The organism is Streptomyces sp. NPDC051104, from assembly GCF_040682835.1.
GTDB lineage: Bacteria > Actinomycetota > Actinomycetes > Streptomycetales > Streptomycetaceae > Streptomyces > Streptomyces cynarae.
This window is the reverse complement of sequence record NZ_JBFBBS010000025.1, coordinates 56,502-101,903: the sequence shown is the minus strand read 5'-3', so window position 1 is coordinate 101,903 and position 45,402 is coordinate 56,502. Positions and strand designations below refer to the sequence as shown.

38 protein-coding genes (1 of these 38 cut by a window edge) are annotated in these 45,402 nt (G+C 71.2%); 26 read left to right on the top strand and 12 right to left on the bottom strand.

The window, feature by feature from the left end:
• Positions 1–437: 437 nt before the first annotated feature.
• Genes AB0N14_RS27870 through AB0N14_RS27860 form a run of 3 tightly spaced genes read right to left on the bottom strand, consistent with a single transcriptional unit; the run spans position 438 to position 3,977 of the window.
• Positions 438–1,070, bottom strand: coding sequence for a TetR/AcrR family transcriptional regulator (locus AB0N14_RS27870; RefSeq protein ID WP_200416949.1), 633 nt, complete (start codon positions 1,068–1,070; stop codon positions 438–440).
• A gap of 44 nt (positions 1,071–1,114) precedes the next feature.
• Positions 1,115–3,199 (bottom strand): YhgE/Pip domain-containing protein, encoded by a 2,085-nt coding sequence (locus AB0N14_RS27865; RefSeq protein ID WP_366028457.1) that lies wholly within the window; start codon positions 3,197–3,199, stop codon positions 1,115–1,117.
• Positions 3,171–3,977 carry an ATP-binding cassette domain-containing protein gene (locus AB0N14_RS27860; protein ID WP_366028456.1) on the bottom strand — a complete coding sequence of 269 codons (807 nt, stop codon included), beginning with the start codon at positions 3,975–3,977 and terminating at the stop codon, positions 3,171–3,173. The genes AB0N14_RS27865 and AB0N14_RS27860 overlap by 29 nt, the downstream gene beginning before the upstream one ends.
• Before the next feature lie 221 nt (positions 3,978–4,198).
• Between AB0N14_RS27860 and AB0N14_RS27855 the strand changes: the two genes are divergently transcribed.
• From AB0N14_RS27855 to AB0N14_RS27845, 3 genes are all read left to right on the top strand, one after another.
• Positions 4,199–4,738: an SAV_6107 family HEPN domain-containing protein gene (locus AB0N14_RS27855; RefSeq protein WP_366028455.1), complete on the top strand. Its 540-nt coding sequence runs from the start codon at positions 4,199–4,201 to the stop codon at positions 4,736–4,738.
• Positions 4,739–4,886: 148 nt separating this feature from the next.
• Positions 4,887–5,657 (top strand): methyltransferase, encoded by a 771-nt coding sequence (locus AB0N14_RS27850; RefSeq protein ID WP_366028454.1) that lies wholly within the window; start codon positions 4,887–4,889, stop codon positions 5,655–5,657.
• Positions 5,658–5,934: 277 nt separating this feature from the next.
• A complete protein-coding gene (locus tag AB0N14_RS27845; protein WP_366028453.1) occupies positions 5,935–6,318 on the top strand; it encodes a DUF3040 domain-containing protein in 384 nt (127 codons plus the stop codon).
• Between the two features lie 315 nt (positions 6,319–6,633).
• On the opposite strand, the gene AB0N14_RS27840 is transcribed toward AB0N14_RS27845, so the two are convergent.
• The 4 genes from AB0N14_RS27840 to AB0N14_RS27825 all read right to left on the bottom strand — a co-directional run bounded on the left by AB0N14_RS27840 (position 6,634) and on the right by AB0N14_RS27825 (position 12,344).
• A complete protein-coding gene (locus AB0N14_RS27840) occupies positions 6,634–9,135 on the bottom strand; it encodes a DUF3488 and transglutaminase-like domain-containing protein (RefSeq protein WP_366028451.1) in 2,502 nt (833 codons plus the stop codon).
• Positions 9,132–10,490: a DUF58 domain-containing protein gene (locus AB0N14_RS27835; protein WP_366028450.1), complete on the bottom strand. Its 1,359-nt coding sequence runs from the start codon at positions 10,488–10,490 to the stop codon at positions 9,132–9,134. Before AB0N14_RS27835 ends, AB0N14_RS27840 begins: the two co-directional genes overlap by 4 nt.
• Positions 10,490–11,518 carry a MoxR family ATPase gene (locus AB0N14_RS27830; protein ID WP_366028449.1) on the bottom strand — a complete coding sequence of 343 codons (1,029 nt, stop codon included), beginning with the start codon at positions 11,516–11,518 and terminating at the stop codon, positions 10,490–10,492. Before AB0N14_RS27830 ends, AB0N14_RS27835 begins: the two co-directional genes overlap by 1 nt.
• 283 nt (positions 11,519–11,801) lie before the next feature.
• The gene (locus AB0N14_RS27825; RefSeq protein WP_366028448.1) at positions 11,802–12,344 is read right to left on the bottom strand and encodes a carbonic anhydrase; all 543 of its coding nucleotides are present in this window, start codon (positions 12,342–12,344) and stop codon (positions 11,802–11,804) included.
• 417 nt (positions 12,345–12,761) lie between these two features.
• On the opposite strand from AB0N14_RS27825, the gene rsmH reads away from it, so the two are divergent.
• From rsmH to AB0N14_RS27745, 16 genes are all read left to right on the top strand, one after another.
• Positions 12,762–13,718, top strand: a complete 957-nt coding sequence (gene rsmH / locus AB0N14_RS27820; protein WP_366028447.1) for a 16S rRNA (cytosine(1402)-N(4))-methyltransferase RsmH — start codon at positions 12,762–12,764, stop codon at positions 13,716–13,718.
• A gap of 106 nt (positions 13,719–13,824) precedes the next feature.
• The gene (locus AB0N14_RS27815) at positions 13,825–14,409 is read left to right on the top strand and encodes a septum formation initiator family protein (RefSeq protein WP_366028446.1); all 585 of its coding nucleotides are present in this window, start codon (positions 13,825–13,827) and stop codon (positions 14,407–14,409) included.
• Positions 14,410–14,414: 5 nt separating this feature from the next.
• Positions 14,415–16,367: a penicillin-binding transpeptidase domain-containing protein gene (locus AB0N14_RS27810; RefSeq protein WP_366028445.1), complete on the top strand. Its 1,953-nt coding sequence runs from the start codon at positions 14,415–14,417 to the stop codon at positions 16,365–16,367.
• 181 nt (positions 16,368–16,548) lie between these two features.
• Complete coding sequence (locus AB0N14_RS27805) at positions 16,549–18,069, top strand: UDP-N-acetylmuramoyl-L-alanyl-D-glutamate--2,6-diaminopimelate ligase (RefSeq protein WP_366028444.1); 1,521 nt, start codon at positions 16,549–16,551, stop codon at positions 18,067–18,069.
• A 4-nt stretch (positions 18,070–18,073) separates the two neighbouring features.
• A complete protein-coding gene (gene murF / locus AB0N14_RS27800) occupies positions 18,074–19,489 on the top strand; it encodes a UDP-N-acetylmuramoyl-tripeptide--D-alanyl-D-alanine ligase (RefSeq protein WP_366028443.1) in 1,416 nt (471 codons plus the stop codon).
• Positions 19,486–20,559 (top strand): phospho-N-acetylmuramoyl-pentapeptide-transferase, encoded by a 1,074-nt coding sequence (gene mraY / locus AB0N14_RS27795; RefSeq protein ID WP_200416935.1) that lies wholly within the window; start codon positions 19,486–19,488, stop codon positions 20,557–20,559. Before murF ends, mraY begins: the two co-directional genes overlap by 4 nt.
• Positions 20,541–21,971 carry a UDP-N-acetylmuramoyl-L-alanine--D-glutamate ligase gene (gene murD / locus AB0N14_RS27790; protein ID WP_366028442.1) on the top strand — a complete coding sequence of 477 codons (1,431 nt, stop codon included), beginning with the start codon at positions 20,541–20,543 and terminating at the stop codon, positions 21,969–21,971. Before mraY ends, murD begins: the two co-directional genes overlap by 19 nt.
• Before the next feature lie 172 nt (positions 21,972–22,143).
• Positions 22,144–23,439, top strand: a complete 1,296-nt coding sequence (ftsW, locus tag AB0N14_RS27785) for a putative lipid II flippase FtsW (RefSeq protein ID WP_366028462.1) — start codon at positions 22,144–22,146, stop codon at positions 23,437–23,439.
• Positions 23,440–23,445: 6 nt separating this feature from the next.
• The gene (murG, locus tag AB0N14_RS27780) at positions 23,446–24,537 is read left to right on the top strand and encodes an undecaprenyldiphospho-muramoylpentapeptide beta-N-acetylglucosaminyltransferase (RefSeq protein ID WP_366028441.1); all 1,092 of its coding nucleotides are present in this window, start codon (positions 23,446–23,448) and stop codon (positions 24,535–24,537) included.
• Between the two features lie 23 nt (positions 24,538–24,560).
• Positions 24,561–25,346, top strand: coding sequence for an FtsQ-type POTRA domain-containing protein (locus AB0N14_RS27775; RefSeq protein WP_366028440.1), 786 nt, complete (start codon positions 24,561–24,563; stop codon positions 25,344–25,346).
• 278 nt (positions 25,347–25,624) lie between these two features.
• Entirely contained in the window at positions 25,625–26,812 is a 1,188-nt protein-coding gene (ftsZ, locus tag AB0N14_RS27770) for a cell division protein FtsZ (protein WP_103839872.1), read from the top strand.
• Positions 26,809–27,537 (top strand): peptidoglycan editing factor PgeF, encoded by a 729-nt coding sequence (gene pgeF / locus AB0N14_RS27765; RefSeq protein WP_366028439.1) that lies wholly within the window; start codon positions 26,809–26,811, stop codon positions 27,535–27,537. Before ftsZ ends, pgeF begins: the two co-directional genes overlap by 4 nt.
• Before the next feature lie 6 nt (positions 27,538–27,543).
• On the top strand, positions 27,544–28,263 hold the full coding sequence (locus tag AB0N14_RS27760) for a YggS family pyridoxal phosphate-dependent enzyme (protein WP_366028438.1): 720 nt from the start codon (positions 27,544–27,546) through the stop codon (positions 28,261–28,263).
• A gap of 129 nt (positions 28,264–28,392) precedes the next feature.
• On the top strand, positions 28,393–29,034 hold the full coding sequence (gene sepF / locus AB0N14_RS27755) for a cell division protein SepF (RefSeq protein WP_366028437.1): 642 nt from the start codon (positions 28,393–28,395) through the stop codon (positions 29,032–29,034).
• A 52-nt stretch (positions 29,035–29,086) separates the two neighbouring features.
• The gene (locus AB0N14_RS27750) at positions 29,087–29,377 is read left to right on the top strand and encodes a YggT family protein (protein WP_103839876.1); all 291 of its coding nucleotides are present in this window, start codon (positions 29,087–29,089) and stop codon (positions 29,375–29,377) included.
• Between the two features lie 52 nt (positions 29,378–29,429).
• On the top strand, positions 29,430–30,605 hold the full coding sequence (locus tag AB0N14_RS27745) for a DivIVA domain-containing protein (protein WP_366028436.1): 1,176 nt from the start codon (positions 29,430–29,432) through the stop codon (positions 30,603–30,605).
• A gap of 203 nt (positions 30,606–30,808) precedes the next feature.
• On the opposite strand, the gene ileS is transcribed toward AB0N14_RS27745, so the two are convergent.
• Together ileS and AB0N14_RS27735 are read right to left on the bottom strand one after the other, a co-directional pair.
• Entirely contained in the window at positions 30,809–33,946 is a 3,138-nt protein-coding gene (ileS, locus tag AB0N14_RS27740) for an isoleucine--tRNA ligase (protein WP_366028435.1), read from the bottom strand.
• Between the two features lie 582 nt (positions 33,947–34,528).
• The gene (locus tag AB0N14_RS27735) at positions 34,529–34,720 is read right to left on the bottom strand and encodes a hypothetical protein (RefSeq protein ID WP_366028434.1); all 192 of its coding nucleotides are present in this window, start codon (positions 34,718–34,720) and stop codon (positions 34,529–34,531) included.
• Between the two features lie 142 nt (positions 34,721–34,862).
• Between AB0N14_RS27735 and AB0N14_RS27730 the strand changes: the two genes are divergently transcribed.
• From AB0N14_RS27730 to AB0N14_RS27705, 6 genes are all read left to right on the top strand, one after another.
• The gene (locus AB0N14_RS27730) at positions 34,863–36,455 is read left to right on the top strand and encodes a histone H1-like repetitive region-containing protein (protein WP_366028433.1); all 1,593 of its coding nucleotides are present in this window, start codon (positions 34,863–34,865) and stop codon (positions 36,453–36,455) included.
• 77 nt (positions 36,456–36,532) lie between these two features.
• Positions 36,533–37,153, top strand: coding sequence for a signal peptidase II (gene lspA / locus AB0N14_RS27725; RefSeq protein WP_366028432.1), 621 nt, complete (start codon positions 36,533–36,535; stop codon positions 37,151–37,153).
• Between the two features lie 84 nt (positions 37,154–37,237).
• Positions 37,238–38,182 carry an RluA family pseudouridine synthase gene (locus AB0N14_RS27720; RefSeq protein ID WP_366028431.1) on the top strand — a complete coding sequence of 315 codons (945 nt, stop codon included), beginning with the start codon at positions 37,238–37,240 and terminating at the stop codon, positions 38,180–38,182.
• The gene (locus AB0N14_RS27715) at positions 38,179–38,649 is read left to right on the top strand and encodes a GNAT family N-acetyltransferase (RefSeq protein WP_366028430.1); all 471 of its coding nucleotides are present in this window, start codon (positions 38,179–38,181) and stop codon (positions 38,647–38,649) included. Before AB0N14_RS27720 ends, AB0N14_RS27715 begins: the two co-directional genes overlap by 4 nt.
• Positions 38,650–38,730: 81 nt before the next feature.
• A complete protein-coding gene (locus AB0N14_RS27710; protein ID WP_366028461.1) occupies positions 38,731–40,317 on the top strand; it encodes a Na+/H+ antiporter in 1,587 nt (528 codons plus the stop codon).
• Positions 40,318–40,394: 77 nt separating this feature from the next.
• Positions 40,395–41,135 (top strand): SDR family oxidoreductase, encoded by a 741-nt coding sequence (locus AB0N14_RS27705; RefSeq protein WP_366028429.1) that lies wholly within the window; start codon positions 40,395–40,397, stop codon positions 41,133–41,135.
• Positions 41,136–41,147: 12 nt separating this feature from the next.
• Here AB0N14_RS27705 and AB0N14_RS27700 read toward each other — a convergent pair whose 3' ends face one another.
• Positions 41,148–42,257: a mechanosensitive ion channel domain-containing protein gene (locus AB0N14_RS27700; RefSeq protein ID WP_366028428.1), complete on the bottom strand. Its 1,110-nt coding sequence runs from the start codon at positions 42,255–42,257 to the stop codon at positions 41,148–41,150.
• A gap of 102 nt (positions 42,258–42,359) precedes the next feature.
• Here AB0N14_RS27700 and AB0N14_RS27695 point away from each other — a divergent pair, with 102 nt between their 5' ends.
• Positions 42,360–42,929, top strand: a complete 570-nt coding sequence (locus tag AB0N14_RS27695) for a dienelactone hydrolase family protein (protein WP_366028427.1) — start codon at positions 42,360–42,362, stop codon at positions 42,927–42,929.
• A 15-nt stretch (positions 42,930–42,944) separates the two neighbouring features.
• Here the strand turns inward: AB0N14_RS27695 and AB0N14_RS27690 are convergent, their stop codons facing one another.
• Entirely contained in the window at positions 42,945–44,606 is a 1,662-nt protein-coding gene (locus AB0N14_RS27690; RefSeq protein WP_366028426.1) for an alkaline phosphatase D family protein, read from the bottom strand.
• Between the two features lie 102 nt (positions 44,607–44,708).
• Positions 44,709–45,402, bottom strand: the 3' portion of a protein-coding gene (locus tag AB0N14_RS27685; protein ID WP_366028424.1) for a DsbA family protein. The gene runs 119 nt beyond the window's last position; the window shows 694 of its 813 coding nt (coding positions 120–813); the start codon falls outside the window, past its right edge; the stop codon is at positions 44,709–44,711.

Genomic DNA, 45,402 nt, shown 5'->3' with positions numbered 1-45,402 from the left:
CTCTGGCGCCGACGCCACCAGGCCCGAGCCCGCCGCAGCCACTACCAACGCCAAGCCACCCAGCAGCCATAAAGATCACATCTCCGGCTGGAGTATTAGGGCCTGAGTATCCGTACCTGGCCGAAGAGATGAGTAGCTGCGCGGATGGGGTCAGGCCTGCGCGGACGAGACAGTGGAGGCACGTAAAAGGGCACGGCTCCGGCACCGCCGACACGGGGCGGCGGAACGGTGCTTGCCCTTGACCGCTCCTTCCTCCGGCACTCCTCCGGCGGAAGCGAGGCAGGGGGAGACCCGGGGGAAGGACCGAAGGGGGGTCACGGGGGCACGACGGAGCGCCGGTTCGAGACGGCCCGCCAAGGGCGCGGTCGCACGGACCGGCGCTTTCGTCTGCCGGGGGCCACCAGCCGTCCAGGTGCTCTACCGGCCGTCCATGCGCCCTACCGGCCGCCGCTCACGCGCCCCTGGATCAGCCGCGACAGCGCCGCGTGGACGTCGTCCAGGGAGCGCTCCGGCTGGAACGACTGCCAGTCGAGCGCCGCCACCAGCACCATCCCGACCAGCGCCGCCGCCGTCAGCGGGACGTCGATCTCGTCGCTGAACTCGCCGCTTTCCACGCCCGCGCGCAGCACGTCCTCGATGGCCGCGACGACCTGCTGCCGGACCACCATGAGCGTGGACTGCCAGGCCCGGTTGGTGCGCCACAGCTCGGCCACGTACAGCTGGGTGAAGGACGGGTAGCGGGCGATGAAGGCCAGCCCGGCGCGGATCATGGCGTCCAGGGCGTCCACCTTGGTCCCGCCCGCCCGGTCGCTCTGCTCGGCCGCGTCCCTGAGGGAGGCGGTGAGGAGCCCCACACCGTGCCGCAGCAACTCCTCGAAGAGGACGGACTTGCTCGCGAAGTTGTAGTAGACCGTGCCCTTCGCGACCCCGGCCCGCTCGGCGATCTCGTCGACGGTGGTCGCGGAGAAGCCCTGCTCCGCGATCAGGGTGACGGCCGCCTCGTAGAGCTTCTGCCGGGTCGCCTCACGGCGGCTCGAGCCGCCCGACGTAGCGGCGCTGCTGCGTTCCATGGCCCTGATTCTCACAGGAACGGCCCGGTGGGATGGCGCGGACCTCACAGGTTCAGCTCCGGGTGCAGCCGGCCGAGCGTCCACACCTGCCTGCGCCGGGCCGACAGGGCGGTCAGCGCGAGGGCGCCCGCGGTGAACGCCGTCAGCACGGCGCACGCCTGCCACACGGGACCGAGGCCGCCGCCCGTGATGAGCCTCCGCAGCGCTTCGACGACGTAACTCATCGGCAGGAAGGGGTGGATGGCGTTGAAGAAGCCCGGGGAGGTCTGCACGGGGTAGGTGCCGCCCGCGGACGTCAGCTGGAGCATCAGCAGGGCGAGGACGAGGATCCGGCCCGCCGCCCCGAAGCGCGCGTTCAGCCACTGGACGAGCGCCGCGAAGCACGCCGCCACCAGGAACAGGAACCCGATCGTCCCCGCCGCGCGCGTCATCTCCAGGCCGATCGCCCAGTGCAGCACGGCCATCAGGGCGGCCGTCTGCAGCACGCCCACGGCGGCCACCGGCAGCCAGCCCGCCAGCGCGATCCGCCAGGCGGAGGCGCCCGCCGCGAGCGCGCGCCGGTTCATCGGCGGGATCAGCATGTACGCCACCATCGCGCCCACCCACAGGGACAGCGGGATGAAGTACGGGCCGAAACCGGTGCCGTAGTTGGGCGCGTGGTGCAGGTCCCGGGAGGCGAGTTGCACCGGGTCCGCCATGACCTGGGTGCGCCGGTCGCGGTCCTGCTTGTCGTAGTCGGGGATCTTGCCCGCGCCGTCGTGCAGTCCGCCGGCGAGCTTCCCGGAGCCGTCGGCGAGCTTGTACATGCCGCCGTTCAGATCGATCGCGCCCGTCTCCAGCTTGCCGATGCCCGAGTCCAGGTCGGCCGCCCCGGCCCGGGCGGTGCCCAGGCCGGTGTGCAGGGTCCGGGCGCCCTTGGCGACCTCGGCGGCGCCGTTGTTGAGCGCGTCCGCCTTGGAGACCGCGTCGTCGAGGTCGTCGGACAGGTGCGGTGCCGCCTTCGCCAGGGCCCGGGCCTGCTCCTGGAGGGTCTTCAGGTCCTTCCGCATGGCGGTCATGTCGCCGTGGTAGTCCCGCACCACGGTGTTCACGTCCTCGGCGAGCCGCGCCGCGTCCGCCGCGGCGTCCTTCGCCTTCTTCAGGTCCGCGCACGCGGGGTCGGGCAGGACCTGGCTCACACAGCGCCTCTCGTACACCGCGTCCAGCGTCTCGGACGCTTCACGCGTGCCCTTCTCGGCGACGGGGGCCGTGGTGACGAAGGCGTCGAGGTGCTCGCTGATGACGCCCGCCGAGTCGGCCACCAGGGTCGCGGTGTCGGCGATCTGCCGTCCGTCCTTCTTCAGGAAGGGCCGCACCTGGTCGGCCGCGCCGTGCACACGGTCGGCGAGCGCCTGGGTGCCGTCCGCGACCTGCTGGGCACCGTCCTGGAGGGCGCCCGCGCCCTGGTCGAGCTTCGTCAGGCCGCTCGACAGTTTTCCGCTGCCGCTCTTGGCCTCCTTCAAGCCGTCGGCCAGGTCCTTGGAGCCCTTCTCCGCCTTGCCGATCCCGCCCGTCAGCTGGTCGGCGCCGTCGGCGGCTTTGACGGTGGCCCCGTGGATGTCCGAGAACGAGATGAAGATCCGGTCGAGGAACGACCGCGACGTCTTGGTGGAGGCGGCCGCGCGCACCTCGGCGAACACCGTCTTGGAGATCTGCCCGACGATGTAGTTGTTGGCGTCGTTCGTCCGCACCTGAAGGGCGCCGGTCCCGGGGGAACTTCCGGAGCTGGAGGCGATCTTGGCGCTGAAGTCGGACGGCATGGTCAGCGAAAGGTAGTAGGTGCCGTCCTCGACGCCCTTCCTGGCTTCGGAGGCGCCGACCCGGTGCCATTCGAAGGTGTCGCTCTTGAGCAGGCCCTTGACGAGGTCGTCACCCGCGGTGAGCCTCCGGCCGGCCACGGTCGTGCCCTTGTCGTCGTCGACGAGCGCCACGGGGATGCGGTCCAGCCTCCCGTACGGGTCCCAGAACGACCACAGGTACAGGGCGCCGTACAGCAGCGGCAGCAGCAGGAGCGCGACCAGCGCCGCACGCGGCAGCTTTCCCCTGCCGAACCGCCTGAGCTCAAGCGCGGCCAGTTTCGGCGAGCGCATCCGCCGTCTCCTTGTCGTCGTCGCCGTCTTCGGTCGGCTCGTCGGGCGTGGTCTCCTCGGGCGCGTGCCGCGCGCCGGGTGCCGTCGACACCACGACGGCGTCCTCGGGGGCCTCGGTGCACACCGCGAGGACGGTCGTCCCGTCCTCGGTCAGCGACCTCAACAGGCCCCACGCCTCGGCCCGTTCGGCGGGGGACAGCTTCAGGTCGGCGTCGTCGACGGCGAGCAGGCGGGGCCGGCCGATCAGGGCCAGCGCCACGGACAGCCGCAGGGCCGCCAGCCGCTCCACGTCGCGTACGGCGGTCCGGCGGCCCTTGGGCAGCTGTTCCGGGTCGAGTCCGGCGGTGGCGAGGGCGGTGTCGATCCGGCGTGCCGCCTCGGCCGCCCGATCGCTCCTGGGCCGCAGCAGCGCCCGCAGGGAGTCCCCGAACCTGCTTTCCAGCAGGGCGCGTTCGCGCAAGTGCTCGCCGACGGTCAAGGCCGGGTCGAGGTCGGTGACGCCGGGTACGTGCGCGAGCGCGCTGATCCGGCGCACGGCGGACATCTCCTTGGGCAGCCGGTGTCCGCCGACCGCGGCCCGTCCCTCGCTCGGCCTCATCCGTCCGGTCAGCGCGAGCAGCAGGCAGGTGCGGCCGGAGCCCGAGGGGCCCTCGACGGCGATGAGCGAGCCGGGCTCCGCCTCGAGGCCGACGCCCCGGAAGGCCCAGCCGCGCGGTCCCTTCAGCCCGAAGTCGGCGGCACTGACGGCGACCCCGGCCGCCGTCTCCTGCATGTCCATGTCCCCCCTCGTTCCCCTGGGTGGGGCACCCATCCCGGGGTCCGGTCACAGGACCCCGGGCGCCGGGTTTTGAACTGACTGGTCAGTGCAAAAACTACTCCGAACCTTTGAGCGAAGCAAAAGAGCAGGTCAGAACGGATTGTCAGTGCCATACCCCACGATGGGCACATACGGCAGCCCGTATCAGGGCGTGCCGTCACACAGACGACAGGAGGTTCGTCATGGCCAGTCACCACGCAGCCGCCGCACGCCGGCGCCGCGCCACCGGCCCTGCCCCCTCACCGACCGGCCCGGCGAGCGACGTGCACCCCGTGCTGCGCCGGGCCACGGCCCCGCCCGCCGCCCTCGACCTGCTGGCGCAGGCCCGCGCCGCACTGGAGGAGGCCACCCTCCTCGAAACGCCGAACGAGCGGTACGCGACGGCCCATCTGGCGGCCCTGCGCACCGCCGCCGCCGTGCTCGCCGCGCGCGGGCGTCCGGAGCCGACCGCGCGACGCCGCGCGAAGATCCGCAGCGCCTGGGAAGTGCTCCCCGAGATCGCGCCCGAACTCACCGAGTGGAGCGCGCTGTTCGCCTCCGGCGCCGCCCGTCGCGCCCGCGCCGAGGCCGGCATCCGGGGCGCGGCCGGCACTCGGGACGCGGACGACCTGATACGGGACGTGGCGATGTTCCTGCGCCTGGTCGAGCGGATGCTGGTGCTCCAGCCGGTGCTCCCGCAGCCGCGCCAGGAGGCGGAGCGGGAGATGCCGGACGCGGGGTGAGGATCCGGGTGGGTGAGGGGTCCGGGGCGGGGGCCGGAGGCAATAGGGTGGAGGCGCCTGAAGTCTTTCGCCCTGGTAACGGGGGTCGGAAGGCCGTCCGATCGCTCCGCCGAACACCAGGCGGTGCCGCGCCGAGGAGTCAACTGCCGTGTCGGACCCCACTCGCCCCCGCGCGTCTCTCCGTACCGCCGTGGTCTGGGAGGTCCTGAAGGACGCCCTCGACCGCCGGGTCAAGGCCACGGGGCGGGACGTGCTGGACGTCCTCGACACCGGTGGCGGCAGCGGCAACTTCGCCGTGCCCGTCGCCCGCCTCGGCCACCGCGTCACCGTCGTCGACCCCAGCCCGAACGCGCTGTTCGCGCTGGAGCGCCGGGCCGCCGAGGCCGGTGTCGCCGACCGGGTGCAGGGCGTGCAGGGCGACGCGCACGGCCTGTTCGACGTGGTCGAGCGCGGCGGCTACGACGTGGTGCTGTGCCACGGCGTCCTGGAGTACGTCGACGACCCCGCCGAGGGCGTCCGCAACGCCGTCGCGGCCCTGCGCCCCGACGGTGTCCTCAGCCTGCTCGCCGCGGGCCTCGGCGGCGCGGTGCTCGCGCGGGCCCTCGCCGGGCACTTCAAGGAGGCCAGGCAGGCGCTTCAGGACCCGAACGGCCGCTGGGGCGAGGGCGACCCCGTACCGCACCGCTTCACCGCCGAGCAGCTCACCGCGCTCGTGGAGGACGCGGGCCTGAGCGTGGGCGCGGTGCACGGCGTGCGGGTCTTCGCGGACCTGGTGCCCGGGGTGCTGGTGGACACCGAGGCGGGCGCGCTGGAGGCGCTGCTCAAGCTGGAGGCCGCTGCGGCCGAGTCCCCGGCGTTCCACTCGGTGGCGACGCAGCTGCACGTGCTGGGTGAGACCAGGGCGGCCGCCGAGTCCTGAGCGGCCTGTTCATGGCGCCCCGCTGATCAGCGGCTTGGCGGCGGATGGAGTAGGCCACAGGCCCTCCGATCGGGCGGTCCGCGCCGTATGATCGAAGGAGACCGACCGGCATGACGGGTCGGCCGCTGGGGAATGAAGATCTCAGTGAGCCGGGACGGGCATGGCGGATTCCGGTTGGCCAATTGGCGTAGAGGGGCGGGTTTCAAGGGGGCGATTCCCTGCCTATCCTGAAGGGGACCCCCGGTCGCCCCGGCGACTGCACGATGAGGAGGACTCCGTGCCGCTCTCGGAGCACGAGCAGCGCATGCTCGAGCAGATGGAGCGAGCGCTGTACGCCGAAGATCCCAAGTTCGCGTCGGCGCTTGAGGGAAGCGGGCTGCGTACGTACACCCGGCGGCGGGTCTACCAGGCGGTCGCGGGCTTCCTCGTGGGTATCGCGCTCCTCATGGCCGGAATGGTCGCGAAGCAGATCTGGATCAGCGTGGTGGGATTCCTCGTCATGCTGGGCTGTGCGGTGCTCGTGGTGACCGGTTGGCGCAAGGTTCCCAAGCCGGGTGAGCAGGCAGCGCCGGGCGTCCGCCGACAGGTGCGCCCGCGACGTTCCATGATGGACCGCATCGAACAACGCTGGCAGCGCCGACGGGACGAACAGGGCCAGTAACCGCAGACGTGACGCAACAGGGGTGACCGCAAGGTCGCCCCTGTTGCTGTACCCGTACCCGTACGCGCCCTGGCGGGCCGCCGCAGCCCGTGCCGGCCGCCGCCCGCCGCCCCCGCACGGGCGGGGAGACGGGCGGCACGGGGCTTGCAGCGGAGGGCCGGTAGCGCCGGCAGGCCCGGATACCTCGTGCCACCGACGCCGCCGCCGGGGTGCCCTCAGGCCGTTGAGGCAGTGGGGGAGCCGTACCAGGCCATCGACGCCGAGCGCAGTGCCCGTTGCCGCCCGCACCGTCGCCAGGGCGGGCGGCACCTCGTGTCAGCCCCCTCGCTGGTCCGACGGGCGGCGCACCAGGGCCGTCCAGCGGGTCGCCCAGCGCGTCCTCAGGTCGGCCCAGCGGTCCGCCGCCGCCCATACCGCGCGCATCGCCGAGGGAGGGGCCACTATCGCGCGAAGGCGGGTGCGGCGGCCGGCCGTGGAGCGCAGGGACGCTCGCAGCTTGCGCACGTCGTCCACCAGGCCCGTCTCGGACCGCGGCTCCGGCGCGTACAGCACCTGCTCCACCGCGCCCGCCACCCGGTGTACGGCCCCGGCCGTCTCGGGGTCCAGCCGACCCAGCCGCACGATCCGCTCGGCCGCCTTTCGCGGGGTCAGCGCGTCGTCCGGCGCGATGCCGTAGTCCCACGCCGTGTCCGTGAGCTCCCGCCAGACGGCCAGGGTGTGCCCCACGGCCACCTCCGTCGCCCGGCTCGGGGCGGTCTCACCGGGCAGCACCGTCATCCCCATCTCGTCCGCATACCGCTTACCGCCGCGATCCCCGCGGCGGCTGCGGGCGAGCGGCAGCGCGGACGGAGCGTGCTGCGCGGAGGCCAGCCGCACCGACCTGCTCCTGATCCGCCACAGCATCGGCGTCAGCGGCACCGCCACCAGCACCAGACCCAGCAGCGCCCAGAACAGCACCCGGTACCACGGCGGCCCGTCGTCCCCGGAGCCCGCAGCGACCTGCGAGGACTGGCTCGGGCACCCCTCGATCTTCCGCAGGGCCGCCGAGCAGCTCTCGCTCGTCGACGGCGCGGTGGACGGCGCCGTCGACGACGACAGCGACGGCCGCGGCACCACCGGGATCTGCCCGGTCTGCGTGTTCGACTGCGTGTAGGACGGGGTCGAGCCCCGGTTCGGGGTCGGCTCGAAACGGGTCCAGCCCACGCCCTCGAAGTACAGCTCCGGCCACGCGTGCGCGTCCCGCAGCCCCACCGACATCGAACCGTCCGCCTGCGGCGACCCCGGGGTGAAGCCCACCGCGACCCGCGCCGGTATCCCCAGCGTCCGCGCCATCGCGGCCATCGCGAAGGAGAAGTGCACGCAGAAGCCCTGCTTGTCCTTCAGGAACCGGGCGATCGCGTTCGGTCCGGTGCCGACCTGCACCTGCGTGTTGTAGGTGAAGCCGCCGTCGACCGCGAAGTAGTCCTGGAGCTTGACCGCCTGCTCGTAGTGGTTCGACGACCCGGCCGTCACCCTGCGGGCCGTCTGCGCCACCACGGCGGGCACCGAGGACGGCACCTTCGTGAACTCGCGCTTCAGCGACGCCGGCGGCTCAGGCGCCTTCGCCAGCTGCTCCGCCGTCGGTTGCACGATCAGGCTCTTGATGTCGTACTGCACGCCCCGCGTGTTCTGCCCATGGTCGCCGACGAGCGTGCGGCCCACGGGCTCGTACCGCCAGCTGCCCTTGATCTTCACGCTCGTCGCCGGGTACGGCATCGGCAGCCAGTCCTGCGCGTACCAGTCCGCCGCCGAGATCCGCGTCTCGATCTCGGTCCGCCGCACGCTGCCCGCGAGTCCGGTCGGCGTCGGGAACGAGTCCGGTACGGAGGTGATGTGCCGCTGGGCGGGCTTCCAGGTGGTGCCGTCGAAGTCGTCCAGGGCGACGATCCGCAGATACATGTCCTGGGTGTCGTCCGTGTTGGTGCGGTACGCCATGACCTGGCGGTCCTGGTCCACGTTCAGGCTGTCGCGCAGCGACACCAGCGGGTTGACCGCGGAGATCGTATTGCCGTCGCCGAGCCCCGCGCCCACCCCGGCCCCCGTGCCGTCCAGCAGTCCGCCCCGCAGCGAGGGCAGGGCCAGCGGCACCACCAGGGCGATGCCCAGCGCCACCGCGCCGATCCGCCGCCCGGTGCGCACGGGAGCCACCGCGCCCCCGGAGTCCCCGCCCCCCGCGCCCGGGGCGCCTGTGAAGACCCGTCCCCACTGGGACAGCCGGTACCGGCCCTCGGCCAGCAGCAGCATCAGATAACCGCCCGCGGCCACCAGGAACCACACCCAGTCGGCTCCGCCGTGCGACAGGGCCGTCGCCACCGCGTACAGCGCGAGCAGCGGCAGTCCGGCCGGGGCCACCGCGCGGAACGTCACCGCCAGCGCGTCCACCAGCAGCCCGATCAGCAGCACTCCGCCGACCACCATCAGCCGAATCCCGGGCGTCAGCGGCGCCGGGCTCGTGTACCGCCCGACGTCGTCCCTGCCCGACTGCAGCAGCTCCCCGAAGTGGTGGAAGGCGTCGGGGCCGGGGACGAACCCGGCGAGGGCCTGCTGCCGGGCGAAGACCAGCGTGAGCAGCAGCAGGGCCACCACCACCTGGCAGGCGAGGGTCAGCGGACGCGCCAGCGGCACCCGTCGGGTCGCCGCGCCCACTCCGGTCACCAACGCCACCAGCATCGCCGCCTGGAACAGCCAGGTCGCCGGGCTCACCAGTGGCAGCAGGGCGCACGACGTCATCAGCGTCGCCGCCGCGGCACACAGTGCCAGACGCGCCCGCCCGCTCATGGCCTTCCCTCCGTGCCGCTCAGGGCGCCCACGCCCGTGCGCTGCCGGTCGGCCTCGCGCCACAGCTCCGTCAGGGACACACCCCGGGGCACCGGCACGGCGGTCCAGCCCGCCTCGCGCAGCAGCCGCAGCCGCTCCCCGCTCCGGTCGCCCGGGCCCGGCACACCGGTCGGCTCGCGTCCCCAGGCGTCGCTGTCCAGCACGAACGCGAGCGCCCCGCCGCTGCGCCCGCTCATCTTGGCGGCCATCGCGGTCTGCTCCTCGTCGAGATCGCCGAAGAACGCCACCAGCAGCCCCTCGTTCCCGCCGCGCAGCACGTCGTAGGCGCGCGAGAGACCCGCGCCGTCCGAGTGGTCGATCACGGCGAGCGTGTCCATCATCAGCCCGGCCGCGTCCGCGGACTCCTGGCTCGCACCCGCGAACCCGTCCGCGCCCTCACCGGGCACCGAACTGCCCGTGTCGGTCAACAGCCGCACGGAGAAGCCCCGTTCGAGCATGTGCACCAGCGCGGACGCCGCGCCCGTCACCGCCCACTCGAAGGCCGAGTCCGGGCCCGCGCCCTGGAAGGCGACCGTCCGGGTGTCGAGCAGCACCGTGCACCGGGCCCGCTGCGGCTGCTCCTCCCGGCGCACCATCAGCTCGCCGTAGCGCGCGGTGGAGCGCCAGTGCACCCGGCGCAGGTCGTCGCCGTACCGGTACCCGCGCGGGATCACGTCGTCCTCGCCGGCCAGCGCCAGCGAGCGCTGCCGGCCGTCGCCGTACCCCTGCGCCTCACCCGCGAACCTGACGGGGGGCAGCGGCTCCACACGCGGGACGACCGTCAGGGTGTCGTACGTGGAGAAGGAGCGGGTCAGCTCGCACATCCCGAAGGGGTCGGTCAGCCGCAGCTGGAGCGGGCCCAGCGGGTACCGGCCGCGCAGGTCCGAGCGCACGCGGTAGGACACCTCGCGGCGGCCGCCCGCCTCCACCCGGTCCAGGACGAACCGGGGGCGCGGCCCGAGGACGTAGGGCACCCGGTCCTGGAGCATCAGCAGCCCGGTGGGCAGGCGCGAGACGTTGTCCATCCGCAGATGGACCCGCGCCTCGGACCCCGCGGGCACCCGAGAGGGGGACAGACGGCGGCTGCCCGCGACCCGGTAACGCGTGCGGTACAGCACGGTCGCGCACGCCAGGGGCAGTACCGCGAGCAGGATGCCCACCCGCAGCAGGTCGCTCTGGCCGAGGACGTTGGCGCAGATCGTGGCGGTCACACCGGCGGCCAGGAAGGACCGGCCGCGCGTGGTCAGCCCGGCGAGCGCGGTGCGCAGCCCGCCCCGGTCCTCCTCGGCGGTGCGCGCCGTCCCCCCGTGGGTCATCACAGGCTCCGGGGCGGCTGCTGGCCGAAGCCGCGACCCATGGTGAGGCCGGACTGCTGCTGGGGCCCGGCGGGCACGGGGGTGCTCTGCAGGATCTCCTGCACGACCTGTTCCGCCGTACGGCGGTTGAGCTGGGCCTGGGCGGTGGGCAGCAGCCGGTGGGCGAGGACCGCAACGGCGAGCGCCTGCACGTCGTCCGGCAGCGCGTACTCCCGGCCGGCCAGGGCGGCGGAGGCCTTCGCCGCGCGCAGCAGGTGCAGCGTGGCGCGCGGCGAGGCCCCGAGTCTGAGGTCGGGGTGCGTGCGGGTGGCGGCGACCAGGTCCACCGCGTAGCGCCGGACCGTCTCGGCGACGTGGACACCGCGGACGGCCTCCACCAGCTTCACGATCTCGTGCGCGTGTGCCACCGGCTGGAGGTCGCCCAGGGGGCTGACGCCGCCGTGGATGTCGAGCATCTGCAGTTCGGCCTCGGGGCTGGGGTAGCCGATGGAGACACGGGCCATGAAGCGGTCGCGCTGGGCCTCGGGCAGCGGATAGGTGCCCTCCATCTCCACCGGGTTCTGGGTGGCGACCACCATGAACGGACTGGGCAGTTCGTACGTCTGGCCGTCGATGGTGACCTGCCGTTCCTCCATCGACTCCAGGAGCGCGGACTGGGTCTTGGGCGAGGCGCGGTTGATCTCGTCGCCGATCACGATCTGGGCGAAGATGGCGCCCGGCTTGAACTCGAAGTCCCGCCGCTGCTGGTCCCAGATGGACACGCCCGTGATGTCCGAGGGCAGCAGGTCGGGCGTGAACTGGATGCGCCGCACCGAGCAGTCGATGGACCGGGCCAGTGCCTTGGCGAGCATGGTCTTGCCCACGCCGGGGACGTCCTCGATCAGAAGGTGCCCCTCGGCGAGCAGCACGGTCAGCGAAAGCCGTACGACCTCGGGCTTGCCCTCGATCACTCCTTCCACCGATCTGCGGACGCGCTCCACAGTGGCGGTCAGATCAGTGAGGCTCGCTCGATCGTCATAGGTCGTCACCCGGCCCTCCTCGGCCCGTTCTTTCTCCGGGCCGACGCTCTGCTGTGCGGACCGGCCCACCCCGAAACACGGACACCACGCGTGAGAAGTTCCGCGTGACGCCACAACCCGCAATCTTGCCGCCGTTACCGATTCGTGTCACTCGCCTGTGGATAACTGGCCGCGATATGTCGGCCTTACGGGCTTTTTGGTGCACCAAGGCCGGGATCTTTGTCCGAATGGACTTTTCCCGGTGGCCCGCTGACGGCGGGTGGAGTACGGGGTGGGAGCCCGGAACGTGCCGTTACGCCGGATCGATCTCCCGCAGTCGGCCCGTCTTCACGTCGAACACGAAACCGCGCACGTCGTCCGTGTGCACCAGGAACGGCGAGGTGCGCACCCGCTGCATCGACTGCCGCACGTCCTGGTCGACGTCGCGGAACGCCTCGACCGCCCAGGAGGGCCGCTGGCCGACCTCCATCTCCAGCTCGTGCCGGAACTCCTCGGTCAGCGACTCCAGGCCGCAGCCCGTGTGGTGGATGAGCACGACGCTGCGGGTGCCGAGCGCCCGCTGGCTGATGGTGAGGGAGCGGATCACGTCGTCGGTGACCACGCCGCCCGCGTTGCGGATGGTGTGACAGTCGCCCAGCTTCAGGCCGAGCGCGGCATGCAGGTCGAGGCGCGCGTCCATGCAGGCCACGACGGCGACGCCGAGCACGGGACGGGCGTCCATCCCGGGATCGGTGAACGCGGTGGCGTAGCGCTGGTTGGCCTCGACGAGGCGATCGGTGACGGGGCCCACTATGGCGCCTTCGGGACCGGCGGGTACGGATGCGGAAGTCGTCATACCCATGACATTACTGGGCATCGGCGATCTCGGCCCGCTGTGGGTGGGGACAAAAAACGCCACCGCGGCATGTTGTGAGGTAACCCACACGCGACGGGAAACATCCATCGGATGGGTGAGTCCTTTCGAATCCTCCCGCCGTGCCGGGCCGGTGGCGCCACACGCAGGCCCGTTGATTGACCGCGAGACAGGGTGCACTAAAGTGACGCGAAGCGGGAGGCGAGACGCTCTCCCCGCCACTGTTCACCCCGGAGACGTCGGCGGACGCCGATGACTCCCCGCGTGCGCGGCGCGTACGTACGGCTCGGCCTCCTCCCGCTCCCGGTCGGCTGACGCTTCCGGCGCCGGCAGGCCGCCTTGTGAGCGGGCGGGGACCTGGCGGTGCGATGCGGGCCGCGCCGGATCTGAGAGGCCCCCTTGTCCCAGAGCCGACACGTGCCCGTCATGCTCCGGCAGTGCCTGGACATGCTGGCCCCGGCCCTCGCCGAGCCGGGGGCCGTCGTCGTCGACTGCACCCTCGGGCTCGGCGGCCACAGCGACGCGCTGCTGACGCGGTTCCCCGAGGCCCGGCTCATCGGGCTGGACCGGGACAAGGAGGCGCTGCGCCTGTCCGGGGAGCGCCTCGCGACCTTCGGCGACCGGGCCACGCTGGTGCACGCGGTCTACGACGAACTGCCCGACGTGCTCACCCGGCTGGGCGTTCCGCGCGTCCAGGGCGTGCTCTTCGACCTCGGTGTCTCGTCCATGCAACTCGACGAGGCGGAGCGCGGTTTCGCCTACGCCCAGGACGCCCCGCTCGACATGCGCATGGACCAGACGACGGGCATCAGCGCCGCCGAGGTCCTCAACACCTACCCGGCCGGCGACCTGGTGCGGATCCTGCGGACGTACGGCGAGGAGAAGCAGGCCAAGCGGATCGTGTCCGCGATCGTGCGCGAGCGCGAGAAGGATCCGTTCACCAACAGCGCGCGGCTCGTGGAGCTGATCCGCGACGCGCTCCCGCAGGCGGCCAAGCGGACCGGCGGCAACCCGGCCAAGCGCACCTTCCAGGCACTGCGCATCGAGGTCAACGGCGAGCTCTCCGTCCTGGAACGGGCGATCCCCGCGGCCGTCAAGGCACTGTCCGTCGGCGGCCGCATCGCCGTCCTCTCCTACCACTCGCTCGAGGACCGCCTGGTCAAGCAGGTGTTCGCGGCGGGTGCGGCGAGTACCGCGCCGCCCGGGCTGCCGGTCGTCCCCGAGCGCTACCAGCCCCGGCTCAAGCTCCTCACCCGCGGTGCCGAACTCCCCACCGAGGAGGAGATCGCCGAGAACCGCAGGGCGGCCCCGGCACGTCTGCGTGGTGCCGAGCGCGTCCGCGAGGACGTCGAGTGAGCCAGGGCACCGAGTGAGCCGTACGACAACCGAGTGAGGCGCACGAAAGGGGTGGGCGAGTGAGCAGGAGCCGCGAGGAGGGTGTGGAAGCGCCGCGGGAGGGCGTGTGAGCGGCAAACCCGAACTCAGGGGCCGGGCAGCCCGGCTCGCCCGGCTGATCCCCGCCGGCGGCAGCCGGGCCGCCCGTACCCCCTTCGTGCTGCTCGTCGTCCTGCTGCTCGGCGGCGGCCTCATCGCGCTCCTCATGCTGAACTCCGCGCTCAGCGAGGGGGCGTTCAAGCTCGACGACCTGCAACGGCAGACCAAGAACCTCACCGACGAGGAACAGGCCCTCCAGCGGGACGTGGACGCCTACTCCGCGCCCGACGCGCTTCAGCGCCGGGCCCGCGAACTCGGCATGGTCCCCGGCGGCGACCCGGCCTTCCTGAACCCCGACGGCACCGTCAAGGGCGTCCCCGTGCCCGCCGGTCAGCAGGCCTCGGCGAGCACCGCCGCCGTGCGCCCGCCCGAGGCGCTCAGCACCAGCCCGGCTGCACCGCCGTCGCCGTCCCGCTCCACCCATCCGGCCGCCACCCCCACGGCCGCGTCCCCGACACCGGCCGCCCGTACGGCCGCGTCCCCGACTCCGGCCGCCCCCACGGCCGCGTCCCCGACCCAGCCCGTACACCCCTCCCCGACCCCCGGCAGGTGACGGAAGTGTCCGACAGGGAACCGCCACGCCGTCGCGTGCCCGGCCCCGCCCAGCCCGTGCGCCCCGGTGCCCGGCGCAGCCCGGGCCCCGGCGCCCGCCCGGCACGCCGCCCGGCGCCGGGCCGCCGCCCCGCCCCGCGCACCATCCGGCTCGGCAGCCCCCGCCCCCGGCTGCGCCTGATCGGCCTCGCACTGGCACTGGTGATGACCGCCTTCGTCCTCCGGCTGCTTCAGGTGCAGGCCGTGGACGCGAGCGCGTACACCGCCAAGGCCGACCAGAACCGCTACGTCGGCCGCACCCTGGCCGCCGTCCGCGGCGAGATCACCGACCGCAACGGCGTCGAACTGGCGACCAGCGTGGACGCGTACGACATCACGGCCGACCCGACGCTCTTCACCCCCAAGGCCACCAAGGTGGCGGACGCCCCCGAACAGGCAGCCGCGCTGCTCGCCCCGATCATCGGCCAGGACGCCGCCGAGGTCGCCAGGAAGCTCAAGACCCCGGACACCCAGTACGTGCTGCTCGCCCACCGCCAGACCCCCCAGGTGTGGAACCAGATCAAGGATCTGAAGAACACCCTCGCCGCCAAGGCGAGGACGGACCCCAACACGGCCAACGTCCTCGCCGGGGTCCTCGCCGAGCCCACCAACAAGCGCGTCTACCCCAACGGCGACCTCGCCGCCGGGCTACTCGGCTGGGTCAACGCCGACGGAAAGGGCGCCGGCGGCATCGAGCAGCAGCTGAACCAGGAGCTGGCGGGCAAGGACGGCAAGATCCGCTACGCCCAGTCCGGCGGCCGTCTGGTGCCGACCGCGGGCTCCGCCGAGACACCCGCCGTGGCAGGTTCCGACGTCGAACTGACCCTCGACCGGGACATCCAGTGGGCCGCCCAGAGGGCCATCACCGAACAGGTGAAGAAGTCCGGGGCGGACCGCGGGTACGTCGTGGCGCAGGACACCCGGACGGGTCAGATCCTGGCCCTCGCCAACTCGCCCGGCTTCGATCCCAACGACCTCTCGCACGCCAACGCGGCGGCCCTCGGCAACGCCGCCCTGCAGGACGCGTACGAGCCCGGCTCCACCGCCAAGGTCATGACCATGGCGGCCGTGCTTCAGGAGAACGCCGCGACCCCGCTGACCCACGTCACCGTGCCCAACCGGCTGCACCGCGGCGACCGGCTCTTCGCGGACGACGTCGACCACACGACCTGGTACCTGACCCTCAACGGCGTCCTCGCCAAGTCCAGCAACATCGGCACCATCCTGGCGGCCGGCCAGCTCGGCAGGACGCAGGCGCAGGCCAATCAGGTCCTGTACTCCTACCTGCGCAAATTCGGCATCGGCCGCCCCACCGGACTCGACTTCCCGGGTGAGACCGCCGGCATCCTCGCGCCGCCCGGCAAGTGGTCGACCTCCCAGCAGTACACGATTCCTTTCGGCCAGGGTGTGTCGATCAACGCGGTGCAGGCCGCGTCCGTCTACTCGACCATCGCCAACGGTGGCGTGCGCGTCGAGCCCACCCTGGTGCGCGGCATGAAGGGCCCGGACGGCCGCTTCACCCCGGCCCCGCAGCCCAAGAAGACCAGGGTCGTCAGCGACATGACGGCGAAGACGCTCGCCCAGATGCTGGAGGCCGTCGTGGACGACGGGCAGGGAACCGGCAACAAGGGGCGCATCCCCGGCTACCGCGTCGCGGGCAAGACGGGTACGGCCAACCGCGTGGATCCGGCCACCGGCAGGTACCGCGGCTACACGTCCTCCTTCGCCGGCTTCGCCCCCGCGGACAACCCCCGCGTCACCGTCTACTGCGCGATCCAGAACGCCACCAAGGGCAGCTACTACGGCGGCGACATCTGTGGTCCGGTCTTCAAGCAGGTGATGGAGTTCGCCCTGAAGACCCTCCAGGTCCCGCCCACCGGAGCCGCCCCAGCGAACCTGCCCGTCACGTTCACGCCATGATCAGCTCTACGAAGCACCACGGGAAAGACCGACGAGGAACCAGCTCGTGACAACCAACACTCCCGATCCCGGGAACCGCACCCCGCCCTCGCCCTCGCTTCGCCCCCGGAGGGGTACGCCCGGTACGCTCACCGCCGTGCCACACGCTGATCAGTCCCCCACCACTCAGAAGGGCGCTTCCGTGACATACCCGGGACCGCCCAGGCCGCACCACGTCTCCGCCACACCCCTCGCGGAGCTCGCCGGCCAGCTGGGTGTCACCGCCCCGGAGGGCGCCGCCGAGGTCACGGGCATCACTCACGACTCTCGCGCCGTGCGCCCCGGCGACCTGTACGCCGCCCTGCCCGGCGCCCGAGCGCACGGCGCCGACTTCGTCACCCAGGCCGCCGGACTCGGCGCGGTCGCCGTGCTGACCGACCCGACGGGCGCCGAGCGCGCCGCCGCGACCGGCCTGCCGGTCCTGGTGGTCGACGACCCGCGCGCACGAATGGGCGAGCTGGCGGCCACGATCTACGGCCACCCCGGCCGTGACCTGCTCCAGATCGGCATCACCGGCACCTCCGGCAAGACCACCACCGCCTACCTCGTCGAGGGCGGCCTGAAGACGGTCCGCTCCACCGGACTCATCGGCACGGTGGAGATGCGCATCGGCGAGACCCGCATCAAGTCCGAGCGCACCACCCCCGAGGCCACCGACCTGCAGGCACTCTTCGCGGTCATGCGCGAGCGCGGGGTCGAGGCCGTCGCCATGGAGGTCTCCAGCCACGCGCTGGTCCTCGGCCGCGTCGACGGCTGCGTGTTCGACGTCGCCGTCTTCACCAACCTCAGCCCGGAACACATGGAGTTCCACTCCGACATGGAGGACTACTACCGGGCGAAGGCGCAGCTGTTCACGGAGAAGCGCAGCAGGCTCGGCGTGGTCAACTTCGACGACGAGTACGGCCGCAGGCTCGCCAAGGAGGCCGGCGTCCCGGTCGTCACGTACTCCGCCGAGGGCCACCCGGACGCCGACTGGCATGCCGAGGACGTCCACATCGGCCCGCTGGACTCCACGTTCACCGTGATCGGCCCCAAGGAGCAGCGGATCACCGCCAGGTCGCCGCTGCCGGGCCCGTTCAACGTGGCGAACACCCTCGCCGCCATCGTCGCCCTGGCCGAGGCCGGGCTGGACCCGCAGACCGCCGCCGACGGCGTCGCCGCCGTACCGGGCGTCCCCGGGCGCCTGGAACGCGTGGACGCCGGGCAGCCCTACCTCGCGGTCGTCGACTACGCCCACAAGACCGACGCCGTCGAATCGGTGCTGCGCGCCCTGCGCAAGGTCACCGAGGGCAGGCTGCACGTCGTCATCGGCTGCGGCGGCGACCGTGACACCACCAAGCGCGCCCCGATGGGCGCCGCCGCGGCCCGGCTGGCCGACACCGCCGTACTGACCTCCGACAACCCGCGCTCCGAGGACCCCCTCGCGATCCTCGCCACCATGCTCCAGGGCGCCGCGTCCGTGCCCGCGCACGAGCGCGGCGAGGTCCAGGTCTTCGAGGACCGGGCCGCCGCCATCGCAGCCGCCGTCGCCCGCGCACGGCCCGGGGACACCGTGCTCGTCGCGGGCAAGGGCCACGAACAGGGCCAGGACATCGCCGGAGTGGTCCGTCCCTTCGACGACCGCCAGGTGCTTCGCGAAGCTATCCAGAAGACCCAGGGATGAACTTGTGATCGCCCTCTCCCTCGCCGAGATCGCAGAAGTCGTCGGCGGGCAGACGCATGACATACCGGACCCGTCCGTCCAGGTCACCGGGCCGGTCGTCCGGGACTCCCGCGAGGTGGGGCCCGGTTGCCTCTTCGTCGCCTTCGTCGGCGAACGCGTGGACGGCCACGACTTCGCGCAGGCGGCCGTCGAGGCCGGTGCCGCCGCCGTCCTCGGGTCGCGCCCCGTGGGCGTGCCCGCGATCGTCGTGGACGACGTCCAGGCCGCCCTCGGCGCCCTCGCGCGTCACGTCGTCTCACGGCTGGGGGCGACCCTCGTGGCCCTCACCGGCTCCGCGGGCAAGACCAGCACCAAGGACCTCATCGCCCAGGTGCTGCGGCGCAAGGCGCCGACCGTGTTCACACCCGGCTCGCTCAACAACGAGATCGGACTGCCGCTGACCGCCCTCAGCGCCACCGAGGACACCAGGTTCCTCGTCCTGGAGATGGGCGCCCGCGGCATCGGCCACATCCGCTACCTCACCGAGCTGACCCCGCCGAAGGTCGGTGTCGTGCTCAACGTCGGCTCCGCCCACATCGGCGAGTTCGGCGGCCGCGAACAGATCGCACAGGCGAAGGGCGAACTCGTCGAGAGCCTGCCCTCCTCGGACGCGGGCGGCATCGCGGTCCTCAACGCCGACGACCCGTACGTGCGTGCCATGGCCTCCCGTACGAAGGCGAAGGTGATCCTTTTCGGAGAGTCCGACGAAGCGGACGTACGCGCCGAGAACGTGAGACTCACGGACAGCGGACAGCCCGCCTTCAGGCTTCACACACCCTCCGGTGCATCCGATGTGACCATGCGCCTGTACGGTGAGCACCACGTGTCGAACGCGCTCGCCGCGGCCGCCGTCGCCCATGAGCTGGGCATGTCCGCAGACGAGATCGCCGTCGCGCTCTCCGAGGCGGGCTCCCTCTCCCGCTGGCGGATGGAGGTCACCGAGCGCCCTGACGGCGTGACCATCGTCAACGACGCCTACAACGCCAACCCGGAGTCCATGAAGGCCGCCCTGCGCGCGCTGGCCGCCATGGGCCGCGGACGGCGGACCTGGGCGGTGCTCGGCAAGATGGCCGAGCTCGGGGACGAGGCGCTCGCCGAGCACGACGCGGTCGGACGGCTCGCCGTCCGGCTCAACGTCAGCAAGCTCGTCGCGGTCGGGGGCAGGGAAGCGTCCTGGCTGCAACTGGGCGCATATAACGAGGGTTCGTGGGGTGAGGAGTCGGTGCACGTGTCCGACGCACAGGCGGCGATCGACCTGTTGCGCAGCGAGTTGCGCCCGGGAGACGTCGTACTCGTGAAGGCGTCCCGGTCGGTCGGGCTCGAGAGCGTGGCGCAGGCGCTGCTCGAGACCGGTACCGAGGGTGAGGTTGCCGCCCGATGATGAAGCAGATCCTGTTCGCAGGAGTCATTGGCCTCTTCCTGACCCTGATCGGCACCCCGCTGCTGATCAAGCTGCTGGCCCGCAAGGGCTACGGCCAGTACATCCGCGACGACGGCCCGCGCGAGCACCACAGCAAGCGCGGTACGCCGACCATGGGCGGCATCGCCTTCATCCTGTCGACCATCGCCGCGTACTTCCTGTCGAAGCTGATCACCGGCTACCCGCCGAACTACTCCGGGCTGCTGGTGCTCGCGCTGATGGCGGGCATGGGCCTGGTCGGCTTCCTCGACGACTACATCAAGATCGTCAAGCGTCGGTCGCTCGGTCTGCGCGCCAAGGCCAAGATGGCCGGACAGCTGATCGTCGGCGTCGCCTTCGCGGTGCTGGCGCTGCAGTTCGCCGACAGTCACGGCAACACCCCGGCCTCCACCAAGCTCTCCTTCGTGCAGGACTTCGGCTGGACCATCGGCCCGGTGCTGTTCGTCATCTGGGCGCTGTTCATGATCCTCGCGATGTCGAACGGCGTGAACCTCACCGATGGTCTCGACGGCCTGGCCACCGGCGCGTCCGTGCTTGTGTTCGGCGCGTACACGTTCATCGGCGTCTGGCAGTTCCAGGAGTCCTGCGCCAACGCCATGACGCTGACCAACCCGTCGGCCTGCTACCAGGTGCGCGACCCCCTCGACCTCGCCATCGTCGCCTCCGCGCTGATGGGCTCCTGCCTGGGCTTCCTGTGGTGGAACACCTCACCCGCCAAGATCTTCATGGGCGACACCGGGTCGCTCGCGCTGGGCGGCGCCCTGGCCGGCCTTGCGATCTGCTCCCGCACCGAGCTGCTGCTGGCGCTGCTGGGCGGCCTGTTCGTCCTGATCACCATGTCCGTCGTGATCCAGGTCGGCTCCTTCCGTCTCACCGGCAAGCGCGTCTTCCGGATGGCGCCGCTCCAGCACCACTTCGAGCTCAAGGGCTGGTCCGAGGTCCTGGTGGTGGTCAGGTTCTGGATCATCCAGGGTATTTGCGTGGTCGTCGGACTGGGCATCTTCTATGCAGGATGGGCAGCGGAAAAGTGACCGACTGGCAGGGCAAGCACGTCACCGTCGCCGGGCTCGGCGTCTCGGGCGTCCCGGCGGCCAAGGTGCTGCACGGTCTCGGCGCGGTCGTGACCGTCGTCAACGACGGCGACGACGAGCGCGCCCGGGCGCAGGCCGCGGAGCTGGAGGCGCTCGGGATCACGGTCCGGCTCGGCGACGGCGCGACCCTGCCCGAGGGCACCGAGCTGATCGTCACCGCGCCCGGCTGGAAGCCGGACAAGCCGCTGTTCGCCGCCGCCGCGGAGGCGGGCGTGCCGGTCTGGGGCGACGTCGAGCTCGCCTGGCAGCTGCGCGGCCCCGACGCCGCCCCCTGGCTCGCGGTCACCGGCACCAACGGCAAGACCACGACCGTGCAGATGCTCGCCTCCATCCTGAAGGCGGCGGGCCTGCGCACGGCCGCCGTCGGCAACATCGGGGTCTCGCTGCTCGACGTCGTCCTCGGCGAGGAGAAGTACGACGTGCTGGCGGTGGAGTTGTCGAGCTATCAGCTCCACTGGGCCCCGTCGCTGCGCGCCCACTCCGCCGTCGTACTGAACCTGGCGCCCGATCACCTCGACTGGCACGGCTCGATGGAGGCCTACGCCAAGGACAAGGGCCGTATCTACGAGGGAAATCGGGTCGCTTGCGTCTACAACGTCGCCGACAAGGCCACCGAGGACCTGGTGCGCGAGGCGGACGTCGAGGAGGGCTGCCGGGCCGTCGGCTTCACGCTGGGCACGCCCGCGCCGTCCCAACTCGGCGTCGTGGACGGCATTCTGGTGGACCGCGCCTTCGTCGAGGACCGGCAGAAGAACGCGCAGGAGCTGGCGGAGGTCTCCGACGTCAACCCGCCCGCCCCGCACAACATCGCCAACGCCCTTGCGGCGGCGGCCCTCGCGCGCGCCTTCGGGGTGCCCGCCAAGGCAGTACGGGACGGCCTGCGCGCCTTCCGGCCGGACGCGCACCGCATCGCGCACGTCGCGGACGTCGACGGCGTCGCCTACGTCGACGACTCCAAGGCCACCAACATGCATGCCGCTGAAGCCTCGTTGGCGGCCTATGAGTCGATCGTGTGGATCGCGGGCGGGCTCGCCAAGGGGGCGACCTTCGACGAGCTGGTCGCGGGCGCGGCCAAGCGGCTTCGGGGTGTGGTGCTCATCGGTGCGGACCGGGCGCTGATCCGTGAAGCCCTCGCGCGACACGCGCCGGAAGTACCCGTGGTGGACCTGGAACGGACCGACACTGGGGCGATGCGGGCGGCTGTGGCCGAGGCGCGGAAGCTGGCGCATGCGGGTGACACCGTGTTGTTGGCCCCTGCTTGCGCCTCGATGGACATGTTCGCCAACTACAGCAAGCGTGGGGATGCGTTCGCGGAGGCCGTTCGCGAACTCGGTGAGGGTACGGGCGCCTGACGCCGGGTCTCGGCCACCGCCGGTGGCCTGGGGACCCTTGGAGGGACGCGTGAGTCGAATGTGGCTGATGATTCGTCGGCGGCGGTCCGCCGGTGTCACAGCGACGATGAGGTGACCGGTGGCAGCCAGTAGCCGTACCACGCCGCGTGCGCCCAAGCGCCCTCCCACCGCCCTGCCGCCGCGCGACAACGCCCTCACCCGGCTCGTCGCGCGGGCCCGGCGGGCCTGGGACAGGCCCCTCACCGCGTACTACCTGATCCTCGGCAGCAGTCTGCTGATCACGGTGCTGGGTCTGGTGATGGTCTACTCGGCCTCCCAGATCACCGCGCTGCAGATGTCGCTGCCCGGGTCGTACTTCTTCCGCAAGCAGTTCCTGGCGGCGGCGATCGGGGCCCTGCTGATGCTCGTCGCCTCGCGGATGCCCGTGAAGCTGCACCGGGCGCTGGCGTACCCGATCCTAGCCGGTGCCCTCTTCCTGCTCGTCCTGGTGCAGGTGCCGGGGGTGGGCATGGCGGTCAACGGCAACCAGAACTGGATCTCGCTGGGCGGCTCCTTCCAGATCCAGCCCAGCGAGTTCGGCAAGCTCGCGCTCGTGCTGTGGGGCGCCGACCTGATCGCGCGCAAGCAGGACAAGCGGCTGCTCACACAGTGGAAGCACATGCTGGTGCCGCTCGTTCCGATGGCGTTCCTGCTGCTCGGGCTGATCATGCTGGGCGGCGACATGGGTACGACGATCATCCTGACCGCGATCCTGTTCGGACTGCTGTGGCTGGCCGGGGCGCCCACGCGGCTGTTCGCCGGCGTCCTGGGCGTCGCCGTCGTGCTCGGCGCCCTCGCCATCGAGAGCAGCCCGCACCGCCTGAACCGCCTGGCCTGCATCGGCGCGACCGACCTGGGTCCGAACGACATCTGCTGGCAGGGCGTGCACGGCCTCTATGCCCTCGCCTCGGGCGGAATCTTCGGTTCAGGGCTCGGTGCCAGTGTGGAAAAATGGGGGCAACTCCCCGAGGCGCACACGGACTTCATCTTCGCCGTCACCGGTGAGGAACTCGGCCTCGCGGGCACGCTGTCGGTACTGGCCCTCTTCGCGGCTCTAGGCTATGCGGGTATCCGCGCGGCCGGACGTACGGAGGATCCCTTCGTGAGGTATGCCGCGGGAGGCGTGACCACCTGGATCATGGCCCAGGCCGTGATCAACATCGGTGCGGTGCTCGGCCTGCTGCCGATCGCCGGCGTCCCGCTCCCGCTGTTCTCCTACGGAGGATCCGCCCTGCTGCCGACCATGTTCGCCATCGGGCTGCTGATCGCCTTCGCACGCGACGAGCCCGCTGCGCGGGCGGCGCTTGCGATGCGGCAACCCCGCTTTGGTAGAAAGCGGGCGGGAGGCTCTGTGTCTGACCGGGGGCCTCGGAGATGGAACACGATGCGACGGCGTGCCTCGGCGGCGCGTTCGTCCGGAGAGCGGTGAATTTCGGTGCATGTCGTACTCGCCGGTGGGGGGACCGCCGGCCACATCGAGCCCGCGCTCGCCCTCGCGGACGCCCTGCGCAGGCAGGATCCGACCGTGGGGATCACGGCCCTGGGCACGGAGCGCGGGCTGGAGACCAGGCTCGTCCCCGAGCGCGGCTATGAACTCGCGCTGATCCCCGCCGTCCCCCTGCCGCGCAAGCCGACCCCCGAGCTGATCACGGTCCCCGGGCGGCTGCGGGGCACGATCAAGGCGGCCGAGCAGATCATCGAGCGCACCAAGGCGGACGCCGTCGTCGGCTTCGGCGGCTATGTCGCACTGCCCGGCTACCTGGCCGCCAAGCGCCTCGGCGTGCCGATCGTCATCCACGAGGCCAACGCACGCCCCGGCCTCGCCAACAAGATCGGCTCGCGGTACGCCGCCCAGGTCGCCGTCTCCACCCCGGACAGCAAGCTGCGCGGCGCCCGCTACATCGGCATCCCGCTGCGCCGCTCCATCGCCACCCTGGACCGCGCCGCCGTACGGCCCGAGGCCCGCGCCGCCTTCGGTCTCGACCCGAACCTGCCGACGCTGCTGGTCTCCGGTGGCTCGCAGGGCGCCCGCCGGCTCAACGAGGTCGTCCAGCAGGTCGCCCCGTACCTCCAGCAGTCCGGCATCCAGATTCTCCACGCGGTCGGCCCGAAGAACGAACTGCCGCAGGTGCACCAGATGCCAGGGATGCCCCCGTACATCCCGGTACCGTACCTGGACAGGATGGACCTCGCGTACGCCGCGGCCGACATGATGCTCTGCCGTGCGGGCGCGATGACCGTCGCCGAACTCTCCGCCGTCGGGCTGCCGGCCGCGTACGTTCCGCTGCCCATCGGCAACGGCGAACAGCGGCTGAACGCCCAGCCGGTGGTCAAGGCGGGCGGCGGACTGCTGGTCGACGACGCGGAACTCACGCCGGAGTGGGTCCAGCAGAACGTCCTGCCGGTGCTTGCCGACCCGCACCGGCTGTACCAGATGTCCCATGCCGCCGGCGAGTTCGGCCGCCGTGACGCCGACGAACTGCTGGTCGGCATGGTGTACGAGGCGATCGCCTCGCGCCACCAGTAACAGCTTGAGGGAAGGCAGGAACCGTGGCCGGACCGACGACCGCCGAGCGCGGTGAGCGGAAGCAGGTTCGGCCCGGCCCGCCCCGGCCGCCCCGCCTCCGGCGGCTGCGCACCCTTCGTATGCTCATCATCCTTTCGCTGGTGGTGGTGTTGGCGGCCGGCGGCTCACTCTGGCTGCTGTACGGCTCCCCGTGGCTGCGCGTGGAGCATGTGTCCGTCTCCGGAACCCGGGTGCTGACCGCGGCGCAGGTGCGCGAGGCGGCCGGAGTACGGATCGGATCGCCGCTGATTTCCGTCGACACCGAGGCGATCGAGGCGCGTGTGCGCCGGAAACTGCCCCGAATTGACACGATTGACGCCGTCCGCTCCTGGCCCCGTGGAATCGGGCTGAAAGTGACTGAACGTACTCCGGTTCTGGTCATCAAAAACGGCGGAAAGTTCGTCGAAGTGGACAGGGAGGGCGTACGGTTCGCCACGGTTTCGCAGGCCCCGAACGGCATCCCGGCTCTGGAATTGACGGTGTCCAAGTCGGCCGGCTGGCGCCGATTCGGCACCGACCGGATGGTCCGCGAGGCCGCCCTCGTGGCCCAGGACGTACCGGCCGGCGTCAAGCGGGACGTCCGGACCGTCAGAGTCCGGTCTTACGACGCCATCTCGCTGGAGTTGACCGGCGGGCGGACCGTGCTGTGGGGCAGCAGCGAGAGGGGCCGCGCGAAGGCCACCGCGCTCACCGCGCTGATGAAAGCCGCGTCCGGCGCGCGCCACTTCGATGTCAGCGCTCCCATCGCCCCGGCGTCATCGGGGAGTTGACGCACATCCGCGCAGGCCAGCACCCTGGTTGGGCACTGCTACGGCTGATCACATAGGGTGAAAAGAAAAGCGGGAGGTTCGGCGTGTTCGTTGAACGGGCGCCACTTGTCGACTTAGTGTCCTGTTCGGAAGAGTCCAAGGAACAGACACACTGGTAACCCTAAACTTCAGGGTTAGGGTTCGGGTCGGCGTTCGGACCGTCCCATTCGGCATCTGCCGTCGAGCCGCGGGAAGCCGCGGGTCGACGGCAACGTAATTCGAGGCGAGAGGCCTTCGACGTGGCAGCACCGCAGAACTACCTCGCAGTCATCAAGGTCATCGGTGTCGGCGGCGGTGGTGTCAATGCCATCAACCGGATGATCGAGGTCGGTCTCAAGGGCGTCGAGTTCATCGCCATCAACACCGACGCGCAAGCTCTGTTGATGAGCGACGCCGACGTCAAGCTGGACGTCGGCCGGGAACTCACGCGCGGACTCGGCGCCGGGGCCAACCCGGATGTCGGCCGCAAGGCCGCCGAGGACCACCGCGAGGAGATCGAGGAGGTCCTCAAGGGGGCCGACATGGTCTTCGTGACGGCCGGTGAAGGCGGCGGCACCGGCACCGGCGGCGCGCCCGTCGTGGCCAACATCGCGCGCTCGCTCGGCGCGCTCACCATCGGCGTGGTCACACGCCCGTTCACCTTCGAGGGACGGCGGCGCGCGAACCAGGCGGAGGACGGCATCGCGGCCCTCCGTGAAGAGGTCGACACCCTCATCGTCATCCCGAACGACCGGCTGCTGTCCATCTCGGACCGCCAGGTCTCGGTCCTCGACGCCTTCAAGTCGGCCGACCAGGTCCTGCTCTCCGGTGTCCAGGGCATCACCGACCTCATCACCACGCCCGGCCTGATCAACCTCGACTTCGCCGACGTCAAGTCCGTGATGTCCGAGGCCGGTTCCGCCCTCATGGGCATCGGTTCGGCCCGCGGGGACGACCGCGCGGTGGCCGCGGCCGAGATGGCGATCTCCTCGCCCCTCCTCGAGGCGTCCATCGACGGCGCCCGCGGTGTGCTGCTGTCCATCTCCGGCGGCTCCGACCTCGGCCTGTTCGAGATCAACGAGGCCGCCCAGCTGGTGAGCGAGGCCGCCCACCCCGAGGCCAACATCATCTTCGGTGCCGTGATCGACGACGCCCTCGGCGACGAGGTCCGGGTCACCGTGATCGCCGCCGGCTTCGACGGCGGCCAGCCCCCCGCCAAGCGGGAGAACGTCCTCGGCTCGTCCTCGCTCAAGCGCGAGGAGCCGGTCCGCCCCGCCGAGAGCCGGCCGTCCTTCGGCTCGCTCGGCAGCGTCACGCCGAAGGAGGCCCCGGAGCCCGCCCCGGAGCCGGTGGCCGACCTCCCGGTGCCCCCGCCGTCGGTGCCGCCGTCGCGGACCTACTCGGACAGCGCGGCCGAGGAACTGGACGTTCCGGACTTCCTCAAGTGATAGGACAGCGCGACACCCTGAGCGGCGCGCACTTCGCCTTCACCGATCGGTGGGGCGGGGTGAGCGCCGCTCCGTACGAGGAGCTCAACCTCGGCGGCGCGGTCGGCGACGACCCCGAGGCCGTACGCACCAACCGGGAGCTGGCCGCGAAGTCGCTCGGCCTCGATCCGGCCCGGGTGGTGTGGATGAACCAGGTGCACGGTGCCGACGTGGCCGTGGTGGACGCCCCCTGGGGTGAAAACCCGGTGCCCGAGGTGGACGCGATCGTCACCGCCCGGCGCGGTCTCGCCCTCGCGGTGCTCACCGCCGACTGCACCCCCGTCCTGCTCGCCGACCCGGTCGCCGGCATCGTGGCCGCCGCCCACGCCGGCCGGCCCGGCATGGTCGCCGGAGTCGTCCCCGCCGCCGTCCGCGCCATGATGGAACTGGGCGCCGACCCGTCCCGGATCGTCGCCCGTACGGGACCCGCGGTCTGCGGCCGGTGCTACGAGGTGCCGGAGGCGATGCGAGCCGAGGTGTCCGCCGTCGAACCGGCGGCGCACGCCGAGACGAGCTGGGGCACTCCCGCGGTCGACGTGACCGCCGGCGTGCACGCGCAGCTCGACCGGCTCGGGGTGCGCGACCGGGCGCAGTCGCCGGTGTGCACGCTGGAGTCGCACGATCACTTCTCGTACCGCCGTGACCGTACGACCGGGCGGCTCGCGGGCTATGTCTGGCTGGACTGATGGGGCATGACGGACCGTAGGGATCACATCGCCGCGAACCTCGCAAAGGTGGAGGATCGGATCGCCGCCGCGTGCGCGGCCGCCGGTCGCAAGCGCGAGGAGGTGACCCTGATCGTGGTCACCAAGACCTATCCCGCCTCCGATGTGCGGATTCTGTCGGAACTCGGTGTGCGGCACGTCGCCGAGAACCGCGATCAGGACGCGGCACCGAAGGCGGCGGCTTGCTCGGATCTGCCGCTTTCGTGGCATTTTGTCGGCCAGTTGCAGACCAATAAGGTGCGATCCGTGGTCGGTTACGCGGATCTTGTGCAGTCCGTCGATCGTTCCAAGCTGGTGACGGCCCTGTCCAAGGAGGCCGTACGGGCCGGGCGCGAGGTGGGCTGTCTCATCCAGGTCGCGCTCGACGCGGGGGCGAGCCGCCGAGGGGAGCGCGGAGGTGTGGCGCCCGAAGGAATCGAAGAGTTGGGCGACCTCGTCGCGAACGCGCCGGGGCTGCGGCTGGACGGCCTGATGACGGTCGCGCCGCTCACCGGCGAGTACGCGGGGCGTCAACGGGCGGCGTTCGAGCGGCTCATGGATTTGTCGACCGACCTGCGCAGGGCCCATCCGGCTGCCACCATGGTCTCGGCAGGAATGAGTGCGGACCTCGAGGAGGCCGTTGCGGCCGGGGCGACACATGTGCGCGTCGGCACTGCGGTACTCGGAGTCCGCCCCAGGCTCGGGTAACGTCGCCAAGAAGTCGGACCACAGCAGAAAATATGGTCATTACCGCTGATAGGCGGGCGTAACGACCTCGTGGATCGCGGGCACTTGGCAGTCGTCAGCCGATCCACCACAGAGCGGAGGACTCAGAGCATGGCCGGCGCGATGCGCAAGATGGCGGTCTACCTCGGCCTCGTGGAGGACGATGGGTACGACGGCCGGGGTTTCGACCCCGATGACGACTTCGAGCCCGAGCTCGATCCGGAGCCCGAGCGGGACCGCAGGCGGCACGAACCGACTCACCAGGCGCACCAGGCACTTCAGTCCCAACGGGACGAATCGGTACGCGTGGTGCAGCCGCCGGCGCCACGCGATCCGGTGTCCCCTTCCGCTTCGCTACCCGCGGAATCCGGGCGTCCGGCCCGCATCGCGCCCGTGGCATCCATCACACAAGAACGCCAGAGTCTGGAGAAGAACGCACCGGTGATCATGCCCAAGGTCGTGTCCGAACGAGAGCCGTACCGGATCACCACGCTTCACCCCCGGACGTACAACGAGGCCCGTACCATCGGGGAACACTTCCGTGAGGGCACTCCTGTGATCATGAATCTGACTGAGATGGATGACACAGATGCGAAGCGACTTGTCGACTTTGCGGCCGGTTTGGTGTTTGGTCTTCACGGCAGCATCGAGCGGGTGACGCAGAAGGTGTTCCTGTTGTCGCCTGCTAACGTCGATGTCACGGCGGAGGACAAGGCCCGCATCGCAGAGGGCGGGTTCTTCAACCAGAGCTGAGACGCACGACCGGAAAGACGGCACGGGAGCAGGGGAGAGGGAAGCGCGGACCATGGGCGTGTTCCTACAGGTTGTCTACATCGCGCTGATGTGCTTCCTCGTCGTGCTGATTTTCCGGTTGGTCATGGACTACGTCTTCCAGTTCGCCCGCTCATGGCAACCCGGCAAGGCGATGGTGGTCGTTCTGGAGGCCACCTACACTGTCACCGATCCACCGCTGAAGCTTCTGCGGCGGTTCATCCCGCCGCTGCGTCTCGGGGGCGTGGCGCTCGACCTGTCCTTCTTCGTACTGATGATCATCGTCTACATCCTGATCTCGATCGTGGGCAGCTTCGCGAGGTGAATGTGGACGATACGGTCTTGCCGACTGCCGATGACTACGTTGAGGTGAAGACATGCCGCTGACCCCCGAGGACGTTCGGAACAAGCAGTTCACGACCGTCCGCCTCCGAGAAGGCTATGACGAGGACGAGGTCGATGCCTTCCTCGACGAGGTCGAAGCCGAACTGACCCGCCTGCTCCGGGAGAACGAGGACCTGCGCGCCAAACTGGCCGCCGCCACTCGTGCCGCCGCGCAGAACCAGCAGAACATGCGCAAGCCCCCGGAGGGCCAGGACCAGCAACATCAGCAGCAGGGCATGCGCGGTCCCGGGGCTCCCGTTCCCGCCGGGATATCGGGCCCGCCGCAGCAGCAGATGGGCGGCCCCATGGGTGGCCCGCCCCAGCTGCCGAGCGGTGCCCCGCAGCTGCCGGCCGGCCCCGGCGGCGGTCAGGGTGGTCCCCAGGGACCGGGTCCGATGGGCCAGGGTCCGATGGGCCAGGGTCCGATGGGCCAGGGTCCGATGGGTCAGGGGCCGATGGGTCAGGGGCCGATGGGTGGCCAGCCCCCGATGCAGCAGCAGATGGGTGGCCCCATGGGCGGTCCGATGGGCGGCCCCATGGGTGGTCCGGGCATGCCCGGCCAGGGTCCCGGTGGCGACAGCGCCGCGCGTGTTCTCTCGCTGGCCCAGCAGACCGCCGACCAGGCGATCGCCGAGGCCCGCGCCGAGGCCAACAAGATCGTCGGTGAGGCCCGCAGCCGCGCCGAGGGTCTGGAGCGCGACGCCCGTGCCAAGGCGGACGCCCTGGAGCGGGACGCGCAGGAGAAGCACCGCGTCGCGATGGGCTCCCTGGAGTCCGCCCGCGCCACGCTGGAGCGCAAGGTCGAGGACCTGCGCGGCTTCGAGCGCGAGTACCGCACCCGCCTGAAGTCGTACCTGGAGTCGCAGCTGCGTCAGCTGGAGACCCAGGCCGACGACTCGCTGGCCCCGCCGCGCACCCCGGCCACGGCTTCCCTGCCGTCGCCGTCGGCGCCGTCGATGGCCCCGGCGGGCGCGAGCGCCCCGTCGTACGGCGGCAACCAGACGATGGGCGGTGCTCCGGCCCCGTCCGCTCCGTCCTACGGCGGCCAGCAGCAGATGTCCCCGGCGATGACCCAGCCGATGGCGCCGGTCCGTCCGCAGGGCCCGTCGCCGATGGGCCAGGCGCCCTCGCCGATGCGCGGGTTCCTCATCGACGAGGACGACAACTGAGGGTCGTGAAGACGCCGTAGGCGTCGGCAGCGTTCAGGGCGGGGCCCCGGATCTCGATCCGGGGCCCCGCCCTTTCGTGTGGCATCTCTTTCGTGCGAAGTCCTTGGCGCCCGTGTTCGGACCGGGGAGCGGCTGTGCGTACGGACGCAACGCCGAAGGCCCGGGCCCGCCGAGATCGGCGGACCCGGGCCTTCGGGTGTGTCTTACGCCTTGCGCAGGCGGAAGGTCAGGGACAGGCCCTCGTCGGTGAACGGCTCACCGTAGGTCTCGTCCGCCTCGCCCTGGGCGAAGTCCGTGGCGAGGACCTCCTCGGCGATCAGACCGGAGTGCTCGGTCAGGGCCGCGATGACCGCCGGGTCCGTCGCGGTCCAGCGCAGCGCGATGCGGTCGGCGACGTCCAGGCCGCTGTTCTTGCGGGCCTCCTGGATCAGGCGGATCGCGTCACGGGCTAGGCCCGCCTGCCGCAGCTCCTCGGTGATCTCCAGGTCGAGGGCGACCGTCGCGCCCGAGTCGGACGCCACCGACCAGCCCTCGCGCGGGGTCTCCGTGATGATCACCTCGTCCGGGGCGAGGGTGACGGTCTCGCCGTCGACCTCCACCGACGCCGTGCCCTCGCGCAGGGCCAGGGACAGCGCCGCCGCGTCGGCGTTCGCGATGGCCTTGGCCACGTCCTGGACGCGCTTGCCGAACCGCTTGCCCAGCGCGCGGAAGTTCGCCTTCGCCGTGGTGTCGACCAGGGAACCGCCGACCTCGGAGAGGGACGCCAGGGACGAGACGTTCAGCTCCTCCGTGATCTGCGTGTGCAGCTCCTTGTCCAGGGACTCGAAGCCGGCCGCCGCGACGAGCGCACGCGACAGCGGCTGGCGCGTCTTGACGCCCGACTCCGCGCGCGTGGCACGGCCCAGCTCCACGAGACGGCGCACCAGCATCATCTGCTGCGACAGCTCCGGGTCGATCGCCGACAGATCCGCCTCCGGCCAGGACGCCAGGTGCACCGACTCCGGGGCGCCCGGGGTCACCGGCACGATCAGGTCCTGCCACACCCGCTCGGTGATGAACGGGGTGATCGGGGCCATCAGCTTCGTCACCGTCTCCAGGACCTCGTGCAGCGCGCGCAGCGCGGCCTTGTCGCCCTGCCAGAAGCGGCGGCGGGAGCGGCGGACGTACCAGTTGGAGAGGTCGTCGACGAACGCGGACAGCAGCTTGCCGGCGCGCTGGGTGTCGTACGCCTCCAGCGCCTGCGTCACCTGGTCGGTGAGCGCGTGCAGCTCCGACAGCAGCCATCGGTCCAGGACCGGGCGGTCGGCCGGGGCCGGGTCGGCCTCGCTCGGCGCCCAGTTCGACGTGCGGGCGTACAGGGCCTGGAAGGCGACCGTGTTCCAGTAGGTGAGGAGTGTCTTGCGGACGACCTCCTGGATCGTGCCGTGGCCGACGCGGCGTGCCGCCCACGGGGAGCCGCCGGCCGCCATGAACCAGCGGACCGCGTCCGCGCCGTGCTGGTCCATCAGCGGGATCGGCTGCAGGATGTTGCCCAGGTGCTTGGACATCTTGCGGCCGTCCTCGGCCAGGATGTGGCCCAGGCACACCACGTTCTCGTACGACGACTTGTCGAACACCAGGGTGCCGACCGCCATCAGCGTGTAGAACCAGCCGCGGGTCTGGTCGATGGCCTCGGAGATGAACTGCGCCGGGTAGCGGGACTCGAACAGCTCCTTGTTCTTGTACGGGTAGCCCCACTGCGCGAACGGCATCGAGCCCGAGTCGTACCAGGCGTCGATGACCTCAGGCACGCGTGTGGCCGTCTTCCCGCAGCCGTCCTGCGGACAGGCGAAGGTGACCTCGTCGATGTACGGGCGGTGCGGGTCCAGCTCCGACTGGTCGCTGCCGGTCAGCTCGGTCAGCTCCGCGCGGGAGCCGACGCAGGTGAGGTGGTCGTCCTCGCACCGCCAGATCGGCAGCGGGGTGCCCCAGTAGCGGTTGCGGGACAGCGCCCAGTCGATGTTGTTGTTCAGCCAGTCGCCGTACCGGCCGTGCTTGACGGTCTCCGGGAACCAGTTGGTCTTCTCGTTCTCCTCCAGGAGCCGGTCCTTGATGGCGGTGGTGCGGATGTACCAGGACGGCTGCGCGTAGTAGAGGAGCGCGGTGTGGCAGCGCCAGCAGTGCGGGTAGCTGTGCTCGTACGGGATGTGCTTGAAGAGCAGGCCGCGCTGCTGGAGGTCCGCGGTGAGCTTTTCGTCCGCCTTCTTGAAGAAGACGCCGCCGACCAGCGGGACGTCCTCCTCGAAGGTGCCGTCGGAGCGCACCGGGTTGACGACGGGCAGGCCGTACGCGCGGCAGACCCTCAGGTCGTCCTCACCGAAGGCGGGGGACTGGTGAACCAGACCCGTACCGTCCTCGGTGGTGACGTACTCGGCGTTCACCACGTAATGGGCCGGCTCCGGGAACTCCACCAGCTCGAACGGACGTTGGTACGTCCAGCGCTCCATCTCGGCGCCGGTGAAGTTCTGGCCGGTGGTCTCCCAGCCCTCGCCGAGCGCCTTGCCGACGAGCGGCTCGGCCACGACGAGCTTCTCCTCACCGTTCGTCGCGACGACATAGGTGACGTCGGGATGGGCGGCGACCGCGGTGTTGGAGACCAGTGTCCAGGGGGTCGTCGTCCACACCAGGAGCGCGGCCTCGCCGGCCAGCGGACCGGAGGTGAGCGGGAAACGGACATAGACCGACGGGTCGACGACCGTCTCGTACCCCTGCGCCAGCTCGTGGTCCGACAGGCCCGTGCCGCAGCGGGGGCACCAGGGGGCGACGCGGTGGTCCTGGACCAGCAGGCCCTTCTTGAAGATCTCCTTCAGCGACCACCAGACGGACTCGATGTACTCGGGCTCCATCGTGACGTACGCCTCGTCGAGATCGACCCAGTAGCCCATGCGGGTCGTCAGCTCGGAGAACGCGTCGGTGTGGCGCAGCACGGACTCGCGGCACTTGGCGTTGAACTCGGCGATGCCGTACGCCTCGATGTCCTTCTTGCCGCTGAAGCCGAGCTCCTTCTCGACCGCCAGCTCCACCGGGAGGCCGTGGCAGTCCCAGCCGGCCTTGCGGGCCACGTGGTAGCCGCGCATGGTGCGGAAGCGCGGAAAGACGTCCTTGAAGACGCGGGCCTCGATGTGGTGGGCGCCCGGCATGCCGTTGGCCGTGGGCGGGCCCTCGTAGAACACCCATTCGGGGCGGCCCTCGGACTGCTCCAGGCTCTTGGCAAAGACCTTCTGCTCGCGCCAGAAGTCGAGCACCGCGTGCTCGAGCGCGGGCAGGTCGACCTGGGCGGGCACCTGGCGGTACTGCGTCATCGATCTTCCTCCGGCGGACGTGCTGCTTCCGTCGGAGGGACGAGAGCCGGGAATTCCGAGAATCCTCCGTACGCCGTGTGCGGCGCGCTCCCGCGGTACCACCCTCCTTGGCCCCCCGGTGCGCCGTACGCGCCGGTGAGCCCCCTCATTGGGGTCGCGAAGCCGGTTCTACTGGCCCCTGGGCTCTCGCTGGGGCGTTCTTCCGGCGGCTCCGGGGTGATCTTCACGTCGCGCTCGCCCCCGGGCTCACACCGTCCCCGGGTCGCTCTGGGCTGCGTACGCCGTTACTCGTCCCCATCCACGCTTTTCGCTCCGCCCAGTGTACGGCGCCGCACGGACGGCGGCCGACCGGATTTCCCGCTCCGGCGGCCGGGGGCGCGAAGGTCCGCGGGTGACCCGAATGGCGAGGCGCCGGCCTGCCGGATTCGGGGAGCGGGGGGCCGGCGGATTACCGGGCGGAGAGCTGGGCACAACGGATGCAGGCTCGCCGTGGGGCACGCGCGTGGCGGGCGATTCGCGGGCGGGCCCCGTTGCCGCGGGCCAGAAGTCGATTTATCGTCCCAGCACGACTCGCGCGCAAGATCACATATGTGAAGGGGCCGCGGCCATGGTGGTGAAGAAGACCGCCGTACAGCAGTCGGCGTCCGGCAGAACCACGGGTGCGGCTGCCTCCGGCGCTGTGGCGGCCAGGAACGTGGACGGGAAGAAGACCACCCATACGGCGGGGGCGAGGCGGACGGTGGGGACAGCCGGCCGGCCGGGCCAGGCTGCCACCGGGGCCGGGAAAGGTGCGCACAGGGCCAGGGGGACGGGGGCGCAGGGAAGGAGCACGGCGGCGCCCCGGGGCGCTGGAGCGGCAACCGCCGCCCCTGGTGGGGCGACGGACCTGGTGAACGCCTCGGAGGGGCCGGGCGCGATGAGGGCGACGGCTGCCGGGACGGACGAGCGGACCAGTGGGAGCACGGCCTCCAGCAAGGCGCCCGCCGGGCAGGCCGGCGCCCGCCGGACGGAGTCGAAGGCGGCACCCTCGAAGAAGGCGGCCAGGAAGGAAGGCGACCTCGAGCGGCCGGCGGGTGAGAAGGCGGCGCCCGGCAAGGCGACGGCGACCGGCACCGTCACCAGGAAGACGGCGGTGAAGAAGAGCGCCGCCGGGAAGAAGGCGCAGGCGAAGAAGTCCGTCTCCGGCAGGGCGGCGACCGGGAAAGCCCCTCCCGAGGCGGCGGCCGAGAAGCCCGCCCCGAAGAAGGCCGCGGTGACCGGCACCGCCGGCAAGGAGGAGGCAGTGAGCAGCACCGCCGCGAAGAAGACGGTGACGAAGAAGGCCGCCGCGAAGAAGACGGTGACGAAGAAGGCCGCCGCGAAGAAGACGGTGACGAAGAAGGCCGCCGGGAAGAAAACCATGGAGAAAAGGGCGGTGGTGAAGGAGACCGCCGGGAAGAAGGCGGTGGCGAAGAAGACCACTGCCCGGACGGTGTCGGCCAGGAAGACCGTCGCCAAGAAGGCAGCGGCGGCCGAGAAGGCGGCGGCCGAGCAGGCCGTCCCGAAGAAGGCGGCGGCCAAGAAGGCCGTCACCAGGAAGTCCGTCACCAAGAAGGCGGCGGCCGAGAAGGCGGCAACCAAGGGTGTCGCTGCCAAGAAGGCGGCAGCACCCGGCACTGTTCCCGAGAAGGCGGCGGCGAAGAAGGCGGCGCCCGGCAAGGAGGCTCCGGTGACCAGCACCGTCGCGAAGAAGGCGGCAGCGAAGAAGGCCGCTGCCAAGAAGACGGCGGCCGAGAAGGCCGTCACCTCGAAGACGGCGGCCAAGAAGGCCGTCACTCCCAAGACGGCGGCCAAGAAGGCCGTCACTCCCAAGACGGCGGCCAAGAAAGCCGCCGCCGAGAAGGCGGCCCCCTCCAAGGCCGCCGCCGACAAGAGCGCCGCGAAGGGCGGCACGACGAAAAGCACCCCCACGAAGAGTGCGGCCAGGAAGAGCACGGCCAAGAAGGCGAGCGAGGTCGAGGCCGCGAAGCAGACGGGAGCCACGACGGTGGTTGCGAAGAAGACTCCTGGGACGGCCACGGCGGACACGGGCCCCACCGCGGTCCCCAAGGCGAGGATCGCCGCGGCCGAGCCCGGGGAACTGGCGGTGCGCCCCGGAGAGGACCCGTGGACCCCCGAGGAGGTGGCCGAGGCGCGCGCCGAGCTGGAGTCCGAGGCCACGCGGCTGCGCGGCGAGATCGACGCCTCCGAACAGGCGCTGGTCGGCCTGATGCGTGACTCCGGGGACGGCGCCGGCGACGACCAGGCGGACACCGGCACCAAGAACATCACCCGTGAGCACGAGATGGCGCTCGCCCACAACGCCCGGGAGATGGTCGAACAGACCGAACACGCCCTGGAACGTCTCGACTCCGGCACCTACGGCCTGTGCGAGAGCTGCGGCAACCCCATCGGCAAGGCCCGTATGCAGGCCTTTCCGCGTGCCACCCTGTGCGTGGAATGCAAGCAGAAGCGGGAACGCCGCCCATGAGCCCCGTCTGAACACGTGATCCGGCGCGGTGGTGTCGTAGTCTCGTGCAGTCAGGGCACCTAGGTTGAGGGATTGACGTGGCAGAGGCGGAGCGCATCATCGGTACGCCGGACATCCCAGACGCGGCCGGACCGGAGCAGTCCGGCGGGCGGGCCCCGGCCGAGGGCGCCGGAGCCCAGGAGCCGGGTTCCGGCGCCACCGAGCGCCCCAGGGGCAGGCGCCGGATCGCGGTCCTGTTCGCGGTCGCCGCCTTCGCGTACACCCTCGACCTGATCAGCAAGCTGATCGTGGTCGCGAAGCTGGAGCACCACGAGCCGATCGGGATCATCGGGGACTGGCTGAAGTTCGAGGCGATCCGCAACCCGGGTGCGGCCTTCGGCTTCGGTGAGGCCTTCACCGTGATCTTCACGCTGATCGCGGCGGCGGTGATCGTGGTGATCGCCCGGCTCGCCCGCAAGCTCTACAGCCTGCCCTGGGCGATCGCCCTCGGCCTGCTGCTCGGCGGCGCGCTCGGCAACCTCACCGACCGGATCTTCCGCTCGCCGGGCGTGTTCGAGGGCGCGGTCGTCGACTTCATCGCGCCCAAGCACTTCGCCGTCTTCAACCTGGCCGACTCGGCGATCGTCTGCGGCGGCATCCTCATCGTGCTGCTGTCCTTCCGCGGGCTCGACCCGGACGGCACCGTCCACAAGGACTGAGATCGCGGGGCTGTCCACAAGGACGGAGGCCGTTGTCCACAGGCTCCTCTCGGGGCCGGGGGACCCGTCCGGCATACTCGACGGGTGAGCACGTTTCCCGAGATCCGTACCCTGCCCGTGCCCGACGGCCTGGAGGGCGAGCGCGTCGACGCCGCCATCTCCCGCATGTTCGGCTTCTCCCGCACCAAAGCCGCGGAGCTGGCCGCAGCGGGCAAGGTGCAGGTCGACGGGGCGGTGGTCGGCAAGTCGGAGCGGGTGCGCGGCGGCGCCTGGCTCGAGGTCGAGATGCCGCAGGCGCCCGCGCCGGTTCAGGTGGTCGCCGAGCCGGTGGAGGGCATGGAGATCGTGCACGACGACGAGGACGTGGTCGTGATCGTCAAGCCGATCGGCGTCGCCGCGCACCCTAGCCCCGGCTGGACCGGCCCGACCGTGATCGGCGGCCTGGCGGCGGCCGGCTACCGGATCTCCACCTCCGGCGCCGCCGAGCGCCAGGGCATCGTCCACCGCCTCGACGTCGGTACGTCCGGCCTGATGGTGGTGGCCAAGTCGGAGTACGCGTACACGTCGCTCAAGCGCCAGTTCAAGGAGCGCACGGTCGACAAGCGCTACCACACGCTCGTCCAGGGCCACCCCGACCCGACCAGCGGCACCATCGACGCACCCATCGGCCGCCACCCCACCCACGACTACAAGTGGGCGGTCACGGCCGACGGCAAGCCCTCCGTCACGCACTACGACCTGCTCGAGGCCTTCCGCTCGGCGTCCCTGCTCGACGTCAAGCTGGAGACGGGGCGTACCCACCAGATCCGCGTCCACATGGCCGCCCACCGGCACCCGTGCGTCGGTGACCTGACGTACGGCGCGGACCCGACGCTCGCCAAGCGGCTCGGCCTGACCCGCCAGTGGCTGCACGCGGTACGCCTCGGCTTCGAGCACCCGGGGGACGGGCAGTGGGTGGAGTTCGAGAGCGCCTACCCTGCCGACCTGCAGAAGGCGCTGGACAAGGTGCGCGAGGAGAGCTGGGCATGAGCGCCGGGTACGTCGTGCGGATCGCCGAGGAAGCCGCCGACCGCGAGGCGTGCTTCGCGGTCCGCAAGGAGGTCTTCGTCGGCGAGCAGGGCGTGCCCGAGGACATCGAGTACGACGCCTATGACGCCGCTGCCGTGCACGTCCTGGCCGTCCGGGAGGACGGCGTGCCGCTCGGTACCGGCCGGCTGCTGCACGGGGAGGCGGCCGCCGCCAAGAACGGCGGCGACGCGTCCGTGGGCTCGCTCGGGCGGCTGGCGGTGACGCGGGAGGCACGCGGCCTGGGCGTCGGCGCCGCGCTGGTGCGTGCCATCGAGGACGCGGCACGCGCGCGTGGTCTGACGGCGGTGGACCTGCACGCGCAGACCCAGGCGCTGGGCTTCTACGAGCGGCTGGGCTACGCGGCGTACGGGCCGGAATTCCCCGACGCGGGGATACCGCACCGATCGATGCGGCGCTCTCTGTGGTGAAGCCGGAAAAGCGGGTGAGAAGGGTGGCATGGCAGGCTTGATACCTGCTGTGTGAACGTCGAACTTCCCGGAGCGCTCACCGTGGACCAACTGGCCCTGTTCCTGCTGCTGGTGCTCGGGGCCGTGGTGAGCGTCCCGGTCGGGGACCGGCTCCGGCTGCCGGCGCCGGTGCTGATGACCCTGCTCGGGATCGTGCTCGCCCTGCTCGACTTCGTGCCCGACGTCAACATCCCGCCCGGGCTGATCCTGCCCGCACTGCTGCCGCCGCTGCTGTACGCGGCGGTGCGCCGCACCTCGTGGCGGCAGTTCGCGGGCAACAAGCGGCCCATCTTCCTGTTGGCGGTCGCGCTGGTGTTCGTCACCACCGTATGCGTGGCCGCCGTCGCCCACGAGGTCGTGCCGGGGCTGCCGGTCGCCGCGGCGGTGGCGCTCGGCGCCCTGGTCGCGCCGCCCGACCCGGTCGCTGCGACCGCCGTCGCGGGACAGCTCGGGCTGCCCCGCCGTCTGGTGTCGATCCTGGAGGGCGAGGGCCTGTTCAACGACGTGACGGCGATCGTGCTGTACCACGTCGCGATCGCCGCCGCCGTCAGCGGAACGTTCTCGCTGCCGCACGCCCTGCTCGAACTGGCGCTCTCCGCGGTCGTCGCCCTCGCCGTCGGGCTCGCCCTCGGCTGGGCCGCCAACAAGCTGCTCGACCTGCTCGGCGACGCCACCCTGCAGATCGGGCTGACGCTCCTCGTGCCGTACGCCTCGTACGTCCTGGCCGAGGAGCTGCACGGCTCCGGCGTGCTGTCCGTGCTGATCACCGCACTGTTCCTGGCGGAGTACGCCGCCGATCCGGACGATGTGATGATGCGGCTCGCCGGGCACACGTTCTGGGACGTCGTGGACACCCTGGTCACCGGGATCGCGTTCGGGCTCATCGGGCTGGAACTGCACCACGCGATCCGGACCGCGTCCGGGCGGTGGGGCGAGATGCTCGGCTGGGCCGCCGCGATCGTGGCCGTCGTGGTGTTCGTCCGCCTCGCCTGGCTGCTGCCCGCGACCTGGCTGACCAAGCGGCTGCACGCCATACGGGACTACGACGAGGAGATCCCGGTGTCCTGGCGGGAGACCGTCGTCATGTGGTGGTCGGGGATGCGGGGCGTGGCGTCGGTGGCGCTGGCCTTGGCCATTCCGCTGACCATGGACGACGGATCGCCCTTCCCCGGCCGGGACGAGATCGTCTTCATCGCCTTCGGGGTGATCACCGCCACGCTCGTGCTCCAGGGGCTCACGCTGCCGTGGCTGGTGCGGAGGCTGAACGTGCGGGCCGACACGGAGAGCGAAAAGGAGTTCGAGCACGCGCTGGCGGTCCGCGCGACCAAGGCGGCGAAGCGGAGGCTGAAGGAGATCGAGCAGGTCGAGGAGCTGCCGGACGAGCTGTCCGAGCAGCTGCTGCGGCGGGCCTTCGACATCGGCGCCCGCATCAGCCCCGACCTCGGGGACGAGGAGCGGCGCGAGGCGCACGAGCAGCGGGCCCGGCGCGTCAAGCGGGTACGCAGGATCCACGGGGAGATGCTGAGCGCGGCACGCCACGAGGTGCTGGCGGCACGCAGCGAACCGGGTGCCGACCCGGAGATCGTCGACCGGGTGCTGCGCCACCTGGACGTCCGCAGTCTGCGCTGACACCGCCGCCGGGCCGTCCCGCGACCCGCCAGGAAGAGCAATCGCCTCACCGGAAGCGGCTTTTGTACGATCGCATCATGACGCGCAACGTGGTGATCAGTGGCGGTGGCACGGGGATCGGACTGGCGGCGGCGCGGGCCTTCGCGGCGGACGGCGACCGGGTACTGCTCCTCGGACGCCGGGCGGAAGTGCTGGAGAAGGCCGACGTGCCCGGGGCGCTCACCTACGCGGCCGATCTGAGCGACCCGCACGCCGTGCGCGGCGCCGCCCAGTTCGTGGCCGACGAGCTGGGCACCGTGGACGTCCTCGTCAACAGCGCCGGCGGCAGTGGGCTCCTGGAGCCCAAGGCCGACATCGAAGATCCGATCGAAACCGTCGCGCACACCTGGACCGTGAACTTCCGGCTGAACGTGCTGACCGCGGCCCTGCTCACCGAGGCACTGCGCGACCGGCTCGCCTCACCCGGTGGCCGGGTGCTGTTCCTCAGCTCCATCGCCGCCTACCGCGGCTCCGGCAGCGGCGCGTACGCCGCCTCCAAGGCCGCCCTGCACCCGTACGCCTTCGATCTGGCCCGGGAGCTCGGGCCGCGCGGCATCACGGTGAACGTGGTCGCGCCCGGCTATGTCGAGGACACCGAGTTCTTCGGCGAGGCGATGGACACGGCGCGGCGCGACCGGCTCATCGCGGAGACGTCCATCGGCCGTGCCGCCACGCCCGGCGACGTCGCCGCGACCCTGCACTGGCTGGCGTCCCCCGGCGCCCGCCACATCACCGCGCAGGTGATCCAGGTCAACGGCGGTGCGGAACGCGGCCGCTGACGCGGGCGGGGATCAGCCCCGGCCCGCCCGCTGGTGCTCGTACGCCTTGTGGAACTGTCCGTCGCGCGAGGAGTGACCGTTCCAGCCGGGCGGAGGTATGGCGCCCGCCGTGTTGACCCGCGGCAGCGCGTAGGGATGCTCCTCGGCCAGCCAGCGGATGAGCTCCTCGCGCACCGTGACCCGGGCCGTCCATATGTCGTCCGCGTCCTTCGCGGTCACCAGCGCGCGCACCTGCATGGTGTTGGGCGTCGAGTCGGTGACCTGGAGGCCGTAGGCGCGGCCGTCCCACGCCGGGCAGTGGCGCAGGATGTCGCGGAGCTTCTCGCGCATCGCGTCCACGGGCGCGGTGTGGTCGACGTGGAAGTAGACGATGCCGGTCATCTGGGCGCTGCCGCGCGACCAGTTCTCGAAGGGCTTGGAGGTGAAGTAGGACACCGGCATGGTGATCCGCCGCTCGTCCCAGGTGCGCACGGTCAGGAACGTCAGGGTGATCTCCTCGACCGTGCCCCACTCGCCGTCCACGACCACCGTGTCGCCGAGCCGCACCATGTCGCCGAACGCGATCTGCAGCCCGGCGAAGAGGTTGGAGAGCGTGGACTGCGCGGCGACACCGGCGACGATGCCGAGGATGCCGGCCGAGGCCAGCAGCGAGGCGCCGGCCGTTCGCATCGCCGGGAACGTCAGCAGCATCGCGCCGGCCGCCACCACCCCTACGGTCGCGTACACCACCCGCATGATCAGCGTGACCTGGGTGCGCACGCGCCGGACCCGGGCCGGGTCGTGGTGGGCGCGGGCGTAGCGGCTGTACGTCGTCTCGACTATGGCCCCCGCGATGCGGATCACCAGCCAGGCCGCGGAACCGATCAGTACCAGGGTGAGCGTCCGGCCGATGCCGACCTGATGGGCCTGGAGGACCTTCGCCTGGTCGTAGGAGCCCCTCAGCAGGGCCGCGCACAGCACAAGCTGGTAGGGGATGCGGCCGCGGCGCAGCAGACCCCACAGGGGCGTCTCGGGGTGCCGGGCGTTCGCCTTGCGCAGCAGGACGTCCGTGCCCCACCCGATGAGCAGGGTGAGTCCGACCGTGCCGCCGACGACCATCACCGGGCGCAGTACGTTCTCCATCCTTGGAGCGTAACCAGTGGGGCACGGCGTGAACCTGTGGCCAAGAACACCCGCTGCCGCGCAGCGCACGGCGTCGTCGGTCCCGGCTGGCACCATGGGCTCATGAACATCATGCTCTTCCACTCGACGTACGGGCTGCGGCCGGCCGTCCGGGCCGCGGCCGACCGGCTCCGCGCCGCCGGGCACGAGGTGTGGACCCCCGACCTGTTCGACGGCCGCACCTTCGAGACGGTCGAGGAGGGCATGGCCTTCAAGGACGAGATCGGGAAGGAAGAGCTGCTCAAGCGGGCCGTCCTGGCCGCCGCGCCCTACTCGGAGCGAGGGCTGGTGTACTCCGGGTTCTCGCTCGGCGCGTCCATCGGGCAGACCCTGGCGCTCGGTGACCACAAGGCGCGCGGACTCCTGCTGCTGCACGGCACCTCGGACATCGCGCCGGGCGCCTCGGTGGACGCCCTGCCGGTCCAGTTGCACGTCGCGGAGCCGGACCCGTTCGAGACGGACGACTGGCTCAGCGCCTGGTACCTGCAGATGGGCAGAGCGGGCGCGGACGTGGAGATCTACCGGTACGCGGGCGCGGGCCACCTGTACACCGATCCGGACCTGCCGGACTACGACGAGGAGGCGGCCGAGGCCACCTGGCGGGTGGCGCTCGGCTTCCTCGACAGCCTGTAGCGGGCTCGCGGCGGCCTACACCGGTTCGTATGTCCGCTCGACCTTCTGCGTGCCGCTGCGCGTGCGGTACGACCGCGCCCAGGAAGAGGTGGCGCTCGCGTTCGTACGGTCGGACAGGACGTAGTAGTCCATCTGCGCGCGCTCGGCGGTGATGTCCAGCACGCCGTAGCCGTGGCGGTCGGTGTCCACCCAGTGGACGTGCCGGTTGGCCGCGCGGATGACCGGCGCGGCCACCGCCGAGACGGTGCCCTCGGGGACCTTGACGATGTCGTCGAGGTTGTCGGAGGTGACCGAGGTGACCACGAACTCGGTGGCGGCGGAGGCCGACAGCGGGTAGGTGCCCGCGTCGACGGGCACGTCGTTGGCCCACGCCATGTGGATGTCGCCGGTCAGGAATACGGTGTTCCGGATCGCGTTGGCCCGCAGATGCGCGAGCAGTTCACGGCGGTCGTCGGTGTAGCCGTCCCACTGGTCGGTGTTGACGGCGAGGCCCTCCTGCGGCAGCCCCAGCAGCTTGGCCAGCGGCTTGAGCAGATCCGCGGAGAGCGAGCCGACGACGAGCGGCGCGATCATCACCGAGTTGCCGACCAGCCGCCAAGTGGTGCCGGACGCCTTCAAGCCCGCCTTGAGCCAGTCGAGTTGGGCACGGCCCGTGATCGTGCGGTCCGGGTCGTCGACGGAACCGCTGCCCGTGGACGCCTGCTGCGAGCGGAAGGAGCGCAGGTCCAGCAGGGAGAGGTCGGCCAGCTTGCCGAAACGCAGCCGGCGGTAGGTCGTGCCCTCGACGGCCGGGCGGACCGGCATCCACTCGAAGTACGCCTGCTTCGCCGCCGCCTTGCGGGCCGTCCAGGTGCCCTCGGTGCCCTCGGTGTGGTTGACCGCACCGCCCGACCAGGCGTTGTCGGCGAACTCGTGGTCGTCCCAGATCGCGATGACCGGTGCCTTCGCGTGCAGGGCCTGAAGGTCGGGATCCGTCTTGTACTTGGCGTGCCGGATCCGGTAGTCGGACAGCGTGATGATCTCGTTCGCCGGGGCGTGCGGGCGCACGACCGTGCCACGGGCCGCGTACTCGCCCGTCTTGTACTCGTAGATGTAGTCGCCCAGGTGCAGCCACGCGTCCAGGTCGCCCCGGGCGGCAAGGTGCCGGTACGCCGCGAAGTAGCCGGCCTCCCAGTTGGCGCAGGAGACCACGCCGAAGCGCAGCCCGGACACGGCGGCGTCGGCGGCCGGCGCGGTGCGGGTGCGGGCGACGGGGGAGTCGGTGCCGCCCGCGGAGAAGCGGAACCAGTAGTCGGTGGCCGGCTCCAGCCCCCGGACGTCGGCCTTCACGGTGTGGTCGGAGGCGGCGGTCGCGGTGACGGAACCCTTGGCGACGATCGCTGTGAACGCCTTGTCCTTGGCGAGCACCCAGGCCACCTCGGTGTCGGGACCGAGACCGGAGCCGGGCGTCGCCTCCGCGGTGGGTGTCACCCGGGTCCACAGCAGGACGCCGTCGGGCAGCGGGTCACCGGAGGCCACGCCGTGCAGGAAGGCCGGGGTGCCGGCGGCGGCCCGGGCGGGAAGGGCGGCGGCGAGCGGGGCGCCCAGGACGGCCGTCGCCGCCGCGGCCTTGACGACCGTACGGCGGCGCGGGGAAAGGGAGTTGACGCTCTCGGAAGATCTGTGTCGACTGGTCACGGCCGAGCAGACTACTGACCGGTACGCGCAAAGAGCGGGCGAACAGGCAAAGTTCGCCCGCTCTTTCTCCGCCTGACCGCTCAGGCCCGCCCGGGGGACCGGTCAGGACTTGAGCGCGTTGTCGATCGTCGCGTTGAACTCGGCCACCGTCATCGGCGCGTTCTTGCCGTCGGACCCGGTGAGCGTCTTGCCGTCCATCTTCAGGGTCGGCGTGCCCTGCACCCCGCTCTTGTTGAAGACGTCGGACATGTCCAGCGCCCACTTGTCGTAGGTGCCGTCCTTCACGGCCTTCTGGAACGCCGCGTTGTCCTTCAGCGCGGGGACGGTGTTCGCGACCTTGATCAGGTAGCTGTCGTCCTTGAACGTGTCCTCGGTCTCCTCCGGGTGCCACTTCGCCGAGTACAGCGCGGTCTTGTACTCGAGGAACGCCTCGGGGCTGACGTTCAGCGCGGCTCCCATGGCGCTCAGGGCGTTCTTGGAGCCCTCGCCCTGGGTGTTGGTGTCGATGAACGTGGCGCCGACGTACTGGATCTTGAACTTGCCCTCGTCGAGGTCCTTCTTGACGGTCGAGCCGACCGTCTGCTCGAACTGGGCGCAGATCGGGCAGCGCGGGTCCTCGTACATGACCAGGGTCTTCTTGGCGCTGCTCTTGCCGATCACGACGGTGGTGCCGTTCGTGCCGGAGGTGTTGGCCGGCGCGACGAGCTTCTCGCTCTTCGCGGCCTCCCAGTGGCTGGGCTTGTTGTTCTGCACGACGGCGTAGCCGACGCCGCCGGCGACGGCGAGCACGGCGACG

What these genes read in the sequence shown, in the direction of transcription:
- murD (WP_366028442.1), top strand. Translation starts at nt 20,541, where the DNA reads ATGGGCAGCGGAAAAGTGACCGACTGGCAGGGCAAGCACGTCACCGTC.
- AB0N14_RS27865 (WP_366028457.1), bottom strand. Translation starts at nt 3,199, where the DNA reads ATGCGCTCGCCGAAACTGGCCGCGCTTGAGCTCAGGCGGTTCGGCAGG.
- sepF (WP_366028437.1), top strand. Translation starts at nt 28,393, where the DNA reads ATGGCCGGCGCGATGCGCAAGATGGCGGTCTACCTCGGCCTCGTGGAG.
- AB0N14_RS27860 (WP_366028456.1), bottom strand. Translation starts at nt 3,977, where the DNA reads ATGGACATGCAGGAGACGGCGGCCGGGGTCGCCGTCAGTGCCGCCGAC.
- AB0N14_RS27835 (WP_366028450.1), bottom strand. Translation starts at nt 10,490, where the DNA reads ATGACCCACGGGGGGACGGCGCGCACCGCCGAGGAGGACCGGGGCGGG.
- AB0N14_RS27695 (WP_366028427.1), top strand. Translation starts at nt 42,360, where the DNA reads ATGAACATCATGCTCTTCCACTCGACGTACGGGCTGCGGCCGGCCGTC.
- AB0N14_RS27825 (WP_366028448.1), bottom strand. Translation starts at nt 12,344, where the DNA reads ATGACGACTTCCGCATCCGTACCCGCCGGTCCCGAAGGCGCCATAGTG.
- AB0N14_RS27715 (WP_366028430.1), top strand. Translation starts at nt 38,179, where the DNA reads ATGAGCGCCGGGTACGTCGTGCGGATCGCCGAGGAAGCCGCCGACCGC.
- AB0N14_RS27700 (WP_366028428.1), bottom strand. Translation starts at nt 42,257, where the DNA reads ATGGAGAACGTACTGCGCCCGGTGATGGTCGTCGGCGGCACGGTCGGA.
- mraY (WP_200416935.1), top strand. Translation starts at nt 19,486, where the DNA reads ATGATGAAGCAGATCCTGTTCGCAGGAGTCATTGGCCTCTTCCTGACC.
- AB0N14_RS27705 (WP_366028429.1), top strand. Translation starts at nt 40,395, where the DNA reads ATGACGCGCAACGTGGTGATCAGTGGCGGTGGCACGGGGATCGGACTG.
- AB0N14_RS27840 (WP_366028451.1), bottom strand. Translation starts at nt 9,135, where the DNA reads ATGAGCGGGCGGGCGCGTCTGGCACTGTGTGCCGCGGCGGCGACGCTG.
- ileS (WP_366028435.1), bottom strand. Translation starts at nt 33,946, where the DNA reads ATGACGCAGTACCGCCAGGTGCCCGCCCAGGTCGACCTGCCCGCGCTC.
- AB0N14_RS27745 (WP_366028436.1), top strand. Translation starts at nt 29,430, where the DNA reads ATGCCGCTGACCCCCGAGGACGTTCGGAACAAGCAGTTCACGACCGTC.
- AB0N14_RS27870 (WP_200416949.1), bottom strand. Translation starts at nt 1,070, where the DNA reads ATGGAACGCAGCAGCGCCGCTACGTCGGGCGGCTCGAGCCGCCGTGAG.
- AB0N14_RS27730 (WP_366028433.1), top strand. Translation starts at nt 34,863, where the DNA reads ATGAGGGCGACGGCTGCCGGGACGGACGAGCGGACCAGTGGGAGCACG.
- AB0N14_RS27760 (WP_366028438.1), top strand. Translation starts at nt 27,544, where the DNA reads ATGACGGACCGTAGGGATCACATCGCCGCGAACCTCGCAAAGGTGGAG.
- AB0N14_RS27750 (WP_103839876.1), top strand. Translation starts at nt 29,087, where the DNA reads ATGGGCGTGTTCCTACAGGTTGTCTACATCGCGCTGATGTGCTTCCTC.
- AB0N14_RS27855 (WP_366028455.1), top strand. Translation starts at nt 4,199, where the DNA reads ATGGCCAGTCACCACGCAGCCGCCGCACGCCGGCGCCGCGCCACCGGC.